Genomic DNA, 42,452 nt, shown 5'->3' on the forward strand with positions numbered 1-42,452 from the left:
AACTAACATTTTTTAACAGTTTCCTATCAGTTATTCGATGAAATAACCTAAATTTTTAATTTTAATCAAATAAACCACCATCTTTTTTTAAAAAAATTATGTATGTCTAAATTTAATCATAAGCATATTGTAATGAGCGTAATGATGACTTTTACGGCAGGAACAATGGTAGCACAGCAAAACGCCTCCCTGACCTATCCCGTAGCAAGAAAAGTGGATACAACGGACAATTATCACGGACAGATCGTGGCAGACCCTTACCGCTGGCTGGAAGATGACAACAGCGAGGAAACAAAAGCCTGGGTGGAAGCGGAAAACAGGGTGACGCAGGACTACCTGTCCGCCATCCCCTTCCGCAGCAAGATCAAACAACGCCTGGAAGAGCTGTGGAACTATCCCAAATACGGTTCTCCCTTCCGCGAAGGCAAATATTATTACTTCTACAAGAACGACGGCCTGCAGAACCAGGCGGTGCTGTACCGGCAGACCGGCCTGAACGGCACGCCGGAAGTGTTTATTGATCCGAATAAATTGTCGGAGAAAGGCACCGCCGCCCTCGGCAGCATGAGCTTTTCAAAAGACGGTAAATATGTGGCTTACCTCGTGGCCAAAGCGGGCTCCGACTGGCAGGAAGGTTTTGTAATGGACGTGGAAACCAAACAGCTGTTAAGTGACAAGCTGGACTGGATCAAGTTCTCCGGCCTCTCGTGGAAAGGCGACGGCTTTTATTACAGCCGCTACGATGCGCCGGATGAAGACAGCAAGCTGTCCAAAAAGAATGAGTTCCACAAAGTGTATTTCCATAAAGTAGGCACCGCGCAGGCGGACGATCAGCTGGTGTATGTGGACAAAGAACATCCGCTGCGCAATGCCGGCGTGGGGCTGACGGAGGACGAGCGTTTTCTCATTCTCGGCACTACCGAGGGCACCAGCGGGCGCGAGGTATGGTATTGGGATACGAAAGACGCTGCGCAAAAGGAATTCAGGCTGCTGATCAAAGGCTTTGCCTTTGATCCTTCAGTGATCGAGAACGTGGGAGACCATCTGCTGGTGCGCACCAACCACGACGCGCCCAATTATAAAGTAGTGCTCATCGATCCGAAGCATCCCGAAAAGGAAAACTGGAAAACCGTGATCCCCGAACAGCCCGAAGTACTGCAGGGCGTGGGCACCGCAGGCGGAAAGCTATTCGCCAGCTACCTGAAAGACGCATCCACCCGCATTGTGCAATATGATATGAAAGGTAAGATGGAGCGGAACATCGCGCTGCCGGGCATCGGCACGGCCGGCGGTTTCGGCGGCAAGGCGGAAGACCGGGAGTTCTTCTATACCTTCACTTCCTTCGTAGCTCCGCCCACCATTTATAAATATGATATCCCCACCGGGCAATCCACTCTCTTCCGGAAAACGGAAGTGAAGTTCAATCCCGCGGACTATGAAACGAAGCAGGTATTCTTCACCAGCAAGGACGGCACCAAAGTGCCCATATTCCTGTCCTATAAAAAAGGGCTGCGCCTCAACGGCCAGAACCCCGTGCTGCTGTACGGCTACGGCGGTTTCAACATCCCCATGACGCCGGGCTTCTCCGTGTCCAACCTCTTCTTCATGGAGCAGGGCGGCATCTACGCGGTGGTGAACCTCCGCGGCGGCAGCGAATACGGTGAAGCATGGCACAAGGCGGGTATGCTGGACAAAAAGCAGAACGTGTTCGACGACTTCATCGGCGCGGCGGAGTTCCTCGTTAGGGAAAAATATACCAGCCCGCAGAAGCTCGCCATCCGCGGCGGTTCCAACGGCGGCTTGCTCGTAGGCGCCTGCATGACGCAGCGCCCGGAACTTTTCAAGGTAGCCCTGCCCGCTGTTGGCGTAATGGATATGCTTCGTTACCAGAAGTTTACGATCGGATGGGCCTGGGTAGTGGAATATGGTTCCAGCGAAAAGGCGGAGCAGTTCCCTTACCTGATCAAATACTCCCCGCTGCATAACCTGAAAAAGGGTACGCATTATCCCGCTACCCTGGTGACCACGGCGGATCACGACGACCGCGTGGTGCCCGCGCATTCCTTCAAGTTCGCGGCCACCCTGCAGGAAGCCCATCAGGGCAGCAATCCCGTGCTGATCCGCGTGGAAACGCAGGCGGGGCACGGCGCCGGCAAGCCCACCTCCAAGCTCATAGATGAAGCCACGGACATCTGGGCGTTTACCATGTACAATCTTGGCATGACGATGTAAGGGCTTCAACATACATAAAAGGGAGTGCAATTTATTTTTGACACTCCCTTTTTTAGTATATTAACATGATGAAAGTATTAATCACAGGGAGCAACGGGCTCCTGGGCCAATACCTGGTGCAACGCCTCTCGGCTTTGCCCGAATATGAAGTAATTGCCACCGGCAGGGGAGCCAACCGGCTTCGCCAGCAGGCGGGTTACAAATATGAATCGGTGAACCTGGCGGACGAAGCCGCGGTGAAGGGATTGATAGAAAGAAGCCAGCCCGATGCGATCATCCATGCCGGCGCCATGACGCAGGCGGATGACTGTGAACGCAACAAGGATGCCTGCTGGATGGTAAACGTCACGGCTACACGATATCTATTACAGGGCGCTGAAAAAACAGGCGCTTTTTTTCTCTTCCTTTCCACGGACTTTGTATTCGACGGGCTGGCCGGGCCTTACCGGGAAGATGATCCCGTCAACCCCGTGAACTACTACGGCGCCAGCAAAGCCGCCGCCGAACGCATCGTAAAGCAGTCGAAAGCCGCATGGGCCATTGCGCGCACCGTGCTGGTATACGGCGTGGCGGACGATCCGCGCCGCAGCAACATCATCACCTGGGTGAAAAGCAACCTCGAACAAAAGAAAAAACTGAAAGTGGTGAACGATCAATGGCGCACGCCCACTCTCGCGCAGGACCTCGCCGAAGGCTGCAAGCTCATCATCGACAAACGCGCCGAAGGCGTTTTTCATCTCTCCGGAAAAGATATGCTCACGCCGTACGACATGGCGGTGCAAGTGGCGGGGTACCTGGACCTGGAAACGAAACTGCTCGAGAAAGTAGACGGCTCGGGCTTCAAGCAGCCCGCTAAAAGACCCGCCAGAACCGGCTTCGTGATTGAAAAAGCGGAAAAGGAACTGGGTTTCACACCGCACAGCTTTGAAGAAGGGCTGAAGATCGTAGTGGAGCAGCTGGGTAAATAAAAATCATTCTCATCTCTCAATATGCACCGGCATGTTGAACCTCGTCTTCACCGAATCCAGCGCCATCAGCGTATCCGCGGGCAATGTGCGGAAAGGAACCGCCAGGCTGTAGCTGGAAGAATCAGTAGAAGTATACAGCACCACTTCCGGATAACCCCAGGCAATTCTTTTCTGCAGGCTCTTTTCCGCGGTTTCCCGCTGGCGGAAGGTCTGGAATACCACCAGATAATCGATGCTGTCGCTCACCGGCGCGGCGGCTACTACAGGCGTGTCTACCACGGGTATGGGGGGCACGGCCGCAATGGCGGGCGTGTCTGTTGGGGGAGTGGTTGTCACCACGCTGTAGCCGGATAACTGATCTTTCAATAGCCAGGCGCTGACGCCGGCAACGATCACCACGGCCGGCACGGCTACCCACCACCATCTGAAGCGGCCCTGGCTTTCAAATTCTTCCGGCACTACGGTGGTATGTTCTACTACTTCGTGATTCACTACTTCGGTATTGCCCTGCAGCACTTTGGGCGCTACGTCCGGGCGGAGCACGGGTTGCAGGGAAATGGGCTGCCAGAGGTCGGGGAGTTCCTGCGGGGTGAAGAGGATCTGGCCGAGGGCGTCCAGGCGCAGGGAGCCGATGCCCGGCAGGTCCAGCGGCTGGCCCGTTTGCAGGCTTTCCCGGAAGTCCTGCAGGTATTTGTCCATTTTAAAGGCCGCTACGCTCTCTATCAGGTTCTCCCGCTGGGAGATCCAGTGCAGGCAGGAGCCGTCGTCTTCCCACCGGGATTCGAACGTCACCTGCTGGCGGGGCGGGGTCAGCAGCTGGTCCACCACAGAAAAATGGGCCGGGATGTGCTGGATGGTGAAAGTGCCTACCTGCGGAACGGAGCAGGCCTGCTGTTTGAAAAGTACTTCTGTGATGTATTGCTGTAGCATTATAATGGTCTCGTCAATTTGACTGCAAGTTTACACATTTAAAACTTAACCGTCACCCCTCCCACCACATTGAAGCCGTAAGAAGGATAGCCGTACCAGCGCTGGTATTTGGAACTGAATATGTTATTGGCCGTAGCCCAGAGATTAAAATGTTTGCCGATGTTATAGGTAGCGCCGGCATTCAGGTCCTGCACCGACTTCGTTTTACCGAAATCGTTGGTGGCGTGTATCCGGTAATAGCTGCCGTTCAGCGTGTACAGGTTGGCGTTCAGGTGGAAGTTCTTCCCGAAAGAATATTGCGCATAGAGGTTCGCCTGGAAAGGCAGCATGTGCCAGGGCTTCACTTCCGTGGTCTGCTTCGTGAAGTTGTACCAGTCCACACTCACGCGCGCCTGGAATTTCTCTTCCTGTATATAGCCCACTTCCGCATGCACCTGGAAGGCGCGCAGCTCTTCTTCGTTCCGGGTGTAGAAGGTCTTGCCGTCGATCGAATCATTCGCAAAGAGCGGCAGGTTGTACCAGGTCACCGCGGCGAATTTGGTGTTGTAGGACAGATGGCTGCCCAGGGTGCCTTTGATGCCGGTATATTTCTCTTCCACGCGGGTGTTGAGTATGCCGCTGTTGTAGCTGCCGATGAACGGATTTTTGTTAGCCAGGTTGCGGTAATTGTTCTTGTCGATGTAAGAGATCCATCCGCTGCTGAGGATCAGCTTTTTGCGGATCAGGTGAGATTCGTTCACGATGTCCGGCAGCAGGTAGAACTTGCCGTTGGTCCAGGTTGGATTGGCGCCGGCATGCAGCACAAAGCCCGGTTTGGTGATCTCCACCGCGGGGTGGATGGCCGCCACGTTGTTGTTCACGGATTCGTTGTTGTCTTCCTTGAACGTACTCAGGTCGGCAATCCCTTCCGCCTTGATCCAGATATCTTCAAACAATTGTTTGCGGATGGGCGCTTTCAGCACAAAAGTGTTTTCCATTCTTTTATACGAATCACCGAAGATGATGAACTCCGCCTGCGGATTGAACTGGAAAGCCCAGTCGTTCTGCGGCCTGTTCTTCGCGCCCACCTTTGCGATCACTTCATTGAAAGCCTGGTTGATATCGGATTTATCGAACTGGTACAGCGTGTGGTCGTAACCGTAATAATGCAGCTGGTTGCGGTTGTAGCCGATGCTGCCGTTAAATTCCAGCAGGGGCGAGAAGTAGGTACCGGAGCCCAGTACATTGAGCGTGGACACGTCCTGGTGCTCGATGTCGCCTTTGGAGGACGTGTAATTAAAGAAAACGCCGAGGTTGTACTTGTCGTTCCGTCCCGTACCGAAGCCGGCCTGGATCAGCGGCGTCTGGTAATTACCATATCCCACCTTGATATAATTGTTCTGCAGATTCAGCGAAGACGTGTCTTTACCGAGCGCCAGCGGGCGGATGGGCACCGGCTGGTACATGAAGTAAAGGTTCAGCGCGGGCACCTGGTAGCCGAGCCGCGGACGGGTAGTGTCGATGGCGGGCAGGGAGGCGGTGAGGTTCAGCTTGGCCGCATCGCGCAGCTTCGGCTGGTATTTTGAAATGATATCGATGGTTTCCTGTTTGAGCGTATCCTTTTGCGCGAATGCCGTTTGCTGCAGCAGTGCGAAGGAAACAACCAGGGCGGATATATGTTTGATATGTATATTCATCGGTTAATATTATTTGATTTTCGATCCTGCTTTTTCCTCTGCTTCCACTTTATCCAGTTTTTCCTGCGCTTCGGCTTTCAGCTCCGGTATCGGGCAGTTTTCCGCAATGCTCTGGAAGGTGGCCTTGGCGTTGAAGTAGTCTTTCTGGCGGTGGTACACATCGCCGAGCAGAATGTACGCTTTGGCCGTCCACACTTCGTAGGACGAGGTGTTCTTGATCACATCAAAGCCGGCTTTCTCCGCTGCCGCGAGATCGTTTTTATCGAGATAAGCCTTCGCGATGCCGTACCGCGCTTCCGCGCCGATCTCCGATTTGGTCAGTCCCGTTACGATCTTGTATTCGCTGATGGCTTCGTCATATTGCTGCTTTTCCTGCTGCGCCTTGCCGAGGTAGAAATGCCCGATGATCTGGTCGTCCGTGCTGATATTGGCGGCGGAGAGCAGCGTTTCGGCCTGGAAGCGCACGTCTTCCCAGTTCTTCAGCTGGTAGCTGCTGCGGAGCAGGCCGCGGGTGGCGTTCAGCGTGTTTTCTTTGGTAGTGGCGAGGCTTTGCAGTTGCTGGTAGTAACCTTTGGCTTTCGCGTAATCCTTCACCTGGTAGTAGTTCAGGTAGGCAGCCTGCAAGGCGGCCCTTTCCGCGAAGGGACTGGCGCCGCGGCTCAGCACCGCTTCGTATGCCTGCAATGCATTGGGATAGTCTTTACTGTTAAAGAGGCATTCTCCTTTGTAGAAATTGGCCTGCAGCGCAAACTGTCCTTCCGGATAGCGCTGGAGATAATTGGAGAAGGCGGTCACTGCGCCGGCGCAATCGCCGCTGCTGAAGCGGGTTTCTGCGGCGGCGTAGCTGATGGAATCTTCCGCGGAGGCTGTCACCGTTTTACCGGCGGCTTTCAGCAGCGCAAGATATTCATCGGTCTTGCCCTGGTCCACATAAATGGCGCGGATGCTTTGCAGGGCGTCGTTCGCTTCGGAGGAGTTCGGGAATTTCTCTACCACCTGCCGGAAGTACTGCATGGCGGTAGTGCCCTGGTTGGTGTTGAAGTAGGCGAGGCCGAGCTTCAGCAGCGCCCTCGGCGCGTTCGCGCCTTCGGGCTGCTTCTGCAGCACATTTTTAAGATAGGGGATGGCTTCGTTGAAACGCTCATCGCTGAGATAGGTTTCCGCGATCTCCATGTCCGCATCGTTATTGAAATTAGAGTTGGGATACTGTTGTGCGAGCTGCTTGAGCAGGTTCAGTTTGTCCGTATGCTTGCCCTGGATGCCGTAGATGATGCTTTTCTGGTAGGTGGCATAATCCGCGCCCGGTTCGCCGGAGCCGATGATGCGGTCGTACAGCGCCAGCGCTTTCGGGAAGTCGCGGAGCATGTAGTAGCAGTCCGCCATTCTCAGCAGCGCGTCGTTGGTGATGCGGCCTGCATTGGGACCGCTGGTCCTTTGCGCGGCTTCAAAGTAGGGGAGCGCTTCGGTGTACTGTTCTTTTTTCAGCAGGCTGTAGCCCATGTTGTAGCTGGCCGTTTGCACGTTCGCTTCGCCGGATACCGGTGTGGTGCCGGTGTTGAAGTAAGCGCGCAGGCTGTTGATGGCTTTGTCCGGATTATTCTGCCGCAGTGCGATCTCCGCTTTCCAGAACTGCGCCAGCTGCACGATGCGGGGATCGTAGGGATTGGCGAGCGAGATGTCCAGCAGGCGGTCCGCTTCGGCCAGCTGCTGGTCGTTCACCAGCTGCGTGGCGCGGCCATACGCTACTTTCTGATAAGCCTGCAATACCGCCTGGCTTTTCTCCGGCAGCATGTCCAGCAGGGCTATCGCTTCGCGGTAGTTGTTTGTATTGGCGAAAAGCTGCACGAGAATTTCGCGCGCTTCCTTGATGTATTCGGAGTTGGGATATTTGTCCAGGAAACCTCTCAGCTCGGAGATGGCCACGTCCTGGTAGCCCAGTTCAAATGACAGTTTGCCGTAGTTGAAGCGGGAAATTTCCTGCTGCTTCGGGTTGGAGCTGTTGCGCGCGCTGAAGGCGAAGGCGTTCCGCGCGTTTGCTTTCTGTCCCGTCCGCAGGTAGCAGTCACCCAGCAGGTACATGGAGTTCTGGCCGAGGGAATCCTTTTCACTGCTCAGCTGCTTGAAGCCCGCAATGGCTTTGTCCAGGTTCGCTGTCTGGTAATAGGTGTAAGACAATTGGTATACATCTTCTTTCCGCACTTCTTCCGCATTCTCATGATATTCTTCGAGATAGGGAAGCGCTTTCTGATACTCTCTTTTTTCAAAATAAGCCTGTCCCACGAGCTGTTTCAGTTCCGCTTCGTAGTACAGGTTGCCTTTGCGGATCAGCGGTTCCGCGAAAGTGATCAGCTGATCGCGTTTGCCCTGGAAGTAGTAGATCTCCGCGATGTAGTAAGGCACCACGGTGCTGTACTTCGGCTCGTTCTGCACGCGCTGGAAGCTGCTGAGGGCCGCATCGTACTGTTTGTTGTAGTAGGAGATGAAGCCGTAGTAGTAATTCGCGGGGATGTAGTATTTATTTTGAATCTCCTTGATGGAAGCAAAAAGCGGCTGTGCTTTTTTGAAATCCTTTACATTAAAGTAGCAATAGGCCAGCTCGAATTTCATGTCCGCGATCTCTTCATTGGAAAGATTGTCGATGCTCGCGGCTTCGTAATAGGGAATGGCTTCCGTGAGCTTGTTGCGGTGGAAATAAAAACGCGCGAGCTGGAAGCTCACCAGCTGTTCCCTTGCACTGTTGTTGAAAGCCTTGATAAATTCAAGCGCTTTCTTTTCCGCGTCCGCATTTTGCAGTTTGAGCGCGCACATGGTATAATAGTAGTGTGCGTCCGTATTGACGAGGGAGCGGTTGGTTTCCTGGAAATACCCGATCTGGTCAATCGTTTGTTTAAACAATTGCATGGATACGGCGTATTTCCCTTCGCGGTATAATTGCTGTGCTTCCTTGAACAGCTTGTCGGGCTCCGTGTAAACCCGTGTTTGCTGGGCCTGTGCGGCCGTTGCACCCATTAAGCCGGCAAGCAGAAGGAATACATGCATCGGTGGAAGGGAGAAGTTCTTTCGAGTGAATAGCTTCATGCTTTATATGTTATTTCCTGTAATTATTGTTTTAAACGGCGCGAAGCCGAAATTATTACGAAAGCAGGCTGCGCCGCATTCCGCTAAAATTGGCAAAGATCGGGGGATTTACAAACCGGACAAATATAAAAGTTTAATCAGTTTTCCGGCTGCGCAGGTTATGAACGCGATGTGGATAAAATATTAGATGTGGATAACTATTCAAATTTTGAAATTTACGCGCATATATATTAAAATCTATCTAAATTTGACGCAGGAACCCGTTTTTCCAAAAGCAGTGTATTTAACAAGAATCAAACCAATTATCGAACTATGAGCAAACTACTATCAACCCGCTTTTCGAATGGAGCCGTTCATTTGTCACAACTGTTACTGCGCCTTTGCTTTGGCGGATTTATCATGACCCACGGCTGGCCGAAGCTGATGAACTTCTCGGAATATGTGAAAAAGTTCCCAGATCCCATCGGGCTCGGGCAGAACGTAGCGCTGGGGCTGACCATCTTCGCGGAATTTTTCTGCGGAGCGTTCCTGGTGCTGGGCCTGCTTACGCGCTGGGCCACTGTTCCATTGATCATCCTCATGCTGGTGATCATTTTTGTGATACACAGCGCAGATCCGCTCGGGAAAAAAGAAATGGCGTACATGTACCTTTTTGCTTTCATTGCCATCCTGATCACCGGTCCGGGTAAATACTCTGTAGACGGCGCTATCGGCAAGTAAAGCCATAAAAGAAAAAAGGGATTTGGAGGTGGATGCAGGAATATCCTACATTTACACCTTCAAATTCCTTTTTGCATTATGTACAGTACAACGATCGATATCAGGGTGCGATACGGCGAAACCGACCAGATGGGCTATCTCTATTACGGGAACTATGCATTGTACTATGAAGTGGGGCGTACAGATGCGATCCGCCAGCTGGGCTTCACTTACCGGGAGCTGGAAGAAAGAGGCGTGATCATGCCCGTGGCCGAGCTGCAGGTCAAATACCTGCGTCCCGCGTATTACGACGACGTTATAACGGTGAAGACTATACTAAAAGAACTCCCTTCCAACCACAAGATCCAGTTCCATTCGGAATTGTACAACCACAAAGGAGAGCTGCTGAATGTAGGCGTGACCACGCTCGCCTTCATCGATGCAAAGGACAAAAAGAGAATGAACATGCCGGAAGCCCTGCGCGAGAAGCTGGCTCCTTATTTTTAATGCGATCAATATGGAAAAGATACTAGTCAGCATCATCACCATCGGAGACGAGTTGCTGATCGGCCAGACCGTAGATACCAATTCCGCCTGGATGGCGCAGGAGCTGAACCATGCCGGCTTCTGGGTGCAGCGGCGCATTGCCGTGGGCGACGAGCGGCAGGCGATCATCGCCGCGCTGGAAGAAGAAGGGAAACGCTCGCATATCGTGCTGATCACCGGCGGGCTCGGGCCTACGGCAGATGACATCACCAAGCCGGTGCTCTGCGATTATTTCGGCGGCAGGCTGGTGCGGGATGAAGATACGTATCAGCGTATTATGCAGATGTTTGAAAGCCGCGGGCTGCCGGTGCTGCAGCGGAATGTGGACCAGGCGCTGGTGCCGGACGTGTGCACCGTGCTCCGCAACGAACGCGGAACAGCGCCGGGGATGTGGTTTGAGAAAGATGAAAAGATATATGTGTCCATGCCCGGCGTGCCTTTCGAGATGAAGGGGCTGATGGAAAATGAAGTGGTCCCGCGTTTGCAGGAACGTTTTGAAACGCCGGCCCTGCTGCATCATACGCTGATCACCACCGGCATGGGGGAATCTTTTGTAGCGGAAAAGATAAAGGATTTTGAAGCGCAGCTGCCGCCGCATATCAAGCTCGCTTATTTGCCGAGCTATGGCCTGCTCAAGCTGCGCCTCACCACGGTGGCGCCGGACAAAATATCCGCCGCGGCGGAGCTGCATAAGGAGTTTATGAAGATGCGCGGCCTGCTGACGGACATTGTAGTAGCGGAAGCGGATCTGCCGATGAGCGTGATCCTCGCGGAGAAGCTGAAGGCCAAAGGGTTCTCCGTAGGCACCGCGGAAAGCTGCACCGGCGGGACCATCGCCAGCCAGATCACCGCCATTGCCGGCAGCTCGGCGTATTTTAAGGGCAGCGTGGTGAGTTATGCCAATGAAGTGAAAATGAACGTGCTCGGGGTGCAGGCCGCTACACTGGAACAATATGGCGCGGTGAGCGAGGAAACGGTGCGGGAAATGGCGGCCGGCGCGCTGAAGGTGCTGGGAACGGATTGCGTGATGGCCGTGTCCGGCATTATGGGACCGGACGGCGGCAGCGCGGAGAAGCCCGTAGGCACCGTGTGGATCGCTGTGGGCGGGCATAACAACATCCATACAAAGAAACATCATTTCCGCTACGACCGCGCGCGCAACATCTCCATGACCTGCGTGGCGGCAATGAACGAGCTGCGGAAATGGCTGGAACTATAATTTCCCTTATTTTTGACTTTTACAAAAACAACCACGAAATATGGCAATAGTCGAACTGGTGATGCCCAAAATGGGAGAGAGCATTATGGAAGCTACGATCCTCCGCTGGCATAAAAAGCCCGGAGACATGGTGAAGGTGGATGAAACAGTGCTGGAGATCGCTACGGATAAAGTAGACAGTGAAGTGCCTTCCATTGCAGAAGGCGAGATCACCGAGATCCTTTACAATGAGAATGATGTAGTGCCGGTAGGAACGGTGATCGCGCGGGTGCGCACGGAAGCGGACGCTGAAGTGGCCGCATCTCCCGCCACGCCGCCGCCTGCATCCGCGGCAGCTCCGTCTCTCAAACCCGAAACGCAGTTCCAGGCCGTGCCGGCCCCGCGTGCTGAACCCGCGGCAGCGCCCTCCGGCGACGCCAGGTTCTATTCTCCGCTGGTGCTCACCATCGCACAGCAGGAAGGCGTCAGCTTTGCGGAGCTGGAAAAGATCCCCGGCTCCGGCAATGAAGGCCGGGTGACCAAGAAAGACATCCTCGAATACATCGCCAACCGCACAGCCGGCGGCGGCCATATACAGGAACCCGAAGTGATCCGCGAAGCGCCACAGGTGCAGGCATCCACCGGCAACCACCTCACCACCATCCCCGCCTCCAACAGCTACGGCGGCAATGTGGAGATCATTGAAATGGACCGCATGCGCAAGCTGATCGCTAACCACATGGTGCAAAGCAAGCAGATCAGCCCGCACGTTACCAGCTTCGCTGAAGCCGACGTGACCAACCTGGTGCGCTGGCGTGAGAGCGTGAAAAAGGATTTTGAAAAAAGGGAAGGGGAGAAGATCACTTTCATGCCCCTGTTCGTGGAAGCGATCGTAAAGTGCATCAAGAAGTTCCCGCTGGTGAACTGTTCGCTGGACGGTGACAAGATCATCCTGAAAAAAGATATCAATATCGGCATGGCCACCGCGTTGCCCAGCGGCAACCTCATCGTGCCGGTGATCCGTAATGCGGACACCCTCAACCTCGTGGGCCTCACCAAACAGGTGAACCACCTCGCCAACGCAGCGCGTCACAACCGCCTGAAACCCGAGGATACGCAGAACGGCACCTTCACCATCACGAACGTAGGCACCTTCGGTAGCCTCACCGGTACGCCGATCATCAACCAGCCGCAGGTAGCCATCCTGGCGGTAGGGGCTATCAAAAAGCGCCCCGTAGTGGTAGAAACGCCCCAGGGCGATTCCATCGCCATCCGCCATATGATGTACCTCTCCATGTCTTACGATCACCGCATTGTAGACGGTTCGCTGGGGTCAACGTTCCTGAGCGCCGTAGCGGAAGAACTGGAGCATTTTGATCCGGCCAAAGAGTATTGATAAGCCGCATCAGATCCGGGGATGATCCATAGATCGTCCATGGATCACCCATAGCATACCCCTAGTAAAATCGTACCCACATATAAAAAAGGCTTCCGTGCACGGAAGCCTTTTTTATGTCGAAATAGTTAAAGTAAGATTAATAACGACGGTCGCGACCTCCGCCACCGTAGCCACCGCGGCCACCGCCGCCTCTGTTACCACCACCACTATTGGGTTGTTTGGGACGAGCTTCGTTAACCATCAGTTGTTTGCCTTCCACTTCACTACCATTCAGACTCTCCATAGCTTTTGTACCCTCTTCCTGATTGGGCATTTCAACGAATCCAAAACCACGCGAGCGACCGGTTTCGTGATCTTTGATGATTTTTGCAGAGGTTACTTGACCGAATTCGCTGAAGATTTGGTGGAGGTCTTCATCGTTCAACCTGTAGTGCAGGTTGGCTACGTAGATGTTCATGATAAAAAAATTAAAAAATGAAAAATAATACTGAAGTTAAGGAATTAACTCAATAAAAAAATAGGTCCCTTTATTTTTAAGGGTTTCAGCCGATTTTTACATAAAGGATAAAACTTATGCAAAGCAATACAGCAAAGGGCGCGGACCATTATATAACAGGTAAAAAAATGTGAATATACGCCCCGGATACACGGCAGATATTAGTTTTTTTCGTAAATTCAGATAGGGCCTGCACAAATTGGCCGGAGTTATGAAAGCATTGAGTGACACATGGTTTGCAGAGGGTTACATCGATTTTGAGTTGAAAAAATACACCTTGCTCGCCTACCTGAAAGAGATCAACCGTTATTTCAACAGCAATATGCTGTACCCCCAGCTTGGCGACGTTATTTTCCACTACAACAACCTCCGGGCATTCAGGGATAACAAAGAGTATTTGCAGCAGCAATTTCCCAAGCGCCTTACAGCTGTTAACCTGGAACGCCTGCAGCTTTTATACGAGCAGATGATCGAAGACAACGAGCTGATGGAAGAGCTGGAAAGCATCATGCAATACGCGCTGGGGAAAATGGACAGCACCATCCGCGAGGGCACGGAGATCTATGAGTTTGTGGAGGACCAGCTGAGCATCACGCCGGTGGGACTGATCCCGCTGGACGTTCATGAAGGGTACATGCTGCTGAACGACGGGCATTACAGCGATACGCTGGTGTATCAATACCGGCTTACCATATTCGAACGGCACGATGAAAAATACAGGGGCATTCACACGCAGTATATCAGCACTTATTCGCGCAGCCTGGTGCAAACGGACCAGCGCATTAAAACCGACCTGATCCGTCACCGGAAAGAGCTGCCCAACCCGGCGGTGTACACGGTGGAAACCGAGCTGAAGTTCCCTGTGGCGGAGACTTTGCTGCCGGTGGCGAAGCGTTGCCTGGTGAAGTACATCACCGTCAATCCAGCCTGATCTGAAGGAAATATTGGCGCATCAATCCAGCCTGATCGCCTTCGGCGCTTCGTTCCCGAACTTCACTTCCACTTCCAGCTCAAAGGGCGCATAATACTGCGCCATGATCTTGCGTATCTTTTCCTTGCTTTGCTCCATGTAAACGTTGTTGTGTTCCAGCTGCGCGCGGGATGTTTCGTAGAGCTTTTTCTGTACGTCGGTGTACGTTTCGTCATCGGAGAACATCAGCCAGCCTTTTTTGTTGGCGGTTTCCATCTTGTTGAGGCGAAGCTCGTAGCTGAGCAGCTGCGGCGCGGGCAGGGTCACCAGCACCTTTTTCTTTTGCACGTCCACTTTAAAATTCTTTTCATTCACGTCCACCCCATATTTGGCGGTATAAGGCACGGATACCCAGATCGTATTTTCAGCAAAGACCTTCTTCAGGTTGTCCGTCCACCCCCCGCTGTTTTCCACGTTGCTGCGTTTGATGGAGGCGGTGCCCTGCACTTCGAGGCTGGACAATTCCGCTATTTCCCTAACGATCAGGCTGTTGGAGAGCACCTGTTCGTTCACGGTGCGGGAACCGGACCGCTGGCCGAGCCAGAAGATGAGGATGATGAACAGGATAACGACCAGCCAGGTGATGATCTTTTTCATGTGTTTGCGTTCAATTGTTTTAGCTCCGAATACGTGTGTTGCGCTTTCCGCTGCATCATCCGTTCGGGCTCTGTTAAGGGTGTAAAACCGAATTGTGTGTACAGGCCGTGCGCGTCCATCGTGGCAAGCAGCCAGCGGCGGAGGCCCTGCAGGTCGGGATGGGCGAGGACCACTTCCATCAGCCATTTGGAAAGCCCCTGCCCGCGCCATTCCGGAAGGATGAACACGTCCGCCAGGTAAGCGAAGGTCGCTTTGTCCGTCACCACCCGCGCGAAGCCGATCTGTGCCGTGCCTTCATAAACGCCAAAGCAAAGCGAATGTTCGATGGACCTTTCCACGAGCGCCTGCGGAATATCTTTCGCCCAGTAAGATTCGTCTGACAGATACTGCATGATAACAGCGATGTTCAGCAGCTGTTTGTCCGTCGATATCCGGTAACCGTTCCGGGCGTGTTCATAGTGTTGCATGGCCTAAAAATACGAAAACGCCGGTGCATCGTGCGATCCGGCGTTTCTTAAATATTCCGTACTCTGAGAGTGTTTTTATGCGTACCGTTGTCTGCGCAGCAGGCGGGTGTACAATTGCGGTGTAAGGCCGGTCACTTCCATGAACTGACGTTCGAGGGTATGGCGGCTGGTTTTGAAGCGCAGCGCCAGTTCCAGCATCCGTACCTGTCCTCTTTGCGCGGCGAGGTAATCCACCATTTCATCTACCTGGCGCAGGGAAGTGCTTTGCTTTGGCAGCAGGTTTTCCAGCGCGTTGTTCAGGATCGCGGTGATGGTTTCCAGGTTGGCGGTCATATGCAGCTGGTTGGCGATGTTCTGCCATTGCATGTCCACCTTCGTGAGATCGCGGAAGTAATTGGTCACCGATTCCATGCTGATGCCCATCAGGCGGTGGCTGGCATATTCATTCAGCTGCACGATCACGGCATTCAGCGGGCCATTCACCCGGGCGTTCACCGCGCAGGTAAAAGGGCCAGTAACGGCCGCTTCCGGTAATTCAAAAGCAGCATGATCATTCGGCTGGAACGACAAACTGCCGGTCTGCGTGAATACCAGGTATTGCCTGCCTAAAGTAAAAAGCTTTTTCTGTGCTATTTCCGCAGCGGAAGTGATGTTCTGCAGAACGATATACTTTTGCACAAGTGGCTGCAAAGTATCTTTTGGCTTCAGGATATAGGTGTTCATAGGATCAATTGTTACGTAAATATAGTTAAATTACTATATGAGATATCATTTTGATTAGAAATTTTCTGAACTAAAATAGAAGATATTGAAAATCTTCCAGTTAACGGGAGAATAACAAAGCCGGGCAGCGTGGCCCGGCTTTGTTTATTAAAGCGCTGAAAAGCAAGGCTTTCCGGAATGCGCGTGTTGATAATCAATCTTCCAGGTCGAATCCCCAGTTCTTTCCTTTCTCTGTGGCCGGAACGCCTTTGCTCAGCCAGACCGGTGCGGGCGCGCCTTTCAGGTAATGATCGAAGAACTGCTGCTGCCTGATCTGGATGTCTTTCCGGTTGGTGCGCTGCATGAGGTTGTGCGCATCGTTGTTGTAGTTGAGCAGCCAAACGGGCTTGCCTAAACGACGGAGGCCGGTGAACATTTCAATGCTCTGGTACCAGGGCACGGCGCCGTCCGCATCGTTATGCATCAGCACGATAGGCGTGGTGACCTTGGGCAGGTGGAAGAGGGGAGAGTTTTCGATGTACAGCTCCGGTTTATCCCACAACGTTGCGCCGATGCGGCTTTGCGTGTGCTCGTACTGGAACTGCCTGTTCATCCCGCTTTCCCATCTTATCCCGCCGTAGGCGCTGGTCATATTGGCCACGGGCGCGCCGGCCCAGGCTGCTTTGAACAGCGGTGTGGCCGTGATGAGGTACGCTACCTGGTAGCCGCCCCAGCTTTGCCCTTGTATAGCCATGTTGCTGCGGTCTATCCAGGGATTTTTCGCCAGCGCTTCCGCGCCGCTCACCACGTAATCGTAAGCGCTTTTGCCGGGATGCCCGGTTTCATAACGGATATCCGGCGCCAGCACCACGTACCCGCGGCTCACGAAGAAGGAAATATTGAGGCGGGAAGGCGTGGGAGCAGGCGGCTGATAGGTGTACAGCCCGTCCGTCAGCCTTTCATAGAAATACATAATGACCGGATATTTTTTATTCGGATCGAAGTCTTCCGGCTTGTATAGAATGCCTTGCGTGGTTTTACCGTTGTAGGTATCCCAGGTGAACAGCTCGGCGGTGCCCCAGTTGTAGTTGGCCTGCTGCGGGTTCAGGCGGCTGAGGCGCGTGGCGGTGGCAATGTCCCTGCCGCCAAAGAGGTCCGGCGATTCCACGTAGTTGTGGCGCTGGAAAATGTATACGTCCGCATCTTTTGCTTTGTCCGGCTGCGTATAGGTATACGGTCCCATTACCACCTGCCGCGGAGCTTTTTTATCGTTCAGCTTCACGGTATAGAACCCTCCGAAGCGCGATGAATCATTTTGTGCGCTGAGCAGCAGGGTTTGTTTGAGTTTCAGGAAGCGCTCTTCTTTGTCCAGCCGCACATTCCGCAGTACGGTCTTCGTTTCCCGGCCGAAGCCTTTTGTGATCATCACCGGCGGTTCCTTGCCGGAGGGGTCTGCCTGCCAGATATCATAGCGGTCGTAGAGATATACGTAGCGGTCGTTTTCCAGCCAGCCGGCGGCGCCGTAGGGGCGCGGATCGTCGGGCATGTCTATTTCCTCATCCGTGAGCTGTATGGGAATGTTGCTGCTGATATTGCGGGTGATGCCGGTGGCGGTTTCGTAACTGTTCCAGTTGCCGGCCTTCATATCGAACCACAATATGTAACGGCCCTGCGGGGAGATGCTGAAGATACCGTCGATATCCGCTTTCACGAGCTTACGCGCGCCGGTTTGCGTGTTCACGAGATAGGCGGATTTCAGGGTGCTGCCTGTCCATTGCAGCGCGATGCGCTGGTGAACGTCCGTGATGCCAAGGGCGTACAGCGCGTTCCCTTCGTCCGCCGTGCTAAGCCTTTCCAGCTGTTCATCGTTGAGCTGCACCATGCGTTGTTGCCGCGGATAATATACCGCGGTATAATTCATGTTCAGATCGCGGTTGAGGCTCTTGAGCTGCATCGTTTGCAGGAAATCGTCCTTGTAATGCCATATGTCCACTTTCGCCACTTCAAAATCCACGATGTTCGTGTCTTTCGGTTCCGGAATGGGCGCGGTGCCAAAGAACAGTTTTTCCCCGTTCTTTGAAAAGCGCGGCGTGCCGTTTTCCGATACGCTCCATCCGGACGGCATGCCGGCGGTGGATTTGCTGACAGTGATCGTGGCGCTGTCCTGCCCGTTCCTGAAATAGTACAGTGCATGGAATTTCTGCAGGGCCTTTGCGCTGTCCCTGCTGCCGAGGTAGGCGAGCTGCGTGCCCTTTTCATCAAATGCGAAATGAATGAAAACGCCGTGCCCGCGGCTGAGGGTGTCGGCTGTGCGTTTCGCTACGTCCCAGAGCCATACGCCGGCTTTTGCCAACGAATCTTTTTTAGGTGGATGGATGACCAGCGCAATTTTATTGCCGGGCTCGCTCAGCGTGTAGCTGCTGACGCTGCGGATGGTATCTTCTTCACCGGTGCGGAGGTTGCGGATCACAAGATCGCCGGGATCTGCGCTGCCGGGGCCGCCGGGTTTGTCGTTATCCGCGTCCGCGGGGAATTGTCCGCCGCTAACAAGCGCTTCCCCTTCATCTGCCAGGAATTTCCCGCGGTTATCTTCCCCTTCGTCCGTCGCATCAATGATCCGCGGGATGGGTCTTTTCGGGCGCTTTGCGGCGGTATCCGGCTTCGGCCGTTCAATGAGATAAGCCAGCAGCCCGTTGCCCTTCTCCGGCGTTTTAAAAGATTTTACCAACGGTATTTTAGTGATGCCAAGGTCGTTCAGCGAGAGGATGCCCATGGAATCTTTCGGCATTTCATCCGGTTTCTTTTTCTTGATGCGCGCCTGTCTTACATCCTTAAAAAAAGGCTTGATGGTGAACACTACAAAGCGGGCGTCTTCCGTGATAACGGGACTGGCCCCACGGGGAACGGACACTTCGCGGCCGTTTTGCAGGTTCCGCACCACGAGGGTGGCGTCGCCTTCCTGCGGCGTGACCGTATAGGCCGTCCATACGCCGTTGTTGCTGATCGTTTTTACGCCAATGCTTTGCCAGCCGTCGTACACACTATGGTCCAGCGGTTTTTTGGATTGTGCGTGGGTGATGGCGGGCAGTAAAACGGACAGGGATACGAGCCATTTAACAGATCGGGTCATAAGCGGGCAGATTTTTTGATTGGTTATGCCGCACAAAATAACAAATCTGTACGGGAAGAAGCATGACAAGTTGATGAATGGTCAGGCCATGCCTCCGCGCCTGCTCTGCCGGTAGATGCGCGCCATTTGCAGGGCAACGGACAGCAGGATCAGCGCAAGCCCGGCATAGAAGCCGCCTTTCAGGAAATCATTTTCCCGGAAAAGGATGAAAGCGAGGATGATGCTGTACAGGGGCTCGAGGCTGAAGCAGAGATTGACGGTGAAGGGGGAGATCTTTTGCAGCGCATGCACCATCAGCATATACATGAGGATCGTGCAGAACCAGGATAATATCAGCAGGTATCCCAGGTCCCGCAGCGATGGCAGCAGCGAGGCCACCGGGAATGCGTACAGGTACAGCGGCATCACCACCGTAAGGCCGAGAAAGCCGATCCCCAGCTCATAAAAAGTAATGTTCACCGCATCGTACATCACCACCAGCTTTTTGTTGAGCACCGTGAACAATGCCGCGAACATGGCGGAGAAGATGCCGAGGATGATGCCGGTGCGGTATTGCGTATCAAAATGAAAAATGAGCGAGATGCCGGCAACGGTGAGCAGGCTGAGCAGCATTTCCGCCTTGTCGAATTTCTTCCGGGTGATCAGCGGATCAAAGATGGCGGTGAAAAGGCTCATCAGCGAGAGGCAGACCACGCCGATGGACACGTTCGCGTATTTGATGCTGCCGTAAAAGAATATCCAGTGCAGGGCAACGATGAAGCCCGTGCCGCCGATCTGCACAATGCCTTTCCAGGGTAATTTTTTCAGCAATCCTTTCCACCGGTACAAAATGTACATCGATACAACGGTGATCAATAAACGATACCATACCAGCATTCCCTCGTTGAGGGTGATCAGTTTGCCGAGAATGCCGGTGAATCCGGCGAGAAATACGGAGAGATGTAGTTGTAGTAAGGCCCGTTTCATTATTTACCAAAAAGGCTTTGCCACTGGATCTTCAATACGCCTAATATGCCTTCCTTCACGATCCCCTTGCTCATTTTGGAATAGCCTTCCTTGCGGTCTATGAAAGTGATGGGTACTTCCTGTATCCTGAAACCCAGCTTCCAGGCAGTGAATTTCATTTCTATCTGGAACGCATATCCCACGAACTTGATCGCGTCCAGGTCCATTTTTTCGAGCACTTCGCGTTTGTAGCAGACAAAGCCGGCGGTGGCGTCCTTTACAGGTATCCAGGTGATCAGCCGCACGTAGATGGAAGCGCCGTAAGATAACAACGCACGGTCCCACGGCCAGTTCTCTGTTTTGCCGCCGTTCACGTACCGTGACCCTACGGCCACGTCCGCGCCATCCTGCGCGCAGGCGTGATGCAGGCGGATCAGGTCTTTCGGGTTGTGGGAAAAATCAGCGTCCATTTCCGTGATGTAAGCGTACTGCCGTTGCAAAGCCCATTTGAAGCCGTGGATGTAAGCCGTGCCTAACCCCAGCTTGCCGCTGCGCTCTTCAAGGAACAGCTCGCCCGGATGCTGCGCCTGCAGTTCCCGGACGATGTTCCCGGTGCCATCCGGAGAGCCATCATCAACAATGAGGATATGGAAGCCCTGCTGTAAGGAGAATACCGCATCAATGATCTGACGGATGTTATCCTTCTCATTGTACGTGGGTATGATCACTAATTTTTCCAATTAGCCGTGCATTTTTAGGATGGCGAAGATATGCAATATTATGATTTTTTCAGCATCATACTGTGGTAGATCTCCGTCAGTTTCTGCTTGGTGTTGAGCGGAAAATCCGCCTTCATCATCCAGTCGTAATACTGCGGTTCCACTTTCAGCACATCTCTGACGGGACGGCCTTTGTATTTGCCGAAGTTGAAGAGCTCCACACCGTTCTGCATGATGATGCGGCGCGCGAAATCCACATAATCATCCTCCTTCGTGAAAGCCGCCAGCGCGTCCACATCCGGTTTCAGCAGCGCATCGTAACGGGTGAGCTGCGCTTCCAGTATCTCGAAGGTAGCCATGGCATCCGCTTCCGCGCTGTGCGCGTTGACCAGCTCTTTATCGCAATAGAACTTGTAAGCCGCGCCGAGCGTGCGTTTTTCCATCAGGTGAAATATCTTCTGCACGTCTATAAAACGGCGGCTGTCCACTTCAAAGGTTTGCCCCGCGCGGAGAAATTCTTCCACCAGCATGGGAATGTCGAACCGGTTGGAGTTGTAACCCGCGATGTCGCAATGTTCCATGAACTGTTTCAGTTCGTTGGACACCTGTTTGAACAGCGGCTGGTCCTTCACGTCCTCATCGCTGATACCGTGAATGGCAGTGCTGGCGGGAGGAATAGGAATGCCCGGGTTGATGCGTTTCACCTTTGTCTGCACGGAGCGGTCCGGCATCACTTTGATGATTGCGAATTCAATGATGCGATCTGTAGCCACATTGGTGCCAGTCGTTTCCAAATCGATAAATGCCAATGGGCGTGTTAGTTGTAATGCAGACATATTAGTTATGGTTTCTGAACCGGTAAATATTTTTTCAATCCTCCGAAGTCCAGCCCTTCATAATCACCGGAGCTCATCATCAGGAGGTTGGTATTGTGGAAGTCCTGTTTATCCAGGAACTGTTCAAGCGCAGCTCTTTCGGTGAGGATGTTGAGGTCCTTCCGGGCGAAGCCTTTCCTGATCACGTCCGGCTCCAGGTAGGGGAGGCGTTTGATCTCGAGGGCATGACCGCTGTAAAATACCGCTGCAACGTCCGCCGGGTCCAGCGCGCCGGCGTATTGCACCATGAAATCCGCATTCAGGCTGCTGTACGTATGCAATTCCAGCACCGCCACGAGCTTTCGCGCGGGATATTGCTTGCGGAGCGCCTGTATGGTGGCTTTTACTTTGGACGGCGCATGGGCAAAATCCCTGTAAATAGCGGCATCTTCATTCCGGGCCACCAGCTCCATCCTTTTGGCCGCGCCCTTAAAGGTAGCGATCGCTGCCAGAAAATCAATATCACCGATGCCCAGCGCGCGGCAAACATGCAGCGCGGCGTGGATGTTCAGGAGGTTATGCTCGCCGAACACCATCAGGTCCGTAGAGGCATTGCCGAAGCGCACCCGCGTATGGCCGTTGATGATGGTATGTTCCGGCACGTCGTAGGGGATGCATTGCAGGTGCCCGCCCTCTTTCGCCACGAGGTCGCGGAGAGTTTCATCGGTCTGATTATAGATCAGCGTGCCGCCCGCTTCCATGGTGCGGAGGAAGATGGCGAACTGCTCGAGGTAGTTTTCGAAAGTGGGAAATACGTTGATGTGATCCCAGGCGATGCCGCTCAGTACGGCGATCTGCGGGTGCAGGAAGTGAAATTTGGGCCTTCTTTCCAGGGCGGAAGCGGGATATTCGTCCGCTTCGCATACAATGAGCGGAGCGTCGGTGACGTTTACGGACTGCGCGAAGCCTTCCAGCTTTGCGCCAACGAGGTAGTCGAACTGCCGCTGGCACTGCCGCAGCACGTGCATGACCATGGAAGTGATGGTTGTTTTACCGTGACTGCCGCCGATGGCTATGCGGGTCTTGTTCCGGCTTTCCTGGTAAATGTATTCGGGGAAGGAATAGATCTTTAGTCCAAGTGCCTGAGCCTGTTGCAGTTCGGGGTTATCGGCCCGGGCATGCATGCCCAGGATCACGGCGTCGAGGTCCGCGGTGATGCGCGCGGGGTCCCAGCCGATGGTAGCCGGCAGAATGCCCGCCGCGGCGAGATTGGAGCGCGCGGGCTCAAATATCTCGTCGTCACTGCCGCTGACCGCATATCCCTTGTTCCTGAGCGCTATGGCGAGCTGATGCATGACGCTGCCGCCAATCGCTATAAAGTGTACCTTTGCCATGGATTTTTATGCCCGGTGCCTTAACTTCGCTGTCAATAACAGGCAGTTAACAACACATAGAGTTGTTTTTTTTAATATAAATTATATATTTGCAAAATAACATTACAAATTACGAATCACCAATAATCCAAGCCTATGAAATTTCGTTTATTCACTAAAATGACGTTTATGAGATCAGGATACCGTATGATCGGTGCAATTTGCCTGATGGTAGCATGCGCTGCCATGTTTACTTCCTGTGCCTCCCAGAAGCTGGGTTGCCCGATGAAGATCACCAAGGTGCAATATGAAAAAGATAAAAACTGCTAACAGACTATGTGGATTGACCTGGAAAGTGAGGAGCAGCTGAAGACGATACAATCCCGCTCATTTGATCATCCGGTGGTTATCTTCAAGCACAGTACCCGCTGCGGAACAAGCAGCATGGTGAAATCCCGGCTGGAGAGATCGGATGTTCCCGAAGGATATGAATTTTATTATCTCGATCTGATCCGTTACCGTCCGGTCAGCAACCTGGTGGCGGAGGTCTTCAAAGTGGAGCATCAGTCGCCGCAGGTGCTGGTGATCCGGAATGGGGAGTGTGTGTATGATGAGAGCCATATGGCGATCAGGATGGAGGAGCTGGCGGAGAAGTGACAGGGTGGCCGGTAAAGTGATGAAGGAAGATGGCTGGTTGATGTTGGGCGGGTTGATGAAGCGGGGCTGATGATAACGTGGCTGGTAAAGAGATGATGGAGATAATCAGCCGATACTGGCCGGTTGATGATGCCGTGAAGCGATGGCTGGTAACGCGAGCTGATGGGCTGATAGCCGGCGATGCCGATAACTTATTAGAGAGGCTGACTGAAAAGGCGTAAATCTTTTTCAGTCAGCCTCTTTCTTTTGTAGCTTTGCTGCATGAAACATCGTATAGTAGTGGCGGTTACAGGCGCCAGCGGTTCCATATACGCGCGGCAGCTGCTGAACAAGCTGGCGGCGCTGAAGGAGCAGGTGGACCAGGTGGCCATTGTGATGACGGAGAATGCGCGTACCGTATGGGAAACCGAGCTGGACGACCGGGGATTTGAGCAACTGCCCTTCCCCACATTTTCGCAGCACGATTTCCACGCGCCGTTTGCCTCCGGCAGCGGGCGGTTCAATACGATGATCATCTGCCCCTGTTCGATGGGTACGCTCGGGCGCATTGCCGGCGGTGTTTCCAACGATCTGATCACGCGCGCGGCGGACGTGGTGCTGAAGGAGCGCCGCAAGCTCATCTGCGTGCTGCGGGATACGCCTTACAATCTCGTTCATATCCGCAACATGCAAACAGTGACCGAGGCGGGAGGGATCATTTGTCCCGCTACGCCCTCCTTCTACAGCAAGCCGAAGAACATCGAGGAAGTGGTGGCTACGGTGACGGACCGGGTGATAGACCTGGCGGGGCTGGAGCAGGATACGTTCCGTTGGGGAGAATAAAAAACATTCATCTTTCTAATTTATCATTATGAAACGCCCGCGTACCCCGGGCGTTCCATCTGACACTAAAAAATAAAACATTCACAGATGAAAATAGCCATCATCAACGGCCCTAATCTGAACCTGCTTGGCAAACGCGAACCGGAAGTTTACGGCAGCCAGACCTTCGAGCAATATTTTGAAACGCTGCAAGCCGCTTTTCCGGAAGTGGAATTAACCTATTTTCAAAGCAATGTGGAAGGGGAGATCGTGAACCACCTGCATGCAGCAGGCTTTTCGCACGACGGCATCCTGCTGAATGCGGGCGCTTACACGCATACGTCCGTAGCCATCCGTGATGCGATCGCGGGGATCAAAACGCCGGTGGTGGAGATACACATCAGCAATATCTATGCGCGGGAAGAATTCCGGCATACATCGCTGACCGCGGCAAAGGCGGTAGGGGTGATATGTGGGCTGGGGATGAAGGGATATGCGCTGGGAGTGCGGTTTTTCCTGGATAAATAGGATGAGGGCTGGCGGATGATGGTCAGGAAGACGTTGCCGCCGGAAATAATATTCGAATGAAAAACGGGGGCTTTGCGGCCCCCGTTTCAGTTTCTGTCAGATAGCGTTGTCTTTGAAAGCCTCGCAGCTTCAGACTGGTATCAATGTGCATGCAGATGCACGTGCTCGTCTTTGAATGCTTCGCGGGGCTTGAGGCCCAGCAGCTCGAACATCATGTGATCTTCCTCGAAGGAAGGGTTCTTGGTGGTCAGCAGCTTTTCCCCGGTAAAGATGGAGTTGGCGCCGGCCATGAAGCACATGGCTTGTTCAGAAAGGCTCATTTCGGCGCGGCCCGCGCTCAGGCGCACCATCGCCTGCGGCATCAGGATGCGGGTGGTGGCGATCATGCGCACCATGTCCCAGAACTCCACTTTCGGCAGATGCTCCAGCGGCGTACCTTTTACGCGGGTGAGCGCGTTGATGGGCACGGAATCCGGGTGCGAAGGCATGGTGGAAAGCGTGAGCAGCATGTTGATGCGGTCCTCATGACTTTCGCCGAGCCCGATAATGCCGCCGCAGCAAACGGTGACGCCGGCCTTGCGCACGTTGTCGAGCGTATTGAGGCGGTCGTCATAAGTACGGGTAGTGATGATCTCGCTGTAATGCTCCTCGGAGGTGTCCAGGTTGTGATTATAGGAGTACAGGCCGGCATCGGCGAGTTTCTGTGCCTGGGATTCGGTGAGCATGCCCAGCGTACAGCAAACTTCCATACCGATCTCGTTCACTCCCTTCACCATCTCTATCACACGGTCGAAGTCACGGTTATCCCGCACCTCCCGCCATGCGGCGCCCATACAGAAGCGGGTAGAGCCGGCTTCCTTGGCCTTGCGGGCATATTCCAGCACTTTGTCTTTCTGCATCAATGCCTGCACATCAATACCGGTATTATAACGGGCCGCCTGCGGGCAATATGCGCAATCTTCAGAACAGCCGCCGGTTTTAATGGAGAGCAGCGTACACACCTGCACCTCGGCAGTATCCTGGTACTCACGGTGAACCGTGGCGGCACGGTACATCAGCTCCAGCAACGGCGTGTTATATATCTCCTTTATTTCTTCTAAGGTCCAGTCGTGACGGATCATAAGCTTCGGATTTAGCGGCAAACCTACGAAACCATCGCGAAATTAACCACTACGGATTATGATTTTTTATTATCTCCCTTAAAAGCCCCGCGGATAAATGACTATGATCCTGTTACTTAAAAGAAAAGCATCCTGCTTTTGAAACATCGTCCGGCACATTTTTTTTGATTTCTAAATATTTAGTACTATACTTGCTATCACATTTTTAAGTGTCAATAGAACACTCATAAAATGTTTCGCGTTAGAATGGCATAAATTCCCATAGAATGCCTATTGGTTATTGTTTTAGATAGTGAACATTAAAACACGTTATGCAGTAATAGTTGTGCCAATCACATTTAAATAGTTAAAAGCCGTTCCCGGAGAAAAGGAACGCTGATTACCAACAATTAAGCAGGAGGGGCTACCCGTTTCCAGCATAATTGCATATATGTTATTGTCTATTCATCAAACAAAAGAAAATGCATCTATTTACCAGATTCCCTCCCTGACAGGGCTATGAGATCATCGCATGACTACAGCGGCGCCCTTTCAGCGGCCCCATTTTATCAACTATTATAAATTCCTTCGCGTATGAAAAAAAAATCAGGCAATGTTGGCTATATGCTCAGGATTGCTGTGCTGTCAATTTTCATTATCCTCTCCCGCAACGCCTTTTCCCAAACCAACCAGATCACCGTCAAAGGCAGGGTTTTATCTGATTCTTCCGCACTGGTAGGTGTGATCGTAGTGGTGAAATCCGATGTACAACAAAACACCGTAACGGATGAGAAAGGTGGTTTTACCATCAAGGCGCCGGCGGACGGCGTGCTGATATTTTCAATGATCGGCTTTGAAAGGGAAGAGGTCAATATTAATGGCCGGGGCACGATCAACGTGATGATGAGAATGAAAGACAATGGCCTGAATGAAGTGGTGGTAACGGCTTTCGGCGCCAAGCAGAAAAAGTCGAGTATGGTCAGCGCCATTACCACCATCAATCCCAAAGAATTAAAAGGGCCCACCAGCAACCTCACCACCATGCTGGCCGGCCGCTTGTCCGGCATGATATCCTACCAGCGCTCGGGCGAGCCGGGGGCTGACAACGCTTCGTTCTTTATCCGCGGCGTGACTTCCTTCAGCACCGGTGGGAAAAAAGATCCCCTCATATTACTCGATGGCATGGAAAGCACGCCGAACGATCTCGCCCGTCTTCAACCGGACGACATCGCCGCTTTCTCCATCCTGAAAGACGCTACGGCCACCGCGGTGTACGGCGCGCGCGGCGCTAACGGCGTGGTGCTGGTGACCACCAAGACCGGCGCCGAAGGAAGGACCAATTTCAACTTCCGCGCGGAAAACTCTATTTCCGGCAATACGCAGAACTTCAAGTTTACGGACAATATCACCTACATGCGGCTGGCGAACGAAGCGGCATTGACCCGGGACCCCCTGGCCGCCACGCCTTACAGCCAGACAAAGATCGACGGCACCATGAAAGGAGATAACCCTCTGCTGTTCCCCAGCAACGACTGGGTGGACCTGATGATAAAAGACCATACCGTCAACCAGCGGTATAACCTGGACGTGAACGGCGGCGGAAAAATCGCCCGGTTCTATATCTCCGGTACCTATAACATCGATAACGGCATTCTGAAAGTAGCGGAGCTGAATGACTTCAACAGCAACATCAAGCAACGCAACTATTCCATCCGCTCGAACGTAAACTTCCAGCTGACCAAAACAACGGAAGCGATCGTGCGGGTGTACGGCCAGTTCGATAACTACCGCGGGCCGGTGGATGGCGGCACGGCCATCTTCAACCAGGTGCTCTGGAGTAACCCCGTGCTGTTCCCCGCCGTGTACCCGCAGGAGTTCCTGCCACAAGTGAAGCATCCCCTGTTCGGAAATAGGCCGAGGCCCGGTGCGCAATCGAACAGTGTAACCGGTTATTATGATGCGGGCTCGCTTTACCTCAATCCTTTTGCAAATGCGGTACGCGGCTACAGGGATTACACCTCTTCCAGAACGATCGCACAGCTGGAACTGAAGCAGGACTTCGGGTTCCTGCTTCCCGGCCTCACCGCCCGCGTAATGGCTTATACGAACCGCTATTCAGACTTCGCGGTTACACGCGCCTATTCGCCGTTCTACTACGAAGCCAATACAATGGATTACAAAACGGTAACGCTTGCCAGGATCACCGAAGGCACGGAGTACCTCGGCTATGCGGAAGGTGCGAAGAACGTCAACAGCCGCACGTACATGGAGGCCGCTGTTAACTATAGCCAGACGTTCGGAAAGAAACACGCGGTAAGCGGCATGCTGATCACCCTGCTGAACAGCTACCTGGACGGCAATCCCGGCAGCAATTATCCCAATGTTTCGGAATCCGAAAAGCTGCAGCTCTCCCTGCCATACAGGAACCAGGGCATATCAGGCCGGTTCACTTACGGGTACGACAACAGGTATCTTGCCGAATTCAACTTCGGGTATAACGGCTCCGAACGCTTTGCGGAAGAAAGACGGTACGGCTTCTTCCCGTCCGCCGGGCTTGCCTGGAACCTCTCCAACGAAAAATTCATGGAGCCGCTGGAAGCCGTGCTGAGCAGGGTGCGTTTAAGAGCTTCTTACGGACTGGTGGGGAATGACCAGATCGGCTCCAACAGGGACCGCTTCTACTATTTATCGGAAGTGAACCTGAACAATGGCGGCCGTGGCGCTACATTCGGCAACCTCGGCGGATATTCCCGTCCCGGTGTATCGATCTCGCGCTATGACAATTACGATATCGGCTGGGAAAAAGCATACACGCAAAACTTCGGGCTGGAATTCACCCTGTTCCGCGACTTTAACATCATTGCGGAATATTGGAAAAGAAGGCAGACGAACATCCTGATGGACCGTTCCTACATTCCTTCTACCCTCGGCCTGGAATCAGCCATAAGAGCCAATGTAGGCGAAGCCCAGGCACGCGGCGTAGATCTTTCTCTCGAATACAACAAGAGCTTCAATAACGACATATGGCTGCAATTGCGTGGCAACATGACTTACGCCACTTCAGAATTTGCAAAGTATGAAGAGCCGGGATATGGCCCGAATGAGCAACACCTGTCCAGGATCGGGTATCCTATTTCGCAGGTCTGGGGCCTGATCGCGGAGCGTTTGTTTGTAGATGATATTGAAGCCGCCAACTCTCCTTACCAGAACTACGGTCCTTATATGGGCGGGGACATAAAATACAGGGACGTGAATGGAGATGGACAGATCACGGATAACGACAGGGTGCCGATAGGCTTGCCCACAGATCCCGAGATCATTTACGGCGCTGGCTTTTCTTTCGGGTATAAGAATTTCGACATCAGCGCATTTTTCCAGGGAGCCGCCAGGACCGCTTTCTTCATCAACGCTGAAAACATCTCTCCGTTTGTGCTGAACGGCGGCGCGCAGAACGGCCTGCTGGAAGTAATAGCGAACGATCACTGGAGCGAATCGAACCGGAACCTGTACGCCATGTGGCCCCGGTTAAGCGAAACTTTTATCAATAATAACAATCAATGGTCCACCTGGTGGATGCGCGACGGCACCTTCCTGCGCTGCAAGAACGTGGAGATCGGTTACAACTTTTCAAAGGAGCTGCTGCAGCGCACAAGGATCAGGAACGGCCGCCTGTATGTTAACGGAACGAACCTCTTTGTGATCAGCAAGTTCAAAATGTGGGACCCCGAAATGGGCGGTAATGGCCTGGGGTACCCCGTTCAGCGGGTATTCAACATCGGCGTGAGGCTGTCCTTATAGCAGCGGCGGGAAACAAAAACCAGAACGATTTAAATATGTCATATGCATAATAAAATATTCTTTAAAAAGCGGGTTATCGTTGTTGTGCTGGTGCTGCTGGGCATGAGCGCTACGCAGTGCAGGAAATTCATAGATGTGGTGCCGGATAATGTGGTGACAATAGACAATGCTTTTACGTTAAAAAGAGAAGCGGAGAAATATCTTTTTACCTGCTATTCATTCCTGCCGGCGGAAAACGAGCCGATCGGCTCGCTCGGGTTTATTGCGGGGGATGAGGTGTGGTTGCCGAAGGATGGTTTCCTGTTCGCCAATACGAACTGGGATATTGCGAAAGGTTCCCAGAACAAGGTAAGCCCCATCTATAACCTTTGGGACGGCAACAACAGCCTGTGGGTAGCCATCCGGCACTGCAACATTTTCATTGAGAATGTGAAAGACCCCCAGAAAGTATACGACCTGGAACCGGAGCTGCGCTCAAGATGGATCGCGGAAGCAGAGTTCCTCAAAGCCTACTATCACTACTACCTGCTGCGCCTCTACGGCCCCATACCCATCGTAGACAAAGCATTACCCATTTCCTCCACCCCGGAAGAGGTAAGGATCAGCCGCGACCCGGTAGATTCCGTAGTGAATTATATCACCGGTCTGCTGGATGTGGCCGCGGATAAATTGCCGCCGAAGATCAGCGACGTAGCTACGGAAATGGGCCGTATCACAAAACCCATCGCACTCGCCATCAAAGCAAGGGTATTGCTGCTCGCCGCCAGCCCGCTGTTCAACGGCAACCCGGATTTTGCGGCAGTGAAGAACCCTGACGGCACCCTGTTATTCAGCAGCAGCTACGACCAGGAGAAATGGCGGAAAGCGGCGGATGCGGCCCTTGCCGCGATAGAAGCCGCTACACAAACAGGCCACAAGCTGTACAAATTCATCGGGTTGAATAAAATGTCCGACACCACCCGCACGCAAATGAATATCCGCAACGCCATCTGCGATCCCTGGAATGCCGAACTGGTGTGGGGCAGCACAAAGAACGTATCCCTCGCCAGCCAGGACCCCAGCTACATCCAGCGCATCTGCATGAGCCAGATCGATCACCGCGCGCCGATCAACCTCGCCGCATTCAATCAGTTCTCCGTGCCGCTGAAGATCGCAAGACTGTTCTATACAGATCACGGCGTACCTATTGAAGAAGATAAAACGTACGATTTTTCCGCGTTCAACGCCATCCGTACCGCAACAAAAGAGGAACGGTTCAACCTCGCGGAAGGGTATCAGACCGCCCGCCTCAATTTCGACAGGGAACCGCGATTCTACGCGGACCTTGCATTTGACGGAAGCGTATGGTATATGCAGAACAGCGTAACGGAATCCGACAGCGCTACTTATACCGTGCAGGGAAGAAAAGGACAGCGCAATAATGAAGTGAATACCGAATTGTTCAATATCACCGGGTACTGGGTGAAAAAGCTGGTAAGCTGGAAATGGGCGTTCTCCGGCACGGTGAATGCCGCCACGTCGGAAAACTATCCCTGGCCCATGATCAGGCTGGCAGACCTTTACCTGATGTACGCCGAAGCGCTGAACGAAGCCGCGGGGCCGGGCGCCGAGGTGTTCACGTACCTGGACCTGGTGCGGGAAAGAGCCGGACTGAAAGGCGTGAAAGAATCCTGGAGCAATTATTCCAATAGTCCCGGCAAGCCGGACAGCAAGGAAGGGCTGCGCGCCATCATTCACCGCGAGCGGCTGATCGAGCTGGCATTTGAAGGACACCGTTTCTGGGACCTCCGCCGGTGGAAAGAAGCTGCCGTGGAACTGAACACGCCGGTAACGGGGTGGGACAGAACGCAGTCGGAGCCCGGAGACTATTACAGGGTGGTGAATCTCCACAACCAGAAATTCATCGCGCCGCGCGATTACCTCTGGCCCATCAGGGAATATTCCATTTCCGTAAACCCGGCGCTGGTGCAGAATCCCGGCTGGTGATTACCCGCAGTATTTTAACGATCATTTAAAGTCCATACAATGAGAAATTATCATCTTCACATATTATCATGCGTGCTGCTGTTTTTTGCAGCATGCACAGAAAGCACTATCATAGGGCCTTTGGAGAATAATACCACACCGCCGGGGCCTGTGAGCAACCCCACTGTTCTGAACCTGGCGGGCGAAGCGCAAATAAGCTATACGATGCCGGATGATGAAGACCTGCTGTATATAAAGGCGGTATACGAGATCCGGCCCGGCGTAACGCGCGAAGCAAAAGCTTCTTCCTATACGAACAGGCTTTTGGTAGACGGGTTCAGGGATACGACCGCGGTGGAAGTAAAGCTGTACGCGGTGAACAGGAGCGAAGTGGCTTCCACACCGGTATCTGTGACGGTAAATCCCGGAAAACCCGCCTACCTCACCAGCTTTGACAGCCTGAAAGTAATACCGGCCTTCGGCGGGATCAACGTAAAAACAGATAACGAGTATAGAAAACCTTTGGCGATCATCGTACTGCAAAAAGATGATTTCGGGCAGTGGAAACAGATCCACGCCATCTACAGCTCGCTGAAAGCCATCAACCAGTCCATACGCGGAATGGACACCACGGAAAAGCATTTTGCATTCTACGTGCGCGATCAGTTCCAGAATGAAAGCGATACCATGTTTGCCAGCATGAAGCCGTTATACGAAACCCTCATCCCCAAATCCGGGTTCCGTGAATACCCGCTGCCCGGCGACGTTGCCGTGAACGCATATACCCGGCAGATGCGCAATCTGTGGGACAACATATACAGCGGATGGGGCAGCGCCATCTGTACGTATGAAACGCTGACAGATACCACCAACGGCGTGTGGTTCACCTTTGACATGGGCATCACGGCGCAGCTGAGCCGCTTTACCTGGTGGCATTACCCCGATCCCCGCTATTTTGAAAAAGCCAGTATGCGCAGCTACGAGCTCTGGGGCACCGATAACCCTTCGCCGGACGGCAGCTGGACGGGCTGGACGAAACTGGCTTCCTGCCTCGAAGAAAAACCCTCCGGACTGCCGGAAGGCCAGGAGAACGATGATGACGTGACCGCGGGCAAGAACGGCGCCAGCTGGGATATTTCAATTGACGCGCCACCCGTACGGTACCTGCGGATCAGGCACAAGTACAACTGGTCCGGTTACCGGCAAACGCTTACGGGCTGCGAAATATCAGTGTGGGGTAAACCTTTGTAGCAACTAAACGAAAAAAATTACACATGAAAACAGGAATACTGATTTTTATATCGGCTGCTTTGATAATGCTGGCCTCCGCCTGCAGGAAAATGGACGATTTCCGGAAAGAGTATCTTGGCAATGGCGCTATCACGTACGCCGGAAAGATCGATTCGGTAAAGATACATCCGGGCAATGGCCGGCTGATGATCTCCGGCTTGCTGATCGGTGATCCCAAAATAGTGAAGCTGAAAATTTACTGGGATAATAAAACAGATTCCCTGATAGTGCCCGTTAACAGGTCTGCCGGTGTGGATACGATGAGGATCATGCTGAATGATTTTCCCGAATCCGTAAAAACGTTTATGCTGATAACGGAAGACAAATACGGCAACACCTCGATGGCGGTCAACATCACCGGCCGCATTTATGGGCCCCAGTATAATTCCACACTGCTGAACCGTACCGTTGAACTGGCCGAAATGAAAGGAGATTCCGTGGTGGTGGACTGGAATACGCTGGACGCCAGCAGCGGAGGCATAAGCACCGAAGTGGAGTTTACGGACCTCGACGGCAATACGCAAAAAGTAGTGACCGAAAGAAAAGACTCGGTGGCCATATTGCATAAGTTTAAACCCGGCACTACCTTTAAGTACAGAACAAAGTTCCTGCCCGACACGCTGGCCATTGATACGTTTTATTCTGACTACCGGAACGTGGGCGTGAGAGCGGATATCACCGCGCAGTACATAAAGAATTCCGGCCAGCCCTTCACGGCGGCTTCCGGTACTGACAGATGGCGCATTCCGGCGGACTGGACCGTATCTGATGACGTGAAGAATGCAGGCGGGCTGGGAGGAATAGATGCCGGCGACTGGCTGCCTTCTCCCGCGCTTTCCATGGAAGGTGGATGGGGATTGCCTGCCGTGCCGAATGGAAAAATACATCAAACGGTCACCTTGCCTGCGGGTAACTATTCTTTTGAGGTATTGATGGGCGATTGCTCGGATGGCGGCACGAAATACATCACCATCGCGGAAGGCAATGAACTGCCGGATGTAGATCCTGTGCCGGAGGAAGCCCTGGCTTTTTCGGGCATGGTCAGAAATACCACGAACGTTGTGAAATTCACGCTTACCGCGCAAACCACCGTTTCCCTCGGATTTAACGGCAAGCTGCCGGATACCGGTACGTTCATGAAGATATACAAAGTGAGATTATTTACGCTTCCATAAAGGGAGTATCTACCGGGTCTGTGAAAGGCAACCGCTTTTCACAGACCCTCAATGATTGAAACTATGGAAAATCACAGATTATTGTTGCTGTTGCTTTTGCTGGCCTGCTATGCCAACGCTTCCGCACAGGTTTCATTCGGCTCTCCGCAGCCTGTCAATGACAACTGGAAATTCACACTAACGGACGTGAAAAATGGCGAAGCCGCAGCGCTGAACGACAGCAAATGGCAGAAGGTAGACCTTCCGCATGACTGGAGCGTGAAAGGCCGGCTAAGCCCCGCGCTGGCCAGCTGCATGGGCTATCTGCCGGGCGGCATCGGCTGGTACCGCAAAACCATTCACATACCCGAAGCGCAGAAAGGTAAAAAGGTATACCTGTACTTCGAAGGCGTTTACAACCGCAGCGAAGTATTCGTGAATGGCGCACTCGCGGGGAAACGCCCCAACGGCTACATTTCCTTTATGTACGACGTAACGCCTCAGATAATGTACGGGAAAGACAACATCATCGCCGTGCGGGTAGATCACAGCCAGAGCGCGGATTCCCGCTGGTACACCGGCTCCGGTATTTACCGGAACGTATGGCTGGTGTATGTTGATCCGCTGCACATCGCGCAATGGGGCGTGTATGCATTTCCGAAGAACGTATCGGAAAAAAAGGCGGAGCTGGAAGTAGAAGTAGAAATTGAAAATGATCTGTCTTCCGCCGCCACTGTAACTGTCCGTAACGAACTGTTATCTCCCGAAGGAAAAGTGGTAGCCAGCGGCTCGGGGAAAGTAAATGTAGCGGCCAATGGCAAAAACAGGTTCCGTAGCAGCCTGAGCGTAAAAGCGCCTCATCTGTGGAGCATCCGTCAACCGGACCTCTACCAGCTGAAAACAACGGTTACAAAGGATAACAGGGTAGTAGACGAAACCATCACCCGTACCGGCTTCCGTTCTTTCACCTTCGACCCGGACAAAGGCTTTGCCCTGAACGGAGAATGGATGAAAGTAAAAGGCGTATGCCTTCATCATGATGCCGGTGTGCTCGGCGCCGCCGTGCCGCGCGATGTATGGAAAAGAAGATTGCAAACATTAAAAGACATCGGCTGCAACGCCATCCGCACCAGCCATAACCCGCAGGCGCCCGATGTATACGATCTGTGTGATGAACTTGGATTGCTCGTGCTGAACGAGGCATTCGATGAATGGGAATTTGCCAAACGCAAATGGCTGGAAGGCTGGAACGTAGGCACACCGGGTCATCAGGGCTCATTCGACTTCTTCGAGGAATGGGGCGAAAAAGACCTGGCGGACATGGTGCGCCGCGATCGCAATCACGTAGCCGTTTTCGCCTGGAGCATCGGCAATGAAGTGGATTATCCCAATGATCCGTATTCACATCCCGTACTGGATGGAAAAAACGCCAGCGGTTTCACACAACCCATCTTTGGCGGATATAAAAAAGATGCGCCCAACGCCATGCGCCTCGGCGGGATCGCAAAGCGGCTGGTAAACGTGGTGAAGCAATACGATCCGTCACGGCCCGTAACGGCCGGACTGGCGGGCGTAGCCATGTCCAACGAAACGGAATACCCCGGCGCGCTGGACATCACCGGCTATAACTACACCGAAAGCCGGTATGCGCAGGACCATGCCACTTATCCGAAACGGGTGATCTACGGCAGCGAGAACCGCCACGACATTTCCGCCTGGAAAGCCGTGACGGATAACGAACATATTTTCGGACAGTTCTTGTGGACGGGAATAGATTACCTCGGGGAATCAGGCCCCTGGCCCTCGAGAGGGTTTTATTCCGGCCTGCTCGATTTCGGTGGCTTCATCAAACCAAGGGGCTACTTCCGGCAATCGCTGTGGGCCGATCACCCGGTTATCTATGCCGGCACCTATCCTGTGCCCGGCGGAAATGCCGGCGGCGAAATGGAAGACGTCTGGTCCCAACTGGAAGCCCGGAACAACAGGCGCCCCGAAAGAGCGCCTTCTATGGATGCCTGGCCGGTATGGAATTACCGGGAAGGGCAGCTCATCAGGGTGGTGAGCTATACGAATGCTGCCAAAGCAAGACTGGAACTGAATGGGAAAACGGTGGGCGAAGCGAAAGACTATGATGAAAAAACAGGCATCATCTATTGGGATATTCCCTACGCCGGCGGAAAGCTGGAAGCAGTGGCGCTGGATAAAGAAGGAAAAGAGATCGCCCGTTACGTTATTCAATCCTCCAAACAACCCTATGCGCTGAAGATCCAGCACATCGATAAAGCGATCAATAAAAACAAAGGGCTGACGCAGGTGGTGGTGCAGGTAGTCGATGAAAATGGCGTACCTGTTATGATATCCGATAACGAGATCACCTGCCAGATCGCCGGCCCGGGTGAGTTGCTCGGGCTGGAAGCCAGCAACAACAGGGATATGAGCGATTATACCGATAATGTTCACCGCGCTTATCATGGCCGCTTGCTGGCGTATATTCAGGCCACCGGCGAAGACGGAGAAATTAAAGTACGTTTTTCGTCGCCGTGGCTGCAGGCCGTGGAGGCAAGTATTTCTTTACAATAAGCGTTCTGCTGATCGCGCCGGAAACAAGTATTTCCTTACAATAAAATTTGTATATGCGTTCTATAATAACCGGATGGTTGATATGCATGAGTGTTGCCACGAAACTCTCCGCGCAGGAGCATAACGTAACGGGGCCGGACGGGCACCTGGCCGTGCAGCTGTCCGTACAATCCGGCAAGCCGGTGTATACTGTTTTGTACAAAGGAAAAGTTTTCCTGGAACCCTCGCCGCTTGGCCTGCAAACCAATGCCGGCGATTTTTCAACCGGCATGAAGATCACCGGCAGCAAGGCAGGAAAGGTGGATGAAAGCTATACCCTGAATCGCGGAAAGGCTTCGCGAATACATTACAGGGCCAACGAGCTGACCCTTACGCTGGAAAACGAAAAGAAGCAATCCATATCGGTATGTTTCCGCGTCAGCAATAACGATGTCGCTTTCCGCTATCTCGTGCCCAAACAGGGAGAAACCGCCAGCATCATCATCCGGAAAGAAAGCACCGGCTTTGATTTCCCCGCCCGCACTACTACTTTCCTTACACCGCAGAGTGATGCCATGATCGGATGGAAACGCACCAAACCCAGTTACGAAGAAAAATACAACGCAGATGCGCCGATGGACAAGCCTTCGCAATTCGGTAAAGGCTATACGTTCCCCGGACTTTTTCGTATAGGGGACGACGGTTGGGTGCTGGTTAGTGAAACAGGCGTGGACAGCCGTTATTGCGGATCGAGGTTGAGCGAACACCAGTCCGGCGGATTGTACACAATAGCCTTCCCCATGCCGGAAGAAAACAACGGCAACGGTACCGCGGAACCCGCGTTCGCGCTGCCCGGCGCTACGCCCTGGCGTACCATCACCGTTGGCGAAACACCCGCGCCTATCGTGGAAACCACCGTCCCCTGGGATGTAGTGAAACCGCTGTACGAAACGACCCATCATTACAAATTCGGAAAAGGCACCTGGAGCTGGATACTCTGGCAGGACCGCAGCATTAACTACGACGACCAGGTGAAGTATGTAGACCTGGCCGCCGCCATGCACTTTCAATATGTGCTGATCGATAACTGGTGGGACAAGAACATCGGCTACGAGCGGATGGAAAAGCTCATCAAATATGCGCAGGGAAAAGGTGTGGACGTATTTCTCTGGTACAGCTCCAGCGGCTACTGGAACGATATAGAGCAGGGGCCGGTAAACCTGATGGACAATCCCATCGTCCGCAAAAGAGAAATGAAATGGCTGAAAAGCCAGGGCGTGAAAGGGATAAAGGTGGATTTCTTCGGCGGGGACAAACAGGAAACAATGCGCCTCTACGAAGCGATCCTCAGCGACGCGGACGATCATGGCCTGATGGTGATCTTTCATGGCTGTACCCTGCCCCGCGGCTGGGAACGCATGTATCCCAATTTCGTGGGCAGCGAAGCCGTGCTGGCCTCGGAGAACCTGGTGTTCAACCAGCAGTCCTGCGACGAAGAAGCATTCAATGCCTGCCTGCATCCTTTCATCCGCAATACCGTTGGCAGCATGGAATTCGGTGGCACTTTCCTGAACAAACGCCTGAACCGGGGCAACGACGGCGGCTCCATCCGCCGTACAACGGATGCGTTCCAATTGGCTACCGCCGTGCTGTTCCAGAACCCGATCCAGAATTTCGCGCTGGCGCCCAACAATCTCAGCGATGCGCCGCCTGCGGCGCTGGATTTCCTGAAAGAAGTGCCGGTGACCTGGGATGAAACGCGGTACATCAGCGGGTATCCGGGCAAATATGTAGTGCTGGCCAGGAGGCATGGCAACACATGGTACATCGCCGGCATCAGTGCGGAAAAGCAGCCGTTGAAATTGAAACTGGACTTGTCGATGCTGGCGGGAAAGAAGGCGGACATCTATCATGATGAACAACAAAAACAGGTATCGGTAAAGAAGAACGGAATTTTTGAAGTGACACTTCTGCCGCAGGGAGGATTTGTGATCACCGGTAACACACAACCGCCCACGCAGGATTCGGCGTATCTCTTTACGTATTTCACCGGCAACTCCAAAGCAGGCGAAGCGATCCGTTTCGCCATCAGCAAAGACGGATACAATTTCTCCGCATTGAATAATAACGAGCCCGTCATCCTGTCAGAAAAAATAAGCTCCACCGGCGGCGTCCGTGATCCGCATATACTGCGCGGTGCGGATGGAAAAACCTTTTACATGGTGGTGACGGACATGGTGTCCGCCAACGGCTGGAACTCCAACCGGGCCATGGTGTTGCTCAAATCGCGGGATCTCGTAAACTGGACTTCATCGGTGGTGAACATTCAGCAAAGATTCCCCGGCAATGAAGACCTGCTGCGCGTCTGGGCGCCGCAAACCATTTATGATCCTGTTGCAAAAAAGTACATGGTCTACTGGTCCATGAAGCATGGCAAAGACCCTGACAAGATATATTACGCCTATGCCAATAAGGATTTTACAGGGCTGGAAACCGCACCGGAGCAGCTGTTCTTCAGTCCCACGAACGGCGCCTGCATTGACGGCGATATCGTTTTCAAAGACGGCAAATATCACCTGTTCTTTAAAACGGAAGGTGATGGTGCTGGCATCAAGGTGGCGGTATCCGACCGGCTGACAGGAGGCTACCGGCTGATCGACAAATATGTGCAGCAGACGAAAGACCCGGTAGAAGGCGCGGGCGTATTCAAGCTGAACGGGAAAAATGAATACATCCTCATGTACGATGTGTACACGAAAGGCCGCTACCAGTTCACCCGAACCACTGATCTCGAAAACTTCACCGTGGTGGACGAGGAAGTGACGATGGATTTTCATCCGCGTCACGGCACGGTGATGCCTATCACTGCGCAGGAAGCGGCGCGGCTAATGAAGGAATGGGGAACAGGAAGGTAAAAAGGACTGCCCATTATTTGAAGTGCCCCCAAATGTCAGACACTTTTGGGGGCACTTCAGTTTTTTACGAGTCCATTATCTTAAAGATACTGGAAGTTAGTTTTCGGCGTAATGTTCAGTAACGCCTGGTAGATCAGCCGGATGGTGTTCTCCACATCATCTTTCTTGATCATTTCCACGGTCGTGTGCATATACCGCAGCGGAATGCTGATGAGCGCGGACGGCGTACCATCGTTCGAATAGGCGAATGCGTCCGTATCCGTGCCGGTGCTGCGGCTTACGGCATGCAGCTGGTAAGGTATCTTTTCTTTTTTAGCGGTGTTGATGATAATATCGCGGAGGATGTTGTGCACGGCGGGGCCGTAGGTGATGCTGGGGCCGTTGCCGCAGCGGATCTCGCCTTCGATGTTCTTGTTGATCATCGGTGTGGTGGTGTCGTGCGTAACGTCTGTGATGATGGCAACATTCGGTTTGATGCGTTTGGCGATCATTTCCGCGCCGCGGAGCCCCACTTCTTCCTGCACCGCATTCACGATGTACAGGCCGAAAGGCAGGCGCTGCTTGTTTTCCTTCAGGAGGCGCGCCACTTCCGCGATCATGAACCCGCCGATGCGGTTGTCCATCGCGCGGCAGATATAATAATCATAGTTCAGCTCTTCGAACATATCATCGAACGTCACCACACATCCCACATGAATACCAAGTTCCTCCACTTCCTTGCGGGAACGGGCGCCGCAGTCCAGGAAGATATTGTCCACTTTCGGTTGCGGCTCCTTGCCGTCGCCGCTACGCAGGCGGGTGTGGATGGCCGGCCATCCGAACACTGCTTTTACGATGCCCTTTTCCGTATGAATATTTACCCGTTTGGATGGCGCGATCGCCTGATCGGAGCCACCGTTGCGGATCACGTAGATCAGTCCTTCCGCGGAGATATAGTTCACGAACCAGGATATCTCGTCCGCATGCGCCTCGATCACTACCTTGAAAGCCGCTTCCGGGTTGATGATGCCAACCGCGGAGCCATACGGGTCCACAAATGAATCGTCGATATAAGGTTTCAGGTAATTCAGCCACAGCCGTTGTCCTTCTTTCTCAAAGCCCGTAGGAGCGGGGTTGTTGAGATAGGTCTTCAGGAAGCCGAGAGATTCCTTCGTTAATATTGATTTCTGTTTTTTAGCCATAATTCCGGATTGATCCGGCAAAAATACGGATTCCGGCGGACTAAATGCCACCGGCGGCGGACCAGGCGAAGTGAAGGAGGGCGGAGAGCATCATGAGCCCGTCGAGATAAAAATAATAGACATAATCCGATGTATGCTCCTGCGAATATCGTTTAATCATTGACGTTATAGCGACGGGCGCAATAAGACTGCAAAGTACAAAGACAGGCACCGCCGGCGCCAGCAGCAGCGCGAACAACGCCGCGAGCAGCACGGAGCCGTAGTAGAGCTTGCTGAGGTTATTGTCATCGAAGTAAGTAATAAGGCTGCGGATGCCTTCCTGCCGGTCCGCCTCCCGGTCCCGGTAATCAAAGAGAATGCAGATGGCGTAGATCAGGAAGAAGCGGTGCCCGGTGAGGTAGAGCACGGATATATCCCCCGCCTGTCCCGCCACAAGGGCCGGCAGCAGGGTCGTTACGTACGTCCAAACGAAAGAAAGAAAAATGGTTTTCCCGATGGCGATCCTTTTCAGCCAGCGGAAAGCAGGGTGGGGCACTTTAGGCGCGGAGTACAGGAAAGTCAGGAGCACGGCGCCCGCAATGGGCAACCAGTGGTGCAGAAGCGGGATCAGGAACCAGATCGCCCCGATCATCCCTATGCCGCAGCCCAGCAGCTGCAGTTTCCGCCTGCGAAGCCCCCAGCTGATGCGCTCGGACTGGTGGATGACGCCGGGCGTGAGGTACCAGTGGAAGTTGTAGCTGCAAAGGGTGGCGAAGAACACGAAGCCGTAGAAGCGCAGGCGGTCGTATTCGAGATGGAGGGTCTCGTTGGACTGCCAGGTCATCATCACAGCGCAGATGGCGATGAATATGGAGCTGAAAAGGAAGAAATTGAATAATCCGCGAAACATGGGGTGCAAAATAGGGAAAAGTTGGCTCCATATATCCATGGCTGGCTAAATATTCGCACAGCGCAAAATTCTCGGTGGAAGACGCCTGGTAGCTTGGTGCGTAAACAATGACAGGGAATTTTTTTAATACCGGAGGGGCTTGTGAACAGGCATTTGTTTTTTCTTTTAAATGCCGCTGGTTGTCCGGCGTATTGGAATAATAGAACCAGTTCAGGATCTGGTCGTTGGGGAGATGCTCTCATTCCTCTTCTTCTTTAAGGATTTGCATGTAGTCAAGCATCGTGAGTTGTTGTTGCGCCTCATCATCCGTTGCAGGATACCAGATACTGATGGGAATGGGTCTGGGAAGACTTTTGTGGTTCCAGTCAAAAATCCTTCGGTATGTTCTGGTGCTGTCTGCAGCCGTGAAATGTTTGAAACCAACCATGTATTTTCCGTTTTCCGGTGATAGTTGCCGCAATGAGACCTGGGCGTTACTGATGGAAAGTTGGCAGATGCACAGGATTAAAAACAGGGTTCTTATCATGAGGGATTTATTGGGTGCTGATAAAAATACGAATATTTAAGTGTCCCGGGGCTTCTTTGTTCCGGCTCCCGGCTGCCCCGTTCTTCGTTCAGCCAGTGAAAAACCTTATTACGGGAGCAGTTCATACTATGATCAGTACCGGATCGCTC

32 protein-coding genes are annotated in these 42,452 nt (G+C 53.1%); 16 read left to right on the top strand and 16 right to left on the bottom strand.

Annotated features, from left to right (window positions below; genetic code table 11):
- The first annotated feature begins 102 nt into the window (after positions 1 to 102).
- Together CCY01nite_RS25930 and CCY01nite_RS25935 are read left to right on the top strand one after the other, a co-directional pair.
- Positions 103 to 2,232 (top strand): prolyl oligopeptidase family serine peptidase, encoded by a 2,130-nt coding sequence (locus CCY01nite_RS25930; protein ID WP_146867481.1) that lies wholly within the window; start codon positions 103 to 105, stop codon positions 2,230 to 2,232.
- Positions 2,233 to 2,297: 65 nt separating this feature from the next.
- Complete coding sequence (locus CCY01nite_RS25935; protein ID WP_246130057.1) at positions 2,298 to 3,200, top strand: SDR family oxidoreductase; 903 nt, start codon at positions 2,298 to 2,300, stop codon at positions 3,198 to 3,200.
- Between the two features lie 9 nt (positions 3,201 to 3,209).
- Here the strand turns inward: CCY01nite_RS25935 and CCY01nite_RS25940 are convergent, their stop codons facing one another.
- From CCY01nite_RS25940 to CCY01nite_RS25950, 3 genes are read right to left on the bottom strand one after another with little or no spacing between them, the layout of a single operon-like run.
- A complete protein-coding gene (locus CCY01nite_RS25940) occupies positions 3,210 to 4,130 on the bottom strand; it encodes an HU domain-containing protein (protein WP_146867482.1) in 921 nt (306 codons plus the stop codon).
- A gap of 38 nt (positions 4,131 to 4,168) precedes the next feature.
- Entirely contained in the window at positions 4,169 to 5,806 is a 1,638-nt protein-coding gene (locus CCY01nite_RS25945) for a TonB-dependent receptor (protein ID WP_146867483.1), read from the bottom strand.
- Between the two features lie 9 nt (positions 5,807 to 5,815).
- Positions 5,816 to 8,884 carry a tetratricopeptide repeat protein gene (locus tag CCY01nite_RS25950; RefSeq protein ID WP_146867484.1) on the bottom strand — a complete coding sequence of 1,023 codons (3,069 nt, stop codon included), beginning with the start codon at positions 8,882 to 8,884 and terminating at the stop codon, positions 5,816 to 5,818.
- Between the two features lie 312 nt (positions 8,885 to 9,196).
- Here CCY01nite_RS25950 and CCY01nite_RS25955 point away from each other — a divergent pair, with 312 nt between their 5' ends.
- From CCY01nite_RS25955 to CCY01nite_RS25970, 4 genes are all read left to right on the top strand, one after another.
- The gene (locus CCY01nite_RS25955; protein ID WP_146867485.1) at positions 9,197 to 9,604 is read left to right on the top strand and encodes a DoxX family protein; all 408 of its coding nucleotides are present in this window, start codon (positions 9,197 to 9,199) and stop codon (positions 9,602 to 9,604) included.
- Positions 9,605 to 9,682: 78 nt separating this feature from the next.
- Positions 9,683 to 10,090, top strand: a complete 408-nt coding sequence (locus CCY01nite_RS25960) for an acyl-CoA thioesterase (protein ID WP_146867486.1) — start codon at positions 9,683 to 9,685, stop codon at positions 10,088 to 10,090.
- A gap of 10 nt (positions 10,091 to 10,100) precedes the next feature.
- The gene (locus CCY01nite_RS25965) at positions 10,101 to 11,348 is read left to right on the top strand and encodes a CinA family nicotinamide mononucleotide deamidase-related protein (protein WP_146867487.1); all 1,248 of its coding nucleotides are present in this window, start codon (positions 10,101 to 10,103) and stop codon (positions 11,346 to 11,348) included.
- Between the two features lie 40 nt (positions 11,349 to 11,388).
- Positions 11,389 to 12,723, top strand: a complete 1,335-nt coding sequence (locus tag CCY01nite_RS25970; protein WP_146867488.1) for a dihydrolipoamide acetyltransferase family protein — start codon at positions 11,389 to 11,391, stop codon at positions 12,721 to 12,723.
- Positions 12,724 to 12,862: 139 nt separating this feature from the next.
- Here the strand turns inward: CCY01nite_RS25970 and rbp are convergent, their stop codons facing one another.
- Positions 12,863 to 13,183 carry an RNA-binding regulator gene (rbp, locus tag CCY01nite_RS25975; RefSeq protein WP_146867489.1) on the bottom strand — a complete coding sequence of 107 codons (321 nt, stop codon included), beginning with the start codon at positions 13,181 to 13,183 and terminating at the stop codon, positions 12,863 to 12,865.
- Between the two features lie 250 nt (positions 13,184 to 13,433).
- Between rbp and CCY01nite_RS25980 the strand changes: the two genes are divergently transcribed.
- Positions 13,434 to 14,153, top strand: a complete 720-nt coding sequence (locus CCY01nite_RS25980) for a hypothetical protein (protein ID WP_146867490.1) — start codon at positions 13,434 to 13,436, stop codon at positions 14,151 to 14,153.
- A gap of 21 nt (positions 14,154 to 14,174) precedes the next feature.
- Here the strand turns inward: CCY01nite_RS25980 and CCY01nite_RS25985 are convergent, their stop codons facing one another.
- From CCY01nite_RS25985 to CCY01nite_RS26020, 8 genes are all read right to left on the bottom strand, one after another.
- Positions 14,175 to 14,789, bottom strand: coding sequence for a DUF4230 domain-containing protein (locus CCY01nite_RS25985; protein ID WP_146867491.1), 615 nt, complete (start codon positions 14,787 to 14,789; stop codon positions 14,175 to 14,177).
- Positions 14,786 to 15,256: a GNAT family N-acetyltransferase gene (locus tag CCY01nite_RS25990; RefSeq protein WP_146867492.1), complete on the bottom strand. Its 471-nt coding sequence runs from the start codon at positions 15,254 to 15,256 to the stop codon at positions 14,786 to 14,788. Before CCY01nite_RS25990 ends, CCY01nite_RS25985 begins: the two co-directional genes overlap by 4 nt.
- Before the next feature lie 75 nt (positions 15,257 to 15,331).
- A complete protein-coding gene (locus CCY01nite_RS25995; RefSeq protein WP_146867493.1) occupies positions 15,332 to 15,979 on the bottom strand; it encodes a helix-turn-helix domain-containing protein in 648 nt (215 codons plus the stop codon).
- Positions 15,980 to 16,172: 193 nt separating this feature from the next.
- Positions 16,173 to 19,088, bottom strand: a complete 2,916-nt coding sequence (locus CCY01nite_RS26000) for a S9 family peptidase (protein WP_146867494.1) — start codon at positions 19,086 to 19,088, stop codon at positions 16,173 to 16,175.
- An 81-nt stretch (positions 19,089 to 19,169) separates the two neighbouring features.
- A complete protein-coding gene (locus tag CCY01nite_RS26005; protein WP_146867495.1) occupies positions 19,170 to 20,054 on the bottom strand; it encodes a DMT family transporter in 885 nt (294 codons plus the stop codon).
- On the bottom strand, positions 20,054 to 20,773 hold the full coding sequence (locus tag CCY01nite_RS26010) for a polyprenol monophosphomannose synthase (protein ID WP_146867496.1): 720 nt from the start codon (positions 20,771 to 20,773) through the stop codon (positions 20,054 to 20,056). Before CCY01nite_RS26010 ends, CCY01nite_RS26005 begins: the two co-directional genes overlap by 1 nt.
- Before the next feature lie 38 nt (positions 20,774 to 20,811).
- On the bottom strand, positions 20,812 to 21,588 hold the full coding sequence (locus tag CCY01nite_RS26015) for a 3'-5' exonuclease (protein ID WP_146867497.1): 777 nt from the start codon (positions 21,586 to 21,588) through the stop codon (positions 20,812 to 20,814).
- A 5-nt stretch (positions 21,589 to 21,593) separates the two neighbouring features.
- Positions 21,594 to 22,961 carry a UDP-N-acetylmuramate--L-alanine ligase gene (locus CCY01nite_RS26020; RefSeq protein WP_146867498.1) on the bottom strand — a complete coding sequence of 456 codons (1,368 nt, stop codon included), beginning with the start codon at positions 22,959 to 22,961 and terminating at the stop codon, positions 21,594 to 21,596.
- A 315-nt stretch (positions 22,962 to 23,276) separates the two neighbouring features.
- Between CCY01nite_RS26020 and ytxJ the strand changes: the two genes are divergently transcribed.
- The 3 genes from ytxJ to aroQ all read left to right on the top strand — a co-directional run bounded on the left by ytxJ (position 23,277) and on the right by aroQ (position 24,926).
- On the top strand, positions 23,277 to 23,597 hold the full coding sequence (ytxJ, locus tag CCY01nite_RS26025; protein ID WP_146867499.1) for a bacillithiol system redox-active protein YtxJ: 321 nt from the start codon (positions 23,277 to 23,279) through the stop codon (positions 23,595 to 23,597).
- A 261-nt stretch (positions 23,598 to 23,858) separates the two neighbouring features.
- Complete coding sequence (locus tag CCY01nite_RS26030) at positions 23,859 to 24,419, top strand: UbiX family flavin prenyltransferase (protein ID WP_146867500.1); 561 nt, start codon at positions 23,859 to 23,861, stop codon at positions 24,417 to 24,419.
- Between the two features lie 87 nt (positions 24,420 to 24,506).
- Positions 24,507 to 24,926 carry a type II 3-dehydroquinate dehydratase gene (aroQ, locus tag CCY01nite_RS26035; protein ID WP_146867501.1) on the top strand — a complete coding sequence of 140 codons (420 nt, stop codon included), beginning with the start codon at positions 24,507 to 24,509 and terminating at the stop codon, positions 24,924 to 24,926.
- Between the two features lie 140 nt (positions 24,927 to 25,066).
- Here the strand turns inward: aroQ and bioB are convergent, their stop codons facing one another.
- On the bottom strand, positions 25,067 to 26,047 hold the full coding sequence (bioB, locus tag CCY01nite_RS26040; RefSeq protein ID WP_146867502.1) for a biotin synthase BioB: 981 nt from the start codon (positions 26,045 to 26,047) through the stop codon (positions 25,067 to 25,069).
- Positions 26,048 to 26,620: 573 nt separating this feature from the next.
- Between bioB and CCY01nite_RS26045 the strand changes: the two genes are divergently transcribed.
- From CCY01nite_RS26045 to CCY01nite_RS26070, 6 genes are all read left to right on the top strand, one after another.
- Positions 26,621 to 29,824, top strand: coding sequence for a SusC/RagA family TonB-linked outer membrane protein (locus CCY01nite_RS26045; protein WP_246130058.1), 3,204 nt, complete (start codon positions 26,621 to 26,623; stop codon positions 29,822 to 29,824).
- Between the two features lie 42 nt (positions 29,825 to 29,866).
- Positions 29,867 to 31,810 (top strand): RagB/SusD family nutrient uptake outer membrane protein, encoded by a 1,944-nt coding sequence (locus CCY01nite_RS26050; protein WP_222614502.1) that lies wholly within the window; start codon positions 29,867 to 29,869, stop codon positions 31,808 to 31,810.
- A 120-nt stretch (positions 31,811 to 31,930) separates the two neighbouring features.
- Positions 31,931 to 33,040: a DUF5000 domain-containing lipoprotein gene (locus CCY01nite_RS26055; RefSeq protein ID WP_186831277.1), complete on the top strand. Its 1,110-nt coding sequence runs from the start codon at positions 31,931 to 31,933 to the stop codon at positions 33,038 to 33,040.
- A 23-nt stretch (positions 33,041 to 33,063) separates the two neighbouring features.
- Positions 33,064 to 34,254, top strand: coding sequence for a DUF4998 domain-containing protein (locus CCY01nite_RS26060; RefSeq protein ID WP_146867504.1), 1,191 nt, complete (start codon positions 33,064 to 33,066; stop codon positions 34,252 to 34,254).
- 63 nt (positions 34,255 to 34,317) lie between these two features.
- Positions 34,318 to 36,813, top strand: a complete 2,496-nt coding sequence (locus CCY01nite_RS26065; RefSeq protein ID WP_146867505.1) for a glycoside hydrolase family 2 TIM barrel-domain containing protein — start codon at positions 34,318 to 34,320, stop codon at positions 36,811 to 36,813.
- A 53-nt stretch (positions 36,814 to 36,866) separates the two neighbouring features.
- Complete coding sequence (locus CCY01nite_RS26070) at positions 36,867 to 39,707, top strand: glycoside hydrolase family 97 N-terminal domain-containing protein (protein WP_146867506.1); 2,841 nt, start codon at positions 36,867 to 36,869, stop codon at positions 39,705 to 39,707.
- Between the two features lie 80 nt (positions 39,708 to 39,787).
- Here the strand turns inward: CCY01nite_RS26070 and CCY01nite_RS26075 are convergent, their stop codons facing one another.
- The 3 genes from CCY01nite_RS26075 to CCY01nite_RS26085 form a co-directional block, all read right to left on the bottom strand.
- Positions 39,788 to 40,888, bottom strand: a complete 1,101-nt coding sequence (locus CCY01nite_RS26075; RefSeq protein ID WP_146867507.1) for a M42 family metallopeptidase — start codon at positions 40,886 to 40,888, stop codon at positions 39,788 to 39,790.
- A 40-nt stretch (positions 40,889 to 40,928) separates the two neighbouring features.
- On the bottom strand, positions 40,929 to 41,777 hold the full coding sequence (locus CCY01nite_RS26080) for a UbiA family prenyltransferase (protein WP_186831278.1): 849 nt from the start codon (positions 41,775 to 41,777) through the stop codon (positions 40,929 to 40,931).
- A gap of 238 nt (positions 41,778 to 42,015) precedes the next feature.
- The gene (locus tag CCY01nite_RS26085; RefSeq protein WP_146867509.1) at positions 42,016 to 42,303 is read right to left on the bottom strand and encodes a hypothetical protein; all 288 of its coding nucleotides are present in this window, start codon (positions 42,301 to 42,303) and stop codon (positions 42,016 to 42,018) included.
- Positions 42,304 to 42,452 lie beyond the last annotated feature (149 nt).

The sequence above is a fragment of the Chitinophaga cymbidii genome (genome assembly GCF_007992715.1).
GTDB classification, from domain to species: Bacteria; Bacteroidota; Bacteroidia; order Chitinophagales; family Chitinophagaceae; genus Chitinophaga; species Chitinophaga cymbidii.

Excerpts from the sequence above, each read along its gene's own strand:
- CCY01nite_RS25930 (WP_146867481.1), top strand. The coding sequence starts at position 103 with ATGTCTAAATTTAATCATAAGCATATTGTAATGAGCGTAATGATGACT.
- CCY01nite_RS25935 (WP_246130057.1), top strand. The coding sequence starts at position 2,298 with ATGATGAAAGTATTAATCACAGGGAGCAACGGGCTCCTGGGCCAATAC.
- CCY01nite_RS25940 (WP_146867482.1), bottom strand. The coding sequence starts at position 4,130 with ATGCTACAGCAATACATCACAGAAGTACTTTTCAAACAGCAGGCCTGC.
- CCY01nite_RS25945 (WP_146867483.1), bottom strand. The coding sequence starts at position 5,806 with ATGAATATACATATCAAACATATATCCGCCCTGGTTGTTTCCTTCGCA.
- CCY01nite_RS25950 (WP_146867484.1), bottom strand. The coding sequence starts at position 8,884 with ATGAAGCTATTCACTCGAAAGAACTTCTCCCTTCCACCGATGCATGTA.
- CCY01nite_RS25955 (WP_146867485.1), top strand. The coding sequence starts at position 9,197 with ATGAGCAAACTACTATCAACCCGCTTTTCGAATGGAGCCGTTCATTTG.
- CCY01nite_RS25960 (WP_146867486.1), top strand. The coding sequence starts at position 9,683 with ATGTACAGTACAACGATCGATATCAGGGTGCGATACGGCGAAACCGAC.
- CCY01nite_RS25965 (WP_146867487.1), top strand. The coding sequence starts at position 10,101 with ATGGAAAAGATACTAGTCAGCATCATCACCATCGGAGACGAGTTGCTG.
- CCY01nite_RS25970 (WP_146867488.1), top strand. The coding sequence starts at position 11,389 with ATGGCAATAGTCGAACTGGTGATGCCCAAAATGGGAGAGAGCATTATG.
- rbp (WP_146867489.1), bottom strand. The coding sequence starts at position 13,183 with ATGAACATCTACGTAGCCAACCTGCACTACAGGTTGAACGATGAAGAC.
- CCY01nite_RS25980 (WP_146867490.1), top strand. The coding sequence starts at position 13,434 with ATGAAAGCATTGAGTGACACATGGTTTGCAGAGGGTTACATCGATTTT.
- CCY01nite_RS25985 (WP_146867491.1), bottom strand. The coding sequence starts at position 14,789 with ATGAAAAAGATCATCACCTGGCTGGTCGTTATCCTGTTCATCATCCTC.
- CCY01nite_RS25990 (WP_146867492.1), bottom strand. The coding sequence starts at position 15,256 with ATGCAACACTATGAACACGCCCGGAACGGTTACCGGATATCGACGGAC.
- CCY01nite_RS25995 (WP_146867493.1), bottom strand. The coding sequence starts at position 15,979 with ATGAACACCTATATCCTGAAGCCAAAAGATACTTTGCAGCCACTTGTG.
- CCY01nite_RS26000 (WP_146867494.1), bottom strand. The coding sequence starts at position 19,088 with ATGACCCGATCTGTTAAATGGCTCGTATCCCTGTCCGTTTTACTGCCC.
- CCY01nite_RS26005 (WP_146867495.1), bottom strand. The coding sequence starts at position 20,054 with ATGAAACGGGCCTTACTACAACTACATCTCTCCGTATTTCTCGCCGGA.
- CCY01nite_RS26015 (WP_146867497.1), bottom strand. The coding sequence starts at position 21,588 with ATGTCTGCATTACAACTAACACGCCCATTGGCATTTATCGATTTGGAA.
- CCY01nite_RS26020 (WP_146867498.1), bottom strand. The coding sequence starts at position 22,961 with ATGGCAAAGGTACACTTTATAGCGATTGGCGGCAGCGTCATGCATCAG.
- ytxJ (WP_146867499.1), top strand. The coding sequence starts at position 23,277 with ATGTGGATTGACCTGGAAAGTGAGGAGCAGCTGAAGACGATACAATCC.
- CCY01nite_RS26030 (WP_146867500.1), top strand. The coding sequence starts at position 23,859 with ATGAAACATCGTATAGTAGTGGCGGTTACAGGCGCCAGCGGTTCCATA.
- aroQ (WP_146867501.1), top strand. The coding sequence starts at position 24,507 with ATGAAAATAGCCATCATCAACGGCCCTAATCTGAACCTGCTTGGCAAA.
- bioB (WP_146867502.1), bottom strand. The coding sequence starts at position 26,047 with ATGATCCGTCACGACTGGACCTTAGAAGAAATAAAGGAGATATATAAC.
- CCY01nite_RS26045 (WP_246130058.1), top strand. The coding sequence starts at position 26,621 with ATGAAAAAAAAATCAGGCAATGTTGGCTATATGCTCAGGATTGCTGTG.
- CCY01nite_RS26050 (WP_222614502.1), top strand. The coding sequence starts at position 29,867 with ATGCATAATAAAATATTCTTTAAAAAGCGGGTTATCGTTGTTGTGCTG.
- CCY01nite_RS26060 (WP_146867504.1), top strand. The coding sequence starts at position 33,064 with ATGAAAACAGGAATACTGATTTTTATATCGGCTGCTTTGATAATGCTG.
- CCY01nite_RS26065 (WP_146867505.1), top strand. The coding sequence starts at position 34,318 with ATGGAAAATCACAGATTATTGTTGCTGTTGCTTTTGCTGGCCTGCTAT.
- CCY01nite_RS26070 (WP_146867506.1), top strand. The coding sequence starts at position 36,867 with ATGCGTTCTATAATAACCGGATGGTTGATATGCATGAGTGTTGCCACG.
- CCY01nite_RS26075 (WP_146867507.1), bottom strand. The coding sequence starts at position 40,888 with ATGGCTAAAAAACAGAAATCAATATTAACGAAGGAATCTCTCGGCTTC.
- CCY01nite_RS26080 (WP_186831278.1), bottom strand. The coding sequence starts at position 41,777 with ATGTTTCGCGGATTATTCAATTTCTTCCTTTTCAGCTCCATATTCATC.
- CCY01nite_RS26085 (WP_146867509.1), bottom strand. The coding sequence starts at position 42,303 with ATGATAAGAACCCTGTTTTTAATCCTGTGCATCTGCCAACTTTCCATC.